At 74.2% G+C, this 57,671-nt stretch carries 32 protein-coding genes (2 of these 32 cut by a window edge); 16 read left to right on the forward strand and 16 right to left on the reverse strand.

The genetic code is table 11. The annotated features are described in order from the left end of the window. On the reverse strand, nucleotides 1–878 hold the 5' end (the start) of the coding sequence (locus tag ABT026_RS20470) for a glycosyl hydrolase (protein ID WP_351116140.1). 1,918 nt of this gene lie to the left of the window's left edge; only the first 878 of its 2,796 coding nucleotides appear in the window; it begins with the start codon at nucleotides 876–878; its stop codon lies off the left edge, out of view. Nucleotides 879–1,089: 211 nt separating this feature from the next. After that, complete coding sequence (locus ABT026_RS20475; protein WP_351116142.1) at nucleotides 1,090–2,301, reverse strand: FAD-dependent monooxygenase; 1,212 nt, start codon at nucleotides 2,299–2,301, stop codon at nucleotides 1,090–1,092. Nucleotides 2,302–2,481: 180 nt separating this feature from the next. Here ABT026_RS20475 and ABT026_RS20480 point away from each other — a divergent pair, with 180 nt between their 5' ends. Next, nucleotides 2,482–3,594 (forward strand): TetR/AcrR family transcriptional regulator C-terminal domain-containing protein, encoded by a 1,113-nt coding sequence (locus ABT026_RS20480; protein ID WP_351116144.1) that lies wholly within the window; start codon nucleotides 2,482–2,484, stop codon nucleotides 3,592–3,594. Here the strand turns inward: ABT026_RS20480 and ABT026_RS20485 are convergent. Further along, on the reverse strand, nucleotides 3,552–5,111 hold the full coding sequence (locus ABT026_RS20485) for a glycoside hydrolase family 43 protein (protein WP_351116145.1): 1,560 nt from the start codon (nucleotides 5,109–5,111) through the stop codon (nucleotides 3,552–3,554). The two genes, ABT026_RS20480 and ABT026_RS20485, sit on opposite strands and share 43 nt — an antisense overlap. Before the next feature lie 557 nt (nucleotides 5,112–5,668). On the opposite strand from ABT026_RS20485, the gene ABT026_RS20490 reads away from it, so the two are divergent. The 5 genes from ABT026_RS20490 to ABT026_RS20510 all read left to right on the forward strand — a co-directional run bounded on the left by ABT026_RS20490 (nucleotide 5,669) and on the right by ABT026_RS20510 (nucleotide 11,451). Continuing rightward, nucleotides 5,669–6,529, forward strand: coding sequence for a polyphosphate polymerase domain-containing protein (locus tag ABT026_RS20490; protein ID WP_351116196.1), 861 nt, complete (start codon nucleotides 5,669–5,671; stop codon nucleotides 6,527–6,529). Next, the gene (locus ABT026_RS20495) at nucleotides 6,526–7,203 is read left to right on the forward strand and encodes a DUF4956 domain-containing protein (RefSeq protein ID WP_351116146.1); all 678 of its coding nucleotides are present in this window, start codon (nucleotides 6,526–6,528) and stop codon (nucleotides 7,201–7,203) included. The genes ABT026_RS20490 and ABT026_RS20495 overlap by 4 nt, the downstream gene beginning before the upstream one ends. Continuing rightward, a complete protein-coding gene (locus ABT026_RS20500) occupies nucleotides 7,203–8,987 on the forward strand; it encodes a CotH kinase family protein (RefSeq protein WP_351116148.1) in 1,785 nt (594 codons plus the stop codon). Before ABT026_RS20495 ends, ABT026_RS20500 begins: the two co-directional genes overlap by 1 nt. A 188-nt stretch (nucleotides 8,988–9,175) precedes the next feature. Continuing rightward, nucleotides 9,176–9,913, forward strand: coding sequence for a response regulator transcription factor (locus tag ABT026_RS20505; RefSeq protein ID WP_351116150.1), 738 nt, complete (start codon nucleotides 9,176–9,178; stop codon nucleotides 9,911–9,913). Beyond that, the gene (locus tag ABT026_RS20510) at nucleotides 9,910–11,451 is read left to right on the forward strand and encodes a sensor histidine kinase (RefSeq protein ID WP_351116151.1); all 1,542 of its coding nucleotides are present in this window, start codon (nucleotides 9,910–9,912) and stop codon (nucleotides 11,449–11,451) included. Before ABT026_RS20505 ends, ABT026_RS20510 begins: the two co-directional genes overlap by 4 nt. Before the next feature lie 137 nt (nucleotides 11,452–11,588). Here the strand turns inward: ABT026_RS20510 and ABT026_RS20515 are convergent, their stop codons facing one another. Continuing rightward, nucleotides 11,589–12,236, reverse strand: coding sequence for a GNAT family N-acetyltransferase (locus ABT026_RS20515; protein ID WP_351116152.1), 648 nt, complete (start codon nucleotides 12,234–12,236; stop codon nucleotides 11,589–11,591). A gap of 170 nt (nucleotides 12,237–12,406) precedes the next feature. Continuing rightward, complete coding sequence (locus ABT026_RS20520) at nucleotides 12,407–13,453, reverse strand: amidohydrolase family protein (protein ID WP_351116154.1); 1,047 nt, start codon at nucleotides 13,451–13,453, stop codon at nucleotides 12,407–12,409. Nucleotides 13,454–13,703: 250 nt separating this feature from the next. Between ABT026_RS20520 and ABT026_RS20525 the strand changes: the two genes are divergently transcribed. Continuing rightward, nucleotides 13,704–14,267 (forward strand): P-loop nucleotide/nucleoside kinase family protein, encoded by a 564-nt coding sequence (locus ABT026_RS20525; RefSeq protein WP_351116155.1) that lies wholly within the window; start codon nucleotides 13,704–13,706, stop codon nucleotides 14,265–14,267. A gap of 18 nt (nucleotides 14,268–14,285) precedes the next feature. On the opposite strand, the gene ABT026_RS20530 is transcribed toward ABT026_RS20525, so the two are convergent. Next, nucleotides 14,286–15,044, reverse strand: coding sequence for a hypothetical protein (locus ABT026_RS20530; RefSeq protein ID WP_351116156.1), 759 nt, complete (start codon nucleotides 15,042–15,044; stop codon nucleotides 14,286–14,288). A gap of 219 nt (nucleotides 15,045–15,263) precedes the next feature. On the opposite strand from ABT026_RS20530, the gene ABT026_RS20535 reads away from it, so the two are divergent. After that, nucleotides 15,264–15,995, forward strand: a complete 732-nt coding sequence (locus ABT026_RS20535; protein WP_351116157.1) for a DUF7873 family protein — start codon at nucleotides 15,264–15,266, stop codon at nucleotides 15,993–15,995. Nucleotides 15,996–16,465: 470 nt separating this feature from the next. Here the strand turns inward: ABT026_RS20535 and ABT026_RS20540 are convergent, their stop codons facing one another. The 4 genes from ABT026_RS20540 to ABT026_RS20555 form a co-directional block, all read right to left on the reverse strand. Next, nucleotides 16,466–16,993, reverse strand: a complete 528-nt coding sequence (locus ABT026_RS20540) for a ferredoxin family protein (protein WP_351116158.1) — start codon at nucleotides 16,991–16,993, stop codon at nucleotides 16,466–16,468. Beyond that, nucleotides 16,990–17,907 (reverse strand): fructosamine kinase family protein, encoded by a 918-nt coding sequence (locus ABT026_RS20545; RefSeq protein WP_351116160.1) that lies wholly within the window; start codon nucleotides 17,905–17,907, stop codon nucleotides 16,990–16,992. The genes ABT026_RS20540 and ABT026_RS20545 overlap by 4 nt, the downstream gene beginning before the upstream one ends. A 91-nt stretch (nucleotides 17,908–17,998) precedes the next feature. Continuing rightward, nucleotides 17,999–20,038, reverse strand: a complete 2,040-nt coding sequence (locus tag ABT026_RS20550) for an ABC transporter ATP-binding protein (protein WP_351116161.1) — start codon at nucleotides 20,036–20,038, stop codon at nucleotides 17,999–18,001. A gap of 251 nt (nucleotides 20,039–20,289) precedes the next feature. Beyond that, nucleotides 20,290–21,726 carry an NAD(P)/FAD-dependent oxidoreductase gene (locus ABT026_RS20555; protein WP_351116163.1) on the reverse strand — a complete coding sequence of 479 codons (1,437 nt, stop codon included), beginning with the start codon at nucleotides 21,724–21,726 and terminating at the stop codon, nucleotides 20,290–20,292. A gap of 265 nt (nucleotides 21,727–21,991) precedes the next feature. On the opposite strand from ABT026_RS20555, the gene ABT026_RS20560 reads away from it, so the two are divergent. The 3 genes from ABT026_RS20560 (at nucleotide 21,992) to ABT026_RS20570 (ending at nucleotide 26,411) form a co-directional block, all read left to right on the forward strand. Further along, a complete protein-coding gene (locus ABT026_RS20560) occupies nucleotides 21,992–22,912 on the forward strand; it encodes a DUF6891 domain-containing protein (protein WP_351116165.1) in 921 nt (306 codons plus the stop codon). Between the two features lie 741 nt (nucleotides 22,913–23,653). After that, a complete protein-coding gene (locus tag ABT026_RS20565; protein WP_351116166.1) occupies nucleotides 23,654–25,888 on the forward strand; it encodes a glycoside hydrolase family 3 N-terminal domain-containing protein in 2,235 nt (744 codons plus the stop codon). Between the two features lie 148 nt (nucleotides 25,889–26,036). Further along, on the forward strand, nucleotides 26,037–26,411 hold the full coding sequence (locus ABT026_RS20570; RefSeq protein WP_351116168.1) for a VOC family protein: 375 nt from the start codon (nucleotides 26,037–26,039) through the stop codon (nucleotides 26,409–26,411). 37 nt (nucleotides 26,412–26,448) lie between these two features. On the opposite strand, the gene ABT026_RS20575 is transcribed toward ABT026_RS20570, so the two are convergent. Continuing rightward, nucleotides 26,449–27,315: a DMT family protein gene (locus ABT026_RS20575; protein ID WP_351116169.1), complete on the reverse strand. Its 867-nt coding sequence runs from the start codon at nucleotides 27,313–27,315 to the stop codon at nucleotides 26,449–26,451. Between the two features lie 271 nt (nucleotides 27,316–27,586). Here ABT026_RS20575 and ABT026_RS20580 point away from each other — a divergent pair, with 271 nt between their 5' ends. After that, complete coding sequence (locus tag ABT026_RS20580; RefSeq protein WP_351116170.1) at nucleotides 27,587–28,201, forward strand: TetR/AcrR family transcriptional regulator; 615 nt, start codon at nucleotides 27,587–27,589, stop codon at nucleotides 28,199–28,201. Nucleotides 28,202–28,656: 455 nt separating this feature from the next. Here the strand turns inward: ABT026_RS20580 and ABT026_RS20585 are convergent, their stop codons facing one another. Continuing rightward, nucleotides 28,657–29,295: a TetR/AcrR family transcriptional regulator gene (locus tag ABT026_RS20585; protein ID WP_351116171.1), complete on the reverse strand. Its 639-nt coding sequence runs from the start codon at nucleotides 29,293–29,295 to the stop codon at nucleotides 28,657–28,659. Between the two features lie 66 nt (nucleotides 29,296–29,361). On the opposite strand from ABT026_RS20585, the gene ABT026_RS20590 reads away from it, so the two are divergent. Further along, a complete protein-coding gene (locus ABT026_RS20590) occupies nucleotides 29,362–30,201 on the forward strand; it encodes an SDR family oxidoreductase (RefSeq protein WP_351116173.1) in 840 nt (279 codons plus the stop codon). Between the two features lie 82 nt (nucleotides 30,202–30,283). Here ABT026_RS20590 and ABT026_RS20595 read toward each other — a convergent pair whose 3' ends face one another. Continuing rightward, nucleotides 30,284–32,545, reverse strand: a complete 2,262-nt coding sequence (locus tag ABT026_RS20595) for an ABC transporter permease (RefSeq protein ID WP_351116175.1) — start codon at nucleotides 32,543–32,545, stop codon at nucleotides 30,284–30,286. Between the two features lie 164 nt (nucleotides 32,546–32,709). Between ABT026_RS20595 and ABT026_RS20600 the strand changes: the two genes are divergently transcribed. Beyond that, nucleotides 32,710–33,396 (forward strand): TetR/AcrR family transcriptional regulator, encoded by a 687-nt coding sequence (locus tag ABT026_RS20600; protein ID WP_351116176.1) that lies wholly within the window; start codon nucleotides 32,710–32,712, stop codon nucleotides 33,394–33,396. 141 nt (nucleotides 33,397–33,537) lie between these two features. On the opposite strand, the gene ABT026_RS20605 is transcribed toward ABT026_RS20600, so the two are convergent. Genes ABT026_RS20605 through ABT026_RS20615 form a run of 3 tightly spaced genes read right to left on the reverse strand, consistent with a single transcriptional unit; the run spans nucleotide 33,538 to nucleotide 37,440 of the window. Next, nucleotides 33,538–35,586 carry an iron ABC transporter permease gene (locus ABT026_RS20605; RefSeq protein ID WP_351116177.1) on the reverse strand — a complete coding sequence of 683 codons (2,049 nt, stop codon included), beginning with the start codon at nucleotides 35,584–35,586 and terminating at the stop codon, nucleotides 33,538–33,540. A gap of 4 nt (nucleotides 35,587–35,590) precedes the next feature. Further along, on the reverse strand, nucleotides 35,591–36,592 hold the full coding sequence (locus ABT026_RS20610) for an iron-siderophore ABC transporter substrate-binding protein (protein WP_351116178.1): 1,002 nt from the start codon (nucleotides 36,590–36,592) through the stop codon (nucleotides 35,591–35,593). Next, nucleotides 36,589–37,440, reverse strand: coding sequence for an ABC transporter ATP-binding protein (locus ABT026_RS20615; RefSeq protein ID WP_351116180.1), 852 nt, complete (start codon nucleotides 37,438–37,440; stop codon nucleotides 36,589–36,591). Before ABT026_RS20615 ends, ABT026_RS20610 begins: the two co-directional genes overlap by 4 nt. A 635-nt stretch (nucleotides 37,441–38,075) precedes the next feature. Here ABT026_RS20615 and ABT026_RS20620 point away from each other — a divergent pair. Continuing rightward, complete coding sequence (locus tag ABT026_RS20620) at nucleotides 38,076–39,641, forward strand: serine hydrolase domain-containing protein (RefSeq protein WP_351116181.1); 1,566 nt, start codon at nucleotides 38,076–38,078, stop codon at nucleotides 39,639–39,641. 136 nt (nucleotides 39,642–39,777) lie between these two features. Continuing rightward, on the forward strand, nucleotides 39,778–57,671 hold the 5' portion of the coding sequence (locus ABT026_RS20625) for a non-ribosomal peptide synthetase (RefSeq protein ID WP_351116183.1). Its footprint extends 916 nt past the window's final position; only the first 17,894 of its 18,810 coding nucleotides appear in the window; its start codon is at nucleotides 39,778–39,780; its stop codon lies off the right edge, out of view.

Here is a 57,671-nt window from a genome sequence, read left to right on the forward strand (position 1 = left end):
GTGGTCAGCGAGTAGGTGGCCTTGACCGTGCCCGAGCTGTAGCTCCAGTCGACCTTCGAGCCGGTGACGAAGCTGAAGGCGTACTTGCGGTACGTCGCCAGCGCGTCGGTCGAGGGCAGCACGGCGAGGGAGAAGTAGTCCTTGCCGGCGAGACCCGCGGTGATCTCCGTGCCGGAGACGTTCCAGTCGGCGCCGGTCGGCGCGAAGAGGGCGTAGTGGTGGCCCCCGACGGTGATGCCGAGGACGTTGCCCTGGTCGGAGAAGACGGTGGGCGTCGAGGCGGTGTTGATCCGGGCGTTGCCGCCGGACCCCTGGGCGTACACGAAGGGCATGCCGTGGCCGATGGTGGTGCGCAGGGTGCGCGAGCCGTCGGACCAGTAGGGGGTGACGGTCCAGTCGGACCAGGAATCCGCCTTGGTGTCGGGCGAGTTGAGCCCGGTCAGGCCGAGGGTCAGGTCGCGCTTGTGGGCGAACTCGTACTGCCGGCCCTCGCCGACGATCGCCGCGCTGGTCGGGTAACCGACCTCCAGTCCGCCGGAGACGGCCTGGTAGGTCAGCGGGTGACCGTACATGGGGGTGGAGTACGGGTTGTCGCCGTACCGCTGGAAGGCCAGCGAGGACCACCAGTCGTTGGTGGGGACCGGCTTGCCCTGGGCGGCGGAGGTCACCTTGGGCTTGACCGCGGTGCCGGTGTTGGTGGTGGGGCCGACGGTTCCGGCCGGCCGGGTGTCGGAATAACTTCCGGCGCCCACGGGGACGGTGGCGGCCGCCGCGGGGGCGGCGGCCGGACCGAGTCCGACGGCGGCCAGCGACACGGCCACGACCAGCACGGACGCCGGCCTTAAGGCCCGTGGGGGCCGAAGCGAGGGGGCAGGCATGGGGGACACCTCTTGTCGTCACGGGGGGATCGGAGGGACGTGAGGAACGGGGGGAGGAGCTGCTCCGAGAGGCCCTGCGAGCGATCGTAGAGAGCGCTCTCAGGACGCGGGAAACGTAGGGCTCCCCGGGGTGGGTGTCAACACCTGACGCACAGTCCGACGTCGCCCGGCCGCTCCCGGTTGTTCCTCCGGTGGTGTCCTGAGAGCGCTCTCAGGCCGCGTCCCGCACCCCGTACTCCGGCAGAGCGATGTCCCCCGCCTTCGCGAACTGGGCGGCGAGCAGGCTCCTTATCGGCCACCGGGTCATCTGGCGCATCGACAGGTCCCGCAGCCGGATGCCCGTCCGGCTCGACGGGGCGAAGCTCGAGGCCCCGCCCGGCGGGAGCTGCTGGGCCTGGGTGACGTAGGGCCGCATCACCTCGTCGTACCGCCGGAACGCCGTACGGTGGTCGTCCCGGGCCGCGGCGATCTCCCCGGCCAGGACGTAGGCGCCGACCAGCGCCAGGCTGGTCCCCAGGCCGGTGAGCGGGGAGGCGCAGTACCCGGCGTCGCCCAGCAGCACCACCCGGCCCCGCGACCACCGGTCCATGACCACCTGGTCCATGGAGTCGAGGAAGAAGTCCGGGGCGGTCCGCATCGCCCGCAGCAGGCGCGGGGCCTGCCAGCCGACGCCGGCGAAGCGCCGCGCCACGATCTCCCGCTGTGCGTCGACGTCGCGGCGGTCGTAGGCGATCGGAGCGGAACGGAAACTGAGGCCGGCCTTGACCTCGCCGGGGAGGCGGCCGGGCCGCGCGGAGGCCACCAGCCCGCCCGGCGCGTTGTGCATCAGGTACCAGCCGTCGAGTCCCAGTTCCTCGTCGGTGGCGGTGAACCAGGCGTTGTAGAGCCCGAGCGGGCGCACGCACTCCCGCTCGGGACCGAAGACCAGCCCGCGCGTCACGGAGTGCGGGCCGTCCGCGCCGACGACCAGGTCGAAGCGGCGCGGCGCGGTCTTCTCGAAGGTGACGTCCACGCCGTCCGCGTCCTGGGCGATCCCCGTGACGGTGTCGTCGAAGAGGTACTCGGTGCCGGGCAGGGTCGCGTCGTACAGCAGGCGGGCGAGGTCGCCGCGCAGGATCTCGATCTCGGAGACGATCCCCTCCCCGCCGAAGCTGTCGGCGGGGATCCGCACGGTGACACGGCCGGAGCCGTCGACGTTCGCCATCCCGTGCTGCTGAACGGTCTGCGCCCTGGCCCGGTCCATCAGGCCCATCCGCTCGATCACGGTACGGCCGGCGCCGCGCAGGTCCACGGTCTGTCCGCCCGGCCGGAGCAGCGGCGGGCGCTCCACCACGGTGACCGCGAAGCCCTGCTTGCGTAGCCAGTACGCCAGGGCGGGTCCCGCGATGCCGGCGCCTGAGATGAGTACCCCGTTGTTCGTCATGGCGGTGAATGTACGACGTACGCAAATGACGGCGCAAGCGGTAATCGCTTGCGAATGGGCAGAACTGCTGGGTGGGTGTACTAGTGCACTTGAGGGTGTGCGACGGGCTTCGCGGGCAACGTGCCGTGTCGCGGGCTAGGATGACGCGCACGTCGGGTGCACTAGTGCGGGGGAGTGTCGATGGGTGAGGACGCGGGACCGCGGTCCGGACGGATCGTCGACGAGTTGCGGCAGCGGATCGAGAGCGGGGAGTTGGCCCCTGGGGAGCGGGTGCCCTCGACCCGGGAGATCACCCGGCAATGGGGCGTCGCCATGGCCACCGCGACCAAGGTGCTGACCGAGCTGCGCCGTGCGGGACTGGTGCGTTCGGTTCCGGGCGTCGGGACGGTCGTGGAGGCCAGGGGCGGCTCGTCGCAACCGGCCCGCGCGCCCCGTCCGGCCGCCGCGCAGCGCCCCGGGGCGCGGTCGGCGGGGTCGCCCCGCCCCGCCGGGTCGGGCACCCCGGCCGGGACCGCCGGGGCGACGGGGGCGCGCGGATCCACGGGGTCACCCGGGTCCGCCGCGACCGCCGGGCCGTCGGGCTCCGGAGGCGGGCTCACCCTCGGGCGGATCGTCGCCGCGGCCGTCACGGTGGCCGACGAGGAAGGGCTGGCGGCGGTGTCGATGCGCCGCGTCGCCGCCGAGCTGAAGGTGGCGACCATGTCGCTGTACCGGCACGTGGCCGACAAGGACGACCTGCTGACCCGGATGCTGGACGCCGCGATCGCCGAGCGGCCGCTCCCCGCCGAACGGCCGGCCCACTGGCGTACGGCGGTGGAGCTGGCGTCGCGGCAGCTGTGGGGCCTCTTCCGCCGTCACCCCTGGCTGGCGCCGGCGATGTCGGTCACCCGCCCGCAGATGGTCACGTCCGGGATGCAGTACAGCGAATGGATGCTGGGCACCCTGAACGACGAAGGACTCGACCTTCAGTCGGCCTTCACCGCGCACCTCACGCTGCTCAACCACGCCCGGGGCATCGCCGTCCACCTGGAGAGCGAGCGGGAGGCCGAGGCGCACAGCGGTCTCGACAGCGAGGAGTGGATGGACGGTCAGGAACCCGCGCTCCTGGAGGTGCTGGAGGGCGGCCGCCTCCCCCTGCTCTCCCAGGTCGCCCAGGCAGGCTACGACCTGAACCTCGACGACCTGTTCGAGTTCGGGCTCCAGCGCCTGCTCGACGGCCTGGCCCTGCTCCTCGGGCAGGGGCCGCCCGATCAGCCGGCCGCCGCCCCCTTGGGTCCGTCCGTTCCCCGGTAGGTGAACGAGGTCACCGCCAGTTCGCCCCGCGCGCAGGTGAGGCCGACCATGCGGCCGGTGAACCCGCCCGCGACCTCCGTCGAGAGGTAGCGCCCGTCCAGCCGGCCCAGCTCGCGGAACCCCTCGGGCCCCACGACGCCGGCGACGATCTCGTCCGGGCCGGGGATGTGGGAGGGGGAGGGGCCGGACGGCTCCGCCGTGCGCAGCTCCAGCGTCACCCGCGGGCCCGACGGCGGTTCGCCCGCCGCAGACTCGCCCGACGCCGGTTCGCCTGCCGTCAGTTCACTCACCGACAGTGCGCCGAGGACCGCCCGCGCCTCGCCGATCGTGGCCACCGCGCGGACCGTCCCGTCGCCGGCCTCCACGGTGACGGCGTGCCGGTGGTCGACGCGCAGTTCCAGACCGCCGACGCCGTGCGAGGCGGCCAGGTCCAGCGAGACACGGGCCGTCATGGCGAAGTGTTCCTGGCGGCGGCCCACGAACGTCCGCCCGCCCTCGCCACGGGCCGTCAGCCTCCGGACGCCGCCCTCCTCGGGGCCGAGCACGTCCGCCGGGAACCCGCCGGCCGCCACCCAGGACAGCGGGAGATCTCCTGCGGTCAGCTCCTCGTGCTCCACCGGCCGTCGCTCGTCGGGCGGCTCGATCGGCTCGCCGGCCCGGGGCCAGCCGTCGTCGTCCCAGACGATCTCGCAGGCGAAGGTCTCGCGACCCAGCACGTGCCAGTGCGGGGTGCCGCCACGGGCCCGCACCCCGAGGAACACCATGGCCCAGCTGCCGTCGGGGCGTCGCACCAGGTCCGCGTGCCCGGTGTTCTGCACGGGGGTGCCGAGGCCACGGGCGGTCAGCACCGGGTTGTGCGGGCAGGGCTCGAAAGGGCCGGTGGGCGACAGGCCGCGGGCGACCGTGACGGCGTGCCCACGGTCGGTGCCGCCCTCGGCGACGACCAGGTACCAGTGGTCGCCGATCCGGTGGAGGTGCGGCGCCTCGGGGTACTTCCCGCCGGTGCCGCTCCACAACTGCCGCGGCTCGCCCAGCACCTTCCCGGCGACCGGATCGACCGGGACCTGGCGGATCACGGTGCGTCCGGCGTCGTCGACCCCGGACCAGGTGACCAGGCAGGTGCCGTCCTCGTCCCAGGCCAGGTCCGGGTCGACGCCGGACGGGGTGTCGATCCACACCGGGTCCGACCACGGACCGGCCGGGTCGTCGGCGGTGACCAGCAGCATGCCGGCGCGGTCGCTGAAATTGGTGGTGATCATCCACAGCCGCCCGTCGTGGTACCGCAGCGTCGGGGCGAAGATGCCGCCGGAGGGGCCGGCCCGGTCCAGGGCGAGCTGCGACGGCCGGTCGAGGACGTGGCCGATCTTCTGCCACGTCCGCAGGTCCTCGGAGCGGAACAGCGGCACGCCCGGGGCGTACTCGAAGCTGGAGCAGACCAGGTAGTAGGTGCTCCCCACCCGGCAGACGCTGGGGTCGGGGTGGAACCCGGAGATGACCGGGCGCTCCGGCAGTCGCATGAGCATGCCTCTCGGGACAGGTCGGGCGGTCGGCGGGCGGACGGATCAGGTCGTGACCCGGCAACGGCCTCGAGTATTGATCAGCCGCGGGGCCGGTGCGTAGGTCCTTTCACGCCTTGATCGGCAGGACGCCGGTCCTGCCCGTCCTGCCCGCCCGGGCCGGTGGACGTGCGGTGACGCCGCCCACCGGTCCGGGGCGGGCACCGGGCTCCGGCCACCCGTCGGGCTTGCTGTCCGCCGGCCTTCGGTCGTCCGCCGGGCTCGGGCTTTCCGCCGGGTTCCGGCCACCTGCCGGGCTTGGGTCTTCCGCTGGGTTCCGGCAGCCTGCCCGGCTCCGGCAGCCTGCCCCGCTCCGGCCGCCCGCCGGGCGCGACCCCTCGCCGGGCTCAAGCCGCGCCCGGTCGGGTACGCCTCGTGTTCGGCCCCCGGCCACCTGGCGTTCTCTCCGGACTGCCTCGCAATTCTCGGCGTTCTCTCACACAACGCTGCTTCCGTATGCGGTGCCGGTCGACGGCATCGCACGACGAAGGAGGCACGCGGTGGCGGAACCACTGCACGTGGCCAGCAGGCTGCACGCGTTCAACCGGTTCGAGCTGAAGTACCTCGTGCCGGTCGAGGAGGCGGCCGGGATCAGGGACGAGCTGGCCGAGCGGATGGACCGGGACGCGCACAGCCCGGTCGGAGGCTACGGCGTGTGGAGTCTCTACTACGACACCCCACAGCTGCGCTTCTACTGGGAGAAGATCGAAGGCCTGAAGTTCCGCCGCAAGCTCCGCATCCGGTACTACGGGGACCTCGACGGCGTGACCGACGAGTCCCCGGTGTGCGTGGAGATCAAGCAGCGGGTCAACCGGGTCACCCAGAAACGCCGGATCACGCTGCCCTACGGCACGGCCCGGCGGCTGTGCGACGGACGGGAGCTGGTCGAGCACTCCGCCCAGGAGAGCGCGTTCGTCCAGGAGGTCCTCGAACTGGTCGTGCGGCTGAACCTGCGGCCCACCGCGATCACCGGCTACCAACGTGAGGCGCTGGTGGGGCGTGACGCGGACACCGGGCTGCGGGTGACGTTCGACCGGCGGGTCCGGGGCCGCGACCGTGACTTCGACTTCGCCCTCCCGCACCCGGAGAACCGGTTCACCGTTCCGCCGCACCTGTCGGTGATGGAGATCAAGGTGAACGAGCGCACCCCGCACTGGATCACCGACCTGGCCGCGCGCCGGAACCTCAACCTCGTCCGGGTGTCCAAGTACGTCCAGTCCGTCGAGGCGTTCGGCCTCGCTCCCCGGTCCGTCTTCCACGTCCACGAGGCGGACTACCCGCCTCCCCACACCCCCACGAGCCCGACCACCCCCACCATCGAGCCGCTGCCCGGGCAGCGTCCGGCGTCCGAGGCGCCGGTGAAGGCAGGAGCACAGTGAACTTCGATCTGCAGGAACTCAGCGGCACGTTCAGCGTCGCCGACGTCGTCGCGGCCATGGCGCTGTCGTTCGTCCTGAGCACGTTGATCGGCTACGTGTACCGGTACACGCACCGCAACGTCTCCTACAGCCAGTCCTACGTCCAGACGCTGGTCATCGTGGGCATGATCGTCGCGCTGATCATGCTGGTCGTCGGGTCCAACCTGGCCCGGGCGTTCTCCCTCGTCGGCGCCCTGTCCGTGGTCCGCTTCCGCAACGCGGTGAAGGAGACCCGGGACGTCGGCTTCATCTTCCTCGCGATGGCGATCGGTATGGCCTGCGGCGCCCGCTTCTACACGCTGGCCGCGGTCGGCGCCGTGGTGATCTGCGCGGTCGTCCTGATCATGTTCAAGTTCAACTGGTTCGCCCTGAACGTCCAGCGCCAGGTGGTCAAGGTCCAGGTCCCGGCCGGCGAGGACCACGCGCCCGCCATCAGCGACGTGCTCATCAAGTACACCACCGAGTTCGAGCTGGTCAGCACCGAGACCATCAGGGGCGGCGCGCTCACCGAGGTGTTCTACACGGTGCGCATGAAGAAGGGCGCGGAACCCGGCGAGCTGGTGAGCGCGCTTCAGGAACGCACCTCCGGACAGCGGGTGACCGTGCTGACCGGTTACGACACGACCGATCTGTGATGGCCCGCGACGACACGACACGCGGACGCCGCCTGCGCGACCGTCTCCCGGTCCGGCTGCGGCACCACTGGAAGCCGGTGGGAGCGCTCTGCGCGGGTCTGGCGCTCATGGTCCACGGCTTCGGCGACGCCCGCGTCTCGCCGTACGTCACCTCCGCCTCCGCGGCGGAGGGCGACCCCATCACCGAGAACGTCAGGGGCACGGTCGGCCTCTACGACACATCGGTGGCCCACTCCGTGCAACTGGAGTACGACCGGACCGAGTTCGAGAAGATGATGAAGGAGTTCACGGAGGACGGGAACAAGGAGTACGTCAAGGCCGACCTCACGATCGACGGGGTCCACCTCGAGGACGTCGGCATCCGGCTGAAGGGCAACTCCACCCTGATGTCCCTGCGCGGCGGTGGCGCCGGAACGCCCGGCGGCGGCCGGACCGCGCCGGACGGAGCCGCGGCCGGGCAGGACGCCCCCCAGCCGCCGCGGAACGGCGGGCAAGCAGCGGGCGGGACCGCGGAGGGTGGCACAGCGGGTACCGCGGCCGCGGACGCCGGAGGGGGCAGGGGCGGCGGCATGACGCAGTACGACCTGTCCGAGGAGAAGCCGGAGGAACTGCCCTGGCTGATCAAGATCGACGAGTACGTCGAGGGCCGCGCCTACCAGGGGGAGCGGGAGATCTCGCTGCGCCCCGGCAGCGGGGACGAGGTGCCGGTCAACGAGGCCCTCGCGCTGAGCCTGATGGACTCCAGCGGCCTGAAGAACGAGCGCTACTCCTTCACCGCCTTCAAGGTGAACGAACGGCCCGTCACCACGCGGCTGATGGTCGAGAACCCCGACACCGAGTACGCCGAAGCCGCCGGCGACGGCAACGGCGTGATGTACAAGGCCCGCGCCGGCAGCAGTTTCGCCTACCAGGGCGACGACCCGACCGACTACGAGAGCTCCTTCAAGCAGCTGAACAAGGTCGGCAGCCAGGACCTCGAGCCGGTCATGAAGCTGATCAAGTGGGTCGACCAGGCGTCGGACGACGAGTTCGAGAAGGAACTCGACCAGTACGTCGACGTCGAGTCCCTCGCCACGTACGTCGCGGCGCAGAACCTGCTGCTGAACTTCGACGACATGTCCGGGCCGGGCAAGAACTACCTCCTGTGGTACGACCTGGACACCAAGAAGTTCACGGTGCTTGGGTGGGACTACAACCTCACCTTCTCCGGCGACGCCACGGCCGGACCCGACGACGAGATCGGCATGGGCGGCAGGCCCGGTGGAGGGACCCTGACCGAGGGAACGACGGAGGGCACGACCGGGGGAACGGCCGACGGCGGTCCGCCGGAGGGGATGCCCGAGGGTCTCCTGGACGAGCTGCCCGAGGGCTTCCCCGAAGGACCGCCCGGCGGTGGCGCCGCGGCAGGGCAGGGCCAGGAGGCCGACACGGGCCAGGGAGGCCAGGGAGGCCAGGGTCAAGAGGGCCAGGGAGGCCGCGGCCATGAGGGCCAGGGCGAAGGAGGCCCGGGCGGTATGGGCGGCGGGATGTCCTCGGGTCACGCGCTCAAGGACCGCTTCCTGGAGTCCGACGCGTTCGACGTCGTCTACAAGAAGGCGTACCAGGAGCTGTACGAGAAGTTCTACGGCTCGGGCGCCGCGACCGAATCCCTCGACCGTGTCGCCGACGCGGCGCGCGAGGCGGGCGCCGACGGTTCCGGGCTGGACACCACCGTCAAGACGCTGCGCACGACCGTCACCGAACGCACCGAGGCGCTGGCGAAGGACGAGGAGGTCGCCGGCTGACCCACCGCGTTCGGACGGAGCCCGGGAAAAGGGCTCCGTCCGGACGACGCGCAGGCCGGAGGCCGGGGAGACATGCCCGTCGCGAACGTCGTCCGCGAGCACCTCCGCGACCGGCCGCGGGTAACGTCCGGTACGGGCCCACGCCCGGCACGCCGTGGACCTCACTGAAGAACGGATCGCACAGCACCATGATCGAGCACTCCGAGGCGGAGCCGCGGCACCGGCTCCTCGTCGTCGAGGACGAGCCCAGCATCCGCACCCTGCTCGAGTCGACCCTGCGGCTCACCGGGTACCGGGTGAGCAGCGTCGACTCCGGCCGGGCGGCCCTGACCGAGGCCGAGCGCCTTCAGCCGGACCTGCTGCTGCTGGACGTCATGCTCCCCGACCTGGACGGCTACGAGGTGACCCGCCGGCTGCGCGAGACCGGGAACCAGGTGCCGGTGCTGTTCCTGACCGCCCGCACCGGCGTCGACGACCGCATCAAGGGCCTCAGCGCCGGCGCCGACGACTACGTGACCAAGCCCTTCAACATCGAGGAGGTGCTGCTGCGCATCCAGGCCATCCTGCGGCGCACCCTCGGCACCGAGGCCCTGCTGCCGGACACCGTCCTGCGCTACGCCGACCTCGAACTGGACGAGACGGCGCACGAGGTGCGGCGAGGCAGCGAGTACCTTCAGCTGTCCCCGACGGAGTTCAAGCTGCTCTCGTACTTGATGGACAACGCCGGCCGGGTGCTGAGCAAGACACGGATCCTCGACCACGTGTGGGGCTACGACTTCGCGGGCGACACCCGGGTCGTGGAGACGTACGTCCGCTACCTGCGCAAGAAGGTCGACCGGTTCGACCCGCCGCTCATCCACACCGTCCGGGGTGTCGGCTACTGCCTGCGCCTGCCCCGTCCGCACGAGGGGAACACGGACCGGTGAAGCTGCCCCGCACGCCGGCCCCCCGTTCGCTGCGCGGCCGCCTCGTCCTCGGCGTCACCGTGCTGGCCACGGTGGCCGTACTGGCCTCCGAGCTGGTCGGCTTCTTCGTCCTGCGGTCGTGGCTCATGGACCGCGTCGACCAGCAGCTCGCCGAGTTCGAGCCGCGGCCGCCTTCCTTCCGCGACGCCCGTAGGCCCGGAGGGCTGCCGCCCGTCGAGGGCCCCGGCTCCCTGCCGTCGGACTTCCGGGTCTACTTCTACGACGACTCCGGCAACCGTCTGGAGTACTCGCTCGGCTCGAACGACCGGCCAGGGCCCCGCCTGCCCGACACCCTGGAGGACCTCCAGCTGACGGAGGGGCACCCGCGGACCGTTGACGCCGAGTCCGGCGACGGCAACTGGCGCGTGCTGCTGAGGCCCGGTCGGCAGGGCGTGCACGCCGTGATCGCACTGCCCCTCGACACCGTCGACGGGGCCACCTCCAAGATCCTCTGGATCGACGCCCTGCTGCTCGCCGTCACCGTCGCCGCCCTGCTGGCACTGGCCCGCGGAGTGGTCCGGCTGGGGCTCCTGCCGCTCACCCGGATGGAGCGCGCCGCCGGAACCATCACCGCGGGCCGGCTCGACCGGAGGCTGCCCGACACCGATCCGCGCACCGAGATCGGGCGGCTGGGCCTCGTGCTGAACACGATGCTCGACCGGCTCCAGGCCGCGCTGAAGGAACGTCAGGCGTCGGAGGACCGCATGCGGCAGTTCGTCGCCGACGCCGGACACGAACTGCGCACCCCGCTGACCGCCATCCAGGGCTTCGCCCAGCTCGCCCTGCGCCCCGGCGCCCGCTCCGCGCAGGAGCGGCGGGAGGCCGACCGGCTCGTCGCGCAGAACGCGGAACGGATGGGCCTGCTCGTCGACGACCTCCAACTGCTCGCCACACTGGACCGGCGGCCCGCCTACCAGCGCGAGAACGTCGACCTGCTCTCCCTGGCGGCGGACGCCGTGAGCACCGCCGTCATGCACCGCGGGAGCCACCCGGTGGACCTGGAACCCCTCGGTGGGGGAGAGGGCGGTGACGGCTCCCGGGAACTGGACGTCGTGGAAGCCCTGGGTGACCCGCACCGGCTGCGGCAGATCGTGGAGAACCTGCTGGCGAACGCGCACGTCCACACCCCGGCCGGCACTCGCGTCCACGTCCGGGTCGGCGAGGGCCTGGCCGGCCCCGGCGTCGGCGGGACCGACGCGCCCGGACGCGTCAGCACCACCCCGCCCTTCCTCCCCGGCACCCGGGTCGCCGTCGTCGAGGTCGCGGACGACGGCCCGGGCCTGACGGCGGAGGAGGCCGAGCACGTCTTCGAGCGCTTCTACCGGGCCGACCCGTCCCGCTCCCGCGCCCACGGCGGTTCCGGTCTCGGCCTGGCCATCGCGGCGGCCATCGCCGAGGGCCACGGAGGCCGCCTGGAACTCGACCCGGGCCCGGGCACCGGGGCGACCTTCCGGCTGGTCCTGCCGAGCTTGCAGAAGGCGTCTTCCGCGGCAGAGTAGGCACCTGACTACGTGTCCGGTTTCGACCGAACCGGTCGGACGGACCGCGCGGCTCGCTCACCGCCTTCCGTAAGTCGTTGAACTCGGTGGGTCGGCCGCGCGCACCGGTCGAAGAGACCGGGGCCGGTTCTCCCCGGTTACCGCGTCCGTGGCGCGACTTCGCGGACCAGACTGGTCAACGGGCCTCGGGTTCGCCAGCCCAGAGCCTCGTACAGCGCCCGACCTTCGGTTGTCGCGGCCAGCACGGCGGTCGAGGCGCCCGCGGTGACCGCCGCGTTCCCGAGCAACCGCATGACGAGGCTGCCGAGGCCCCTGCGGCGATGGGCCGGAAAGGTCTCGACCTGATCGATGACGGCGCTGCGCCCGGGGCCGGGCACGGCGACCTGGCCGCGGGCGGCCAGGTCGCCGTCCCTGGTCAGGACGAGGATCCGCGTGACCCCGGCCCGTGCCCATGTGCGCACCTGGTAACCGTCGGGCTCGTGAGGGGAGGTTGCGTGCAGCGGTGCCGACATCAGGAAGCCGTCATCACCGAACCGCCATCCTGGCCCCACCCACGGCGCGACAACCCGGGACGGTAGGAAGATCTTGACCCAGGTGCCCGGGGCGACAGCCGTCTCCGTCAGTTTGCGGACCAGGGACTCGTCGGCGTCGGACAGCACGTGCCGAGTGACGTGACCGCTGAGCCCCACGTCGACGGTGAAGCCCCAGGGCTCGCCCACCGGCGGCGCAGCTCCACGTGAGACGGCCCAGCCCTCCACCCATGAGCGAACGAGTCCGGCGTCCACGCAGATCCTTCCGGTAATGGGCAGAGGATGCGACTGCATGTTACGCGCACCGGTCCGCCGGGAGGTAGTGATCGGCGTGGCCCCGCATGAACCGCTCTCCGTCACCTCGCTCAGGAATGGACACCTGCTCGCCAACCGCTCGCCGCGAGATGTGCGTTGACGCTTGACCCTCAGGCCATGACACGGCCGCGGAGGACGATGCGGCTGGGGTGGGCCAGGGCGGACGCGTCGCGTGTGGGGTCGGTGTCGTAGGCGACGACATCGGCGGGGGCTCCGTCGACCAGGCCGGGCAGACCGAGGTAGGAGCGGGCCGACCAGGAGCCCGCCCCGAGCGCCGCCTCGGGCGGCAGGCCCGCGCGGGCCAGCCACGCGATCTCCGAGCTCACGGTGCCGCACGGAAAGCTGTCGGTGCCGGCCAGGACGGTGACGCCGGCCTCGTGCGCGGCTCGCACGGTGGGCAGCATCGCGTCCCATCCGGCGAGCCACCAGTCCCGTGCGGCGCTCGGTTCGGCGGCCCGCCGGCGACCGGCTCCGGCGCCGAAGACGCTGAGCGTGGGGACGAACGCGGTGCCTTGGTCCGCCATCCGGTCGATCAGGCCCGGGTCCAGGTGCATGCCGTGCTCCAGGCTGTCCACTCCGGCCAGGACGGCGTGGCGACTGCCCTCGCTGGTCTGGCAGTGCGCCGCCACCCGGCCGCCGATCGCGTGCACGGCCTCGACGACGGCGGTGAGGATGTCCAGCGGCAGTGCGGGTTCGTTGTGCCGCCAGTCCACGACGACCTTGCACCATCCCGAGGACGCCGTGGTCTCCTCCACCGCTGCGCGGACCAGGTCGGCCTCGCTCACGTCTCTTCCGAAGCCGGGGAAGAAACGGCCCGGAGTGGCCAGCCAGCGTCCGGCCGAGCGAACGTGGGGCATGTCGGGGTCCTGGTCCACCCAGTCGGGGATGCGGGCCGCGGACCCGGGCGTGCGTACCAGCAGCACTCCGGCGTCACGGTGATCGCGTAGGTGCCGTCGAAGCGTCGCGTCGCTGAACGGATCCTCGATGCTCTCGGTCCCGGGATGGGTATGCGCGTCGACCAGGCCGGGCAGCAGCCAGCCGCCGTCGACGACGAGGTCGGCATCGCGGGCAGTCCCGGCGCGCAGCCGGTCGCCGTCGATCCAGAAGGCCCGCTCCTCCCGCTCGGGCAAGACGACGCCGCGCACCTGCAGCACCACCAGATCTCCCTCCCCGAACCGGCCTGCACGTTGGTCGAACTCGCTGATCCTAGGGGGAACGCTGATCGCACAACGGTTGATCTGCCGCCATGGGCAGGACACCGACGACCGTCGAGCTCGAGCTGGGGCTGGTCCGGGCCCCGAGCGCCGGAGCCGCCGTCGACGGAGCCGCCGAGCAGGAGGCCGTCGGCCGTGAGCGGCACCGCCCTACGACCGCCGCGCCGAGGGCCGGGTGTGCGACAGTGCCGTCATGCTGATCGTGATGGCCGGGCTGCCCGCGGCGGGCAAGAGCGCGGTCGCGGAGGGGCTGGGGAGGGAGCTGCCCGCCGCGGTGGTGTCCGTCGACCCGGTCGAGGCGGCCATGTGGCGAGCCGGGGTGGACCGCGGCCAGCCCACAGGACTGGCGGCGTACCTCGTCGCCGAGGCGGTGGCCGACGGACTGCTGGCGCTCGGCCAGAGCGCGATCATCGACGCGGTCAACGCGGCGGAGGAGGCCCGCCGTCAGTGGCGCGTGCTGGCCGGCCGCCACCAGGTGCCCGTGGCGTTCGTCGAGGTGGTGTGCCCGGACCCGGAGGAGCACCGCCGACGGCTGGAGGGCCGGAACCGAGGCATCGCGGGCTTCGAGGAGCCGACCTGGGCGGCGGTCCAGCGGCGGCGGGCCGAGTTCGCCCCGTGGACCGACCGTCGGCTGGTGCTCGACGCGACGGCCGACCACACCGCGAACGTGGCGAAGGCGCGGAAGTACCTGGCCTCGGCGGCGCGGTCCCCGCACGCCGCCGAGAGCCGCGGTCCGGAGGCAGGCGACGGGTCATGAGAGACCGGGCGGGGCGGCTCACGTGGCGTCACCGCCCGTCCGGCCCGCACGCAGGAGGGCGAGGTCGGCCCCCCACGCGTCCAGTACGTCGCCGTGTCCGGCCCGCCGGGCCGCCGCCTCCACGAGGGTGAACAGCCGCCGCTGAAGGGAGACGTCGCCCGTCGCCGAGACGCCGTCCACGGCCGGGAGCAGCATGCTGGCGTCCCAGCCCGGCAGCGGGTACCGGGCGAGCTCCCACTCCAGGTACGCGTTGTAGGGACGGGGACGGCCGTCGAGGGCGAAGAGCAGCTCCAGCAGGAACCGCATGCTGTCGGCCGCGTCCAGGCGCGCCGCCAGGGACCGGCCGTTCCGGTGGTTCTTGACCGAGCGGTAGCAGGAGTTGACGTAGGCGTCGAGCCACTCTCCGGAGGCTCGCGATGCCTCGTCGGCGTCGAGGCGGGCCAGGCCGGCGAGGATCCGGGCGATACCGCCGTCGAGCCGGTCCCACACGACCCTGGCCCGGGCGAGGGCGTAGCGCTCCCAGGCGGGCATCGCCGCTGCACGGAACTCGGTGAGCGTCATGACGACGAGGTCGAGTCCGGCGCCGCGGTGGCCCGCGAGCCGCGTCGGCGCGGTCACGGCGTCGTCCGCGACGATCACGTACAGATCGTGGTCCGAGTGCGGGGTGACCATGCCGTCGTGGGCCTGGGAACCCTTGAGGACCAGACCGACGACGGCCGGGTCGGCGACGGCTCGTTCCACGAACTTGGCGTACATAGACGGTTGTTGCGGGGCCATGGCGGAACCTCCGGTGGGGTGGTGACGGGCATGCCTGCCGGGGTGCCCCGCTCGGGGCGCCCCGCACCGTCCGCGGCAGCTCGACGGCTGCCGCCCGAAGGATCAACGCACAGCCCCGGACCCTACCTCCCAGCCCCGGCGGGGACAGCGTCGATAAATGGGGTGAGACGCGCGGGACGCGCGGACTACGGTGCTCCTTGTTCGAAAGGGGGGGACGCAATGGCGAAGCTCAACCAGATCATCGCTGTCGAAAAGGGCGTCAAGAACAAGTCGTTCCAGGACGTCACCGCTGCGCACCACAAGGTGCAGAAGCCCGCGCTGCTGGCCGGCATCTCGCGGACGTACCAGCCGAAGGACGAGGAGGGCGAGCAGCTGCCGCCCGAGTCCACGCGGGTCCAGGTCAAGGCGGAGGACGTGCTGCGGGAGACGGCCGCGTCCCTCACCCGCCTCTTCGACGTGACGGCGACCAAGGACTGGGCCAACTGCACCGCGCGCGCCGACGTCACGGTGGACGGCCGGACCGTCGTCGCCGACGTCCCTGTCGGTCACCTGCTGTTCCTCGAGAAGCAGCTCACCGACCTGCACACCTTCGTCAAGAAGCTTCCCGTGCTCGACGCCGCGGAGTCCTGGTCCCTCGACCCGTCCACGGACTGGTGGAAGACCGACGCGGTGCGCACGATCCGTACCAAGAAGGTGCCGCGCAACCACGTCAAGGCGGAGGCCACCGAGAAGCACCCGGCGCAGGTCGAGGTGTACTACGAGGACGTGCCGATCGGCTACTGGACCACGGTGAAGTTCTCTGGAGCGCTGCCCGCGCGACGGGTGAACGAGCTGCTGGAGCGGGTGGAGAAGCTCCAGCAGGCGGTCAAGTTCGCCCGTGAGGAGGCCAACGCGACCGAGGTCACCGACCGGCGGGTCGGCGAGGCCGTGTTCGGCTACCTGTTCGCCTGAGACCCGCGGACAACCCCATGATCGCCCCCGCGTGCGAGCGCGGGGGTGCGTGACAGGGACGGGCCGACATGAGGACCGGTCCGCTCCCCGAGCGCAAGCTGAAACTGAACGGAATCAGCCTGAAGAAGCGGCGACAGTGAAGGTTCGAATCCTTCCCCCGGCACCACGAGCCGGGGTGGCCCAAACGGCAGAGGCACGCCGCCTGAAACTCAGACTCTCGCTCAAGCTTCAGCATCGCCACCGATCGCCGGATCGACCGAGGAGGGACGAACGCCCTTGGGGTGCGAGTTCGACTCTCGTCTGCGCCTCTCCACGGCGCGGTAGTTCAACGGAAGAACACGAGGGATAAGCCTGATCCCTCCTCTTGAAACGCCATCGGCGTGCCCAACGGGTGGCATCCCCAGGGACCCGGGAGCCGGATACCGCTCCCGGGTCCCGCCACGTCCGGAGCCGCACGGCCCTTCACGCCCTCACAGCCGCGGCAGCGGATTCCCGGGGTCCGGCGAGCGGCGTTCCTCCAGCCAGAACATGTAGACCCGCAGGTGCTGGGCCAACTCGCCCTCGATGTAGGCGGCGTAATCGAGCGCCGCCTCGGCGACACCCTGGCCGTGGCGCAGGTCGTCCTCCTCCCAGGCGGCACGCCCCAGTCGCAGATGCTCGAGGACCCTGTTCCGGTCACGCCACCAGTCGCGGACCGCGGCGGGCGTCCAGTGGTCGTCACCGTCGCAGCCGTAGCCACCGAACGGATCCTCACCCGCGGCGTCGACGAGCTGCCGGACCTCCTCCGCGTCCCGCGGCTGCCGGTACACGTACTCCGTGAAGTACTCGCTCTCGTACAGGACGTGTCGCGGGGCCATCAGCCGGCCGGTACCGCAGTTGTCGGTTTCCGCGCCGTAGAAGGGGCCGGGAACGTTCAGCCACTTCCGCTCCTCCCACTTCCCGTAGAAGCCCGAACGGTCCTCGGCGAGCAGCGGCCCCGGGTCGAAGTAGAGGCTCATGACGGAAGGTCAACCCCTTCCTGACGTCGAGGTCCGCCGCCCGGGTCGGTGCGGCGGAACGGTCGGACGACCTTCCGGACTTCGTCCGCGGCGCCCCAGGTGTCGTCACCGTGGGCGATGTGACTGAGGAGCTCGCGCAGGTGCAGCAGACGCATCCGCCCCTCCCAGCCCTCCCGCGGCGCGCCGGTCTCGCGGTACGCCGCGAAGAACCGGTCCGCCTCCGGCGGCCGCAGCGAGCACCAGAGCATGCTGAGGTCGACCTCGGGCCAGGTGTAGGACACGGCGGGGTCGATCAGCACCGGGGCGCCGTCCGGTGCGGTCACCACGTTCCCCTTCCACAGGTCCCCGTGGGTCAGGCACGGCGGCTGTTCCGGCACCAGCTCGGGCAGGGCCGCGCAGAAGCGCTCGATCGCCTGCCGGTCCTCCCGGTCGAAGGCGGCCTCGACGTGCGGCTCGGGCAGCCAGCGCAGCACGCGGCGCTCGGCGAAGAACCGGTGGCCGTCGTCGTCCCAGGTGTTGTCCTGGCGCATGCGGCCCAGCCACCCGTCACGGTGCCACCCGAACCGGTCGGCGACGTGGGACGTGTGCAGCTCGGCGACCATGCGGCCGAGCCGCTCCCAGAACTCCTCGGTGTCCTGTCGGGGACGCATCCTCTCCAGCACCAGCACCCGGGACGAGGCCGCCAGGACCTCCGGTGTGCGCGCCCCGGCGGCGCGGAGTTCGGCCAGGCCCGCCGCCTCGACCTCGAAGACGTCCGACTCCGGCCCGGCCAGCGTCTTCGCGAAGACCTCGCCCCCGTCCCGGAGCGTGGCGACACCGGCGACGGCGATCACCCCGCCGGGTATCTCCTCCACCGCCCCGGCCGCGAAACCCGCCTCCCGGAGGCGCTCGCGCAGCATGTTCCCGTGTGACATGCGGGCATCCCATCATGCTTTCGCGCGCGTGTGACCAGGACGGCCGGCAGGGAACCCGAGGCCGGCGGCGCGGTGGTGCTCGCGGTGAGGGTCAGGGCCTCACCTCCTCGTCCGGTTTCGTCGTGGCCTCGTCGGGGCGCGGCTCCCCGGTGCGGGGTGACGGCATCGTGGGGGAGCCGACCTCGAACTGGCGGGCCTGGACGTCGTAGGCCTCGCGGAAGAAACCCAGGCCGGTGTCCGGGTGCATCAACTGCTCGAAGGTCCCGTGTTCGACGACGCGGCCCTCCTCCAGGACGTAGATCAGATCGGCGTGGCGGACGCTGTGCAGCCGGTGGGTGATCAGGACGGTGGTCTGACCGTGGCCCGCGAGGCGGTGGATCTGGTCGAAGACCTTCTGCTCCGCGGCCGGGTCGAGCGCGCTGGTCGGCTCGTCCACGATCAGGACCTGTCCGTCACGGAACCGGGCCCGGGCCAGCCCGATCTTCTGCCACTGCCCGCCGGAGATCTCCCGCCCGCCCCGGAAGCCGCGGACCAGCAGGGTGTCCCTGCCGCGGGGGAGGGAGCCGATGATCTCGTCGGCTCCCGAGTACACCGCCGCGGCGTCGACGGCCGCCTCGTCGTGCAGGTGGGAGGACCGGCCGATGCCGATGTTGACCCGGGCAGTGAACGGCCAGCGGTGGAAGTCCTGCGCCACCATGGCGACCCGGGAGAAGATCTGCGCCCGGTCGGCCTCCGCGGTGTCCACGCCGCCCCAGGTGACGCGGCCGGTGTCGGGGAGGTACAGCCCGGCCAGGAGCTTGGTCAGCGTCGTCTTGCCCGAGCCGTTGCGGCCCACCAGCGCCACCGTCCGGCCCGCCGGGACGACCAGGCTGACGTCGCGGAGCGAGGGCTCGTCGCTGCCGTGGTAGGTGAACGTGACGTTCTCGAAGCGGATCTCCCCGCAGTGTTCCGGCAGGTCCTTGCCGCCCGCCGGGATGGCGCGCCGCTCCGCCTCCTCGCAGAGGGCCTCGAGGTCGGCGACGAACAGCGACTCCTCCTGGACGTCGGTCACGGTGAGCACCAGGTCGTTGATGCCGGCGGAGCCCGACCGGATGGCGAGCACGGCGGTGGCCCCGACGGCGAACTCCATCGAACCGCTCCACAGCAGCAGTCCGAGGACCCCGTACGTCGCCACCGTGGCGACGCCCCGGGCCGAGTCCGCGATCAGACCGGTGCGGGCGCCGAGCCACGCGAGCCGGGTCTGCTCCTTCTCGCTCGTCTCGGCCATCCCGCGGAAGTGCGTCAGCAGGAAGGGGCCGACCTCGTGCACCCGCACCTCGCCGGCGGCCTGCTGGTTGATCAGCAACTGGCTGATCAGATGGGCCGCCCGGACGTGCTGGATGAACCGGTGACGGCTCACGTACTGCTGACGCGCCATCGTCAGCGAACCCCAGGCACTGGGCAGCGCCATGACGATCAGCAGGGGCAGCAGGGCGGGATGCAGCACCGCCAGCACCCCCGCAGCGGCGACCAGCGAGATGCAGGAGGTGGCCACGGCGGTGCACAGCCGGACCATGCGACGGGCCGACTCCGCACCCCACTGCGCCGAGTCCATCAGCTTGTGGAAGGCGTCGTCCTCGATCGCACTCATCTCCACGCGCGCCACCAGGCCCAGGTAGCGCTCCGTCGCCACACGCGACACCTTCGGCTCCAGGATGCCGGTCGCGGCCATCGACGCGGACCGCAGCACGGCGCCCAGCAGCGTCAGCAACGCGACGAACAGGAGGGCGGGCAGCGCGGCCCGCAGACGCTCCGCGTTGGACCCGGGCGCGAAGAGCTCCCCGAGCAGCGCGCTGACCGCCACCAGCGACACCGCCTGGCTGATGCCGCGGCCGAGCTCGCAGACGCCGACGACGAGGAGGGACCGTGGGTCGGCCTGGCGGGCCAGCCGGACGGCGATACCGATGTGACGGGGCAGGGCGGCCGCCATGGTCCGCAGGCCCAGGCGCAGCCAGGCGCCGTTGTGCTGGTTCCAGCCCTGCTCGTAGGTGAGTTCACCGCCGAACAGCAGTTTCTCCGAGGAGGACACGTCGCCCGCGCCGCTCGCCTCGCCCGCGCCCTTCGCCTCGCTGTCTCCCTCCGCCGAGGTCATGCCGCGCACCGTGCGCAGGCCGGCGTCGCGGGCAGGGCCTGTTCGAACGTGGGGGAGCTGCTCAGGCTTGCGGGAGTCAGGTGCACGGCTTCCTCCGGACGACGCAGGGGCACTGGTGCTCCAATAACGTCGCCGGAGCGCCGCTTGTCACGGCTCCGGAGCGGCTTTTTCAGGACAAATGTTCCATCATGGCCGACGGGTTCCGGTGGTGGCCGGGGTGGCGGTGACCCGTGGTGTTCGAAGGGAGCCGCTCACTTCGCGGGCGGGTCCGTGCGCCGGACGCTGTCGAGGACCGCCTGCTCGTCGGGGGTGAGAGCGGGCCCGTCCAGCTTGGGCAGGCGGGGCCCGCGGAGCGCGGCCAGGGCCATCCGGGGCGTGGCGAGCCGGGTGGCCGGTTTCTCCAGCGTCATCACGTCCGTGAACCGTTGCACCACGTGGTGGTCGCCGATGGCCGCGTTCATCAGGGCCGCCACGTACCGGCCGGCCGCGCGTGCGGCGAATCCCGGTGGCGCGGGCGCCTCGACGCCGGGGAAGAAGAGGTCCTGGCCGGTGGCCAGCGTCCAGGCCGCGGCGGCCTCACGGGCGACCGCCTTCTGTGCCCGGCGACCGAACTGCTCGTCCGCCACGGCCAGTTCGTCGGCGACGCGGCGCAGGGCGAGCGCGCTGCGGGCCGCCGACGACATGCCGTGGGCGTACACCGGGTTGCAGGCGGTGGCGGCGTCCCCGACGGCCAGGAAGCCGGCCGGAGTCGCGACCCGGTCGTAGTGACGGCGGATGTTGGGCGTGGACCGGGTGAGCGCCACCGCGCCCACGGGGGTGGCGCGCCGGACCAGATCCGCCGCCAGCGGGTGGCGCAGCGTCCGCGCGAACTCCTCGAAGGCCGCGCCGTCGCCGGTGGGGTGGCGGCCACGGGTGCCGGAGAGGCTGACCAGCCAGTCCCCGGTCTCCGTCGGCACGACGGTGGCGAGGCCGGCGGGCTCGCCGGTCGTGGGGTCCGCCTGGATGTTGACGACGGGCCAGTCGGCCCCGGCGCCCTCGGGTGCGCGGTAGAGGCGGCTGGCGTAGGCGACGCCCGCGTCCACGCGGGTCACGGGTACCGGCGGTGCGCCGAGCGCGGCCAGGAGGCTGCCGCCCACGGCCGCGCGGCCGGTCGCGTCGACGACCAGCGCGGCCTCGAGTGTCTCCGGTCGTCCCTCGGCGTCACGGACCTCCAGGCCGCGGACGCGGCGGCTGTCGCCCAGCAGGGCGACGGGAGTGCGGTCCGTGCGGAACTCCACGTGGCCGAAGGTCCGGGTGAGGCGGGTCCGCACGCCCCAGTCCGTGAGGTCCCTGCGGGCCGCGATCGCGTAGTGGTGGGACCGTTCGTCGGGCCAGCGGCGGAACCAGCCGGCGGGGGAGTAGGACACCATGCCCTGCGGGATGAGGATGTGCCGGGCGCCGTGCCGTTCCCACAGTTCGTGCGTGCCGGGCAGCAGGGCCTCCACCGCGCGGGCGCCGCCGGACCAGAACAGGTGGGCGTGACGGGCCTGGGGGAGTCCGCGACGGGGTTCCGGGGCGTCCGGCAGGCGGTCGCGCTCGACGACGGTGACGCGCCCGGCGTGCGGTGCGAGAGCGGCCGCCGCGAGCGTGCCGGCCAGGCCGCCTCCCACGACGACGACATGGGCTGCTGCTGCGGTCGGTCGGGGCATCGGTGACTCTTCCTGGGCGGCCGTGCGGACGGGCCCCCGAGCGGGGCGGCGCCGCGCTCCGGGATCACGCGGACGTGCCTCCGACGCCGCGCGGCGATCATGTTCGTCCCGTCGGAGCGATGCGGGCAAGAGCCGATCGGCCCTGAGGCAGGCGGGTGCGCAGAAACGCGACGTGTCGGACAGTCATATAACAGCACGAAGTGCGGCTCATCGATGGGAAACCCGCAGGCCCCCGCTGTCAGTGGCGTGTGCCAGGCTGGCGCCCATGACGGAGATGCTCGTGATGACGGAGCCCGGCGAGCGGGTCGTGCGCCCGACGGCCGGCGAACTGGCCGCGCTGGTGCGGAGGATCGGGGCGGACGGGGACGGGTTCCTGATCGCCCAGCGGGTGCCGGACCTTCCCGACGAGTACATACAGGTGGCGCACCGGACCGGCGGCGACTACCAGCTGGAGTACCGGGACGGCGCCCACGACCGCCACTTCCAGACCTTCGTCACCGACCCGGGCGTCGTCGCGGACGCCATGACCGGCTGGGCGCGCCGGGAGCAGGGCTGGCACCAGGGGTTCGACTGGGCCCTGCTCGACATGGGGGAGCCCGAGTCCGTGCCGCCGCTCGAACTGTCCGCCGAGGACCGGCGGACGCTGGAGGAGCGGATCCGTCTGTCGCTCGCCTGCGGCTACGTGGACCGGGCGGCGCTGGCGGAGACCGCGGAGGAGTACCTGGTCACCGCGGAGCGCCGTCCGCTCACCCGCGGGCAGGCCTGGCGGCTGGCCGACGAGATGTGGCTGGAGAGGGTCCGGGAGCAGGCCGGCTGGGAGGGCGAGACCGACCCCGAGCGGCTGGCCCGGGCCTTCGCCCGGCTGCGCGAGCACGGCATCGTGGCGCGTGAGGACTTCGCCTGCTGCCGCAGCTGCGGAGACGCCGAGATAGGCGCCGAGACGCAGCCGGGGGACCGGGGTTTCGTCTACTTCCACTCGCAGTGCACCGAGGGCGCCGTCCTGGGGCAGGGGCTCTACCTGCTCTACGGGACCTTCGACGACCGGGGGCCCGAGGGCACGGCGGCCGTGGGCCGGGAGATCGTGGAGGCGGTGCGGGCGGCCGGCCTGACGGTGCGATGGGACGGGGACCCGGCCCAGGCGATCGTGGTGACCCCGCTCGACTGGCGGCGCCGGCTGGTCGGCTGAGCGCGGGAGAGCGAGCGGGACGGAAGCGGGTTGCCGACAGCTCCGGCGGGCGGGTGACGGTTCCGCGGAGGGTGGTCGCCGCGTCGGAGGCGCTCCGTGGCCCGGCGGGTGACGGTGTGTGAGGTTCGGCGCCGCCGACGCCCGGAGTCGCGCGCGGTCCTCCGCCCGGATGCCGGACACGTCTCATGAAAGTTGTACGAGGTTGTGTGACGGCTGTTGACAGCCGATGACGCTGCTGGCTTCATGAAACATACGGGTGGGAGCGCTCCCACTCACTCGTGTGTACGTCCTCTTGCGTCAAGCGGCGGGAGGAAGCGGTATATACACGGGCGTAACGGCCTCGCTGCCTGTGGGTTCTCACAGCGGTAGACGTGGGAGCAGGACGGCGCCGAGACCTCGCACCACGCTGTCACCCAGTACCACCGCACGTCCCGTACCGACGCTCGCCCCGACACACCGCACCGTCGCTCGTCCCCGGTCCAACGGGCCGAGCCGCACCGCAGGAACCCCGGCACCGACCGCACGGCGCACCACCACCGCAACCGCACCACGGCCCCGCCGTCCTTCCCCACGGCGGGGCCGGCCCCACGAGGCAGGCACGGTGGCCGGTGCCGGACCGCCGCCCGGCACCGGCCACCGCACCCCACGTCGCCTGCCTCCCGACGCACGGCGGGGACACCCCAGCCACACCCCCCGCCCCACCGCTCGACTTCCGCTCCCGCGAATCCGGAGGGCCCGCTCATGAGACCACCGACCCGCCGTGGCCGGCTGACTGCCGCACTGTCCGTCGCCGCCGCCCTCATCACCCTCGCCGGGTCGACGAGCGCACAGCCCTCCGTCGCCGTGGAGGCCGCACTGGGGGCCGCCGCCCTGCCGTACCAGGACGCCTCGCTCCCCGTGGCGGACCGGGTGAACGACCTGCTCGGCCGGATGACGCTGGACGACAAGATCGGCCAGATGACACAGGCGGACAAGGACTCGATCGTCCCCCAGTCCGACATCAACACCTACCGCCTCGGCTCCGTGCTGTCCGGCGGCGACGGCACCGTCAGCCCGAACAACGCCACCACCTGGGCCGACACCTACGACGCGCTGCAACGCCAGGCCATCGGTACGCCGCTCGCCATCCCGATGATCTACGGCATCGACGCGGTGCACGGCGCCAACGCCGTTCGCGGGGCGACGATCTTCCCCCACAACATCGGTCTCGGCGCCACGCGTGACCCGGCGCTCGTCCAGCGCATCGGCCGCGCGGTCGCCGAGGAGGTCTCCGGCACCGGCGTCGACTGGACCTTCGCGCCCTGCCTGTGCGTGGCCCGCAACGACCGCTGGGGCCGGACGTACGAGTCGTTCGGCGAGACTCCCGAACTGGTCTCCTCCATGTCCACCATCGTCGACGGCTTCCAGGGCGCCGGCGGCGCGGGATCCACCGCGGCCTCGGTGCTCGCCACCGCGAAGCACTACATCGGTGACGGCGGGACGACGAACGGCACCGACCAGGGCAACACCCAGCTGACCGAGGCCGAACTGCGGGCCGTCCACCTCCCGCCCTTCAAGTCCGCGGTGGACCGGGGCGTCGGCTCGGTGATGCTGTCGTACAGCAGCTGGAACGGCGTCAAGGTGCACGGCCACAAGTTCCTCGTCACCGACCTGCTCAAGGGCGAACTCGGCTTCAAGGGCTTCGTGGTGTCCGACTGGGCCGCCGTCGACCAGCTCGACGGGCAGACCGGCTTCACCGCCGACGAGGTGAGCAAGGCGATCAACGCCGGCGTCGACATGGTGATGGTGCCGTACGACTACAAGAAGTTCATCAGCACGCTGCGCGGCGAGGTCAACAACGGCCACGTGGCGATGTCCCGCATCGACGACGCCAACCGGCGCATCCTCACCAAGAAGTTCGAACTGGGCCTCTTCGAGAAGCCCCTGACCGACCGCGCGTACACCTCGACGGTCGGCTCCGCCGACCACCGCACGCTGGCCCGCCAGGCCGTGCGCGAGTCCCAGGTGCTGCTGAAGAACGACGGTGGCGTGCTGCCGCTCGCCAAGTCGGCGAAGCTGTTCGTCGCGGGCAAGTCGGCCGACGACATCGGCAACATGAGCGGCGGCTGGACGATGAGCTGGCAGGGCAAGAGCGGCGCCATCACCCCCGGCACGACCGTGCTGGGCGGCATCAAGGCTGCCGCCACGGACTCCTCGCGGGTGACCTACGAGCGGTACGGCAACGGCATCGACAGCAGCTACACCGCCGCCGTCGCCGTGGTCGGTGAGACCCCGTACGCCGAGGGCAAGGGCGACCGGACCGGCGCGATGGGCCTCGACCAGGAGGATCTTCAGACCCTGGCGAAGCTGAAGGCGAGCGGGGTGCCGGTGGTGGTCGTGCTGGTCTCCGGGCGACCGCTCGACATCGCCGCGCAACTGCCCGACTGGAAGGCCCTGGTGGCCGCCTGGCTGCCGGGCACCGAGGGCGGCGGCGTCGCCGACGTCCTGTTCGGCGACTACAAGCCGACCGGCAAGCTGCCCATGACCTGGATGCGCAGCGTCTCCCAGCAGCCGATCAACCAGGGCGACGGCAAGGACGCCCTGTTCCCCTTCGGCCACGGGCTGACCTACACCACCGGCACCGACCCGACGCCCACGCCCACGCCGACCCCCACCCCGACCCCGGGCGCCGGTTCCTGCACGGCGACGACCAAGATCACCGGCAGCTGGTCGGGCGGCTACCAGGCCGACGTGACGGTCAAGAACACCGGCACCGTCGCGCTGACCGGCTGGGCGGCGAGCTGGGACCTCGGCAACCGGACCGTCACCAACGTGTGGAACGGCACGCTGACGACCAGCGGCGGCCGGGCCACCGTGCGCAACACCCAGTGGAACGGCTCGTTGGCCGCCGGTGGCACGGTGACCTTCGGCTACACCGCGAACGGCTCCGCCGACGGTCTTCCGGCACCGGCCTGCGCCGGTACGACGGGCGCCTGACGGCGGAGGTCCCCCCACACGGACCCGGTGTCCGGCGCTGCGGCGCCCGGGCGCCGGGTCCCGTGGTCCCGCATGGCGGCCGCGGCGAAGGGTACGTCCTTCGTGCGGACGCCGCCGGGGCGGCCGCGGACGGCGAGAGGTGCGGCAGATGATCCGGAAAATGCAGGCGGTCGCGCTGGACTGCGACGACCCGGTCAGGCTCGCCGCGTTCTACGCGGAACTGCTCGGGGGCCGTGTCGTCATGGATTCCGAGGACGCCGACTGGATCGAGGTGCACGGCTTCGAAGGCGTCCCGCTGGCCTGTCAGCGGGCCGAGGGGTACCGGCCGCCCGCCTGGCCGGACCAGGACCGCCCACAGCAGCTCCACCTGGACTTCGACGTCGACGACCTCGAGGGAGAGGAGAAGCGGGCGCTCGCCCTGGGGGCGACCGTGCTGGAGCGGACCGACCAGATCCGTCCCGGCGCCAACTGGCGGGTCTACGCCGACCCGGCCGGCCACCCCTTCTGCCTCTGCCTGCACTGAGGCTCTGTCGGTGCAGGGCCACCTATCCTGCCCCGGGCTAGGCCATGGCCTCCGCCACGGTGGAGCCGGACGGCGCGGGCCGGGGAGTGCCCCGGGTGAGCAGCACCACCCCGCGGGCGGCGACGAGCGCCCCGCCCCCGGCCAGCAGGACGCCAAGGGTCCCGCCCTGGAAGCCTTCACCGAGCAGGCACAGGCCGATGCACGCCGCGGCCACCGGGTTGGCCAGGGTGGAGGTCGCCAGTGGCGCGCCGAGGCCACCGCGATAGGCCGACTGCGCCAACAGCAGCCCACCGACCGCGAACCCGGCGACCAGGACGCCCAGCAGCGCCGTCTGCCCCCAGGCCACGGCGCCCGGACCCCCGTGACGCGTCAGGGTGACCGTCATCGTCTGGGTCAGCGCCGACCCCACCCCGGAGGCCACCCCGGATGCGGCGGCACGGCGCAGGCCCGAGGCGTCGTCAGGCCGGCACAGCGCCGCCAGCACCACCACCGCCCCGCCGGCCACCGCGAGCGCCGAACCCGGTGACAGCGCCCTCTCCCGGACCGGGCCGGACACGGTGAGCAGCAGCGCGGCCAGGCCCAGCAGGGTCAGCGCGGTGCCCCGCCACTCGGTCTCGCCCACCCGGCGCCGCGCCGCCCGGGCGCCCAGCGGCACCGCGACGACGAGGGTGAGCGCGCCCAGCGGCTGCACCACGGTCAGCGGTCCGTAGCGCAGGGCGACGACGTGCAACAAGGAGCCCGTGAGGTTGAGACCCGAGGCCCACCAGACGCCCGTGCCCAGGAGGGCACGCAGCGGGGCGCCGGGGCGGGCCCGCGCGACGATGCGCTCCTGTGCCACGGCGGCGGAGGCGTAGGCGACCGCCGAGGCGAGGGACAGGGCGACGGCGAGCGCGGTGGCGTTCACCGGCCGGCCCGCGGCCGCGGGTGGATCCTGGGCGCGGGTCTGCGCTCGGTGGGTGCGGGACGGGCTCTCATCTCCAGCCCTTCGTGCGGACGGACGTCGTGGACGACGCCGGCGCGCGGCCGGCCGCCGCGATCATCGAAACGGTTCAGTATCGGTACGGTAGAGTACCGGTACTGGTTGGTATCGATACGGTCGGGTGTCGCAGCGGATAGGGTGAGGAGCAGGGACGGCCGAGAGCGGGCCGGGTGGCGGCGGAGGAAGGGGAGCGGGCATGACGGTGCAGGCGGAGGGTGGAGCCAGGCCGGAATCCGCGTCGCGTCGCTCGAAGATCACACCGGAGCGTGAGCGGGAGTTCTTCGACGCCGTGCTGGAGCTGATCCGTGAGAGCGGCTACGAGGCCGTGACCATGGACGGAGTCGCGGCCGTCACGCGGTGCAGCAAGTCCACGTTGTACCGTCAGTGGAAGACCAAGCCCCAGTTCGTCGCCGCCGCGCTGCGCGCCAACCGGCGGGGCGGGTTCGCCGACATCGACACCGGCTCGCTCGCCCGTGACCTGACGGAGGTCGCCCGCTGCCTCGGGGCGGTGTCGGACCGGGACACCCGGCTGTTCCAGGCGATGGCGCACGCCATCACGGAGGACGCCGAGCTGCGCTGCGCGTTGCGGGAGGCGCTGGTCGATCCGGAACTCGTCGCGCTGGAGGCGATCCTGCGCAGGGGAATCGAGCGGGGCGACGTCGCCGCCGACCATCCGGCGCTGCCGTTCGTGCCGGACATGCTGTTCGGCGTGATGCGGATCAGGCCGGTCCTGACCGGCCGGTACGCGGACCCGGACCACATGGTCCGGTTCGTGGAGTCGGCCGTACTGCCCGCTCTCGGGCTCGACTGAAGACCCAGACCGGCCGCCCGTGGGATGAGGCGGAAGGTCTGAGCGTGCCGCACGTGGGGACGGCGTGGCACGCGAGCCGGGGCCGGACAGGGCGCCTCTTGAGCGGAGAGGCACCCCGTCCGGCCCCCTTGGCTTTTCCGGGCGGCCGACGGGCCCGACCGGTTGCGGCTCCCCGGCCGCGACGGCTCCACCGGACGGTTGCGGCACCCCCGTCCAGAGCGCGGCTCGGCCCGGCGGCTCCTCGCGGCCCGTGAGGTCCGGCGGCTCCGGCTCCCCGGCTCCCGCGGTTGCGGTGCACGGGCCGCGGCCCCAGGGCGGCGGCAGACCCGAACGGGCGTGACTCTCGCGCAGGTACGGCCCCGGTGGGGGCGTCGGGTGGGCGCGGCCCCACCTCTCGCCCTCCCTGCGGCGGGTCGCGAAGGGATTCCGGCGGGCCGTGAAGGGGCCGCCGCGGTTCAGCCGCGCTGGTGCGGCACCGCGGCGTCCGGCGTGCGCGGGGTGCGGACGCCGTCCAGGAGGGCGCGGACCAGCCCCTCGGCCCGGTCGGGGGCCTCGTCGGGCCTGCCGGTGAGCAGGAGGTAGAGACTCGAACCGATGAGCGCGCCCACGACCGCGTCGACGTCGGTGTCGGCCCGCAGCTCGCCGGCCGCGACCCCCGAGCGCAGCAGGGCGGCCAAGGCGCCGTGCTGGTCGCGGGTGCTGCCGAGGTACAGGCTCTCGGCGTCCTGCGGGCTACCCGCGGCCGCCGCCGTCAGGGCGAGCACCAGGGCCCCGTTGCGCGGGTCGGCGACCGTCCGCGCGTACGCCCTGAACCAGGCGACCAGCGATTCCACGGCCTCCCCGGGCGGCGGCGCCAGGAGGTCGGTCCCGGGCGCGGCCGCGAGGGCGGCGCGGCGCGTGACGTCGCCGACCAGTGTCGCCTTGGACGGCCAACGGCGGTACACAGTGGGTTTGCCGACGCCGGCCTCCGCCGCGACCTTCTCCATCGACAGCCCCGCGTACCCGTCGCGCAGGAGCAGGCCCTCCGCGGCGTCCAGGATCGCCTCGTCCGTCCCCGTGTCGCGGGGCCTGCCCCGTCGCCGCTCCGATGCCATACGGCCCATCCTAGATCCGCGCCGAATGAATTACGGTACGACAAGTAACGTAATGAAGGGATGCTCATGAGCAGCACCAACGTGATCGTCGTCATCGGCGTCGGCGGGATGGGCCAGGCGGTCGCCCGTCGTCAGGGAGCCGGCAGCAGCCTGCTCCTCGCGGACTTCGACGAGAAACTCCTCGAATCCGTGGCGGACGACCTGCGCGGACAGGGCCACTCGGTGGTCACCCGGGCGGTCGACGTCTCCTCGCGCGCCTCGGTCGCCGCCCTGGCGGACGCCGCCGCGGAACTCGGGCCGGTCGCCCAGGTCGTCCACACGGCGGGACTCTCCCCGGTGCAGGCGCCGGCGAAGGCGATCCTCGCCGTGGACCTGCTGGGCACCGCCCTGGTCCTCGAGGAGTTCGGCCGGGTGATCGCGCCCGGCGGCGCGGGCGTGATGATCGCCAGCATGGCCGGGTACATGGTGCCGCCCGCCGCGCTCGGCGCCGACCTGGAGCAGGCCCTGGCCCACACCCCGGCCGACGACCTGCTGGACCTGCCCTTCCTCGACGCCGACCGGCTCGGCGCGCAGGGCGCCTATCCGCTCGCCAAGTACGCCAACCGGCTCCGCGTGCAGGCCGCGTCCCACGACTGGGGCAGGCGCGGGGCGCGGGTGAACTCCGTCAGCCCCGGCGTCATCTCCACGCCGATGGGCCGGCAGGAGCTCGCCGGGGACAGCGGTGCGCAGATGCGGGCCATGGTGGAGGCGTCCGGCACCGGCCGGGTGGGCACGCCGGACGACATCGCGGCCGCCGCGGCCTTCCTGCTGGGCCCCGGGGCCACCTTCATCACGGGCAACGACCTGCTGGTCGACGGCGGCGTCGTCGCCGCGCTGCGCTCCGGTCGCCTCACCCCGGGCGGCTGACGGCCCGCGCCCTCCCCCCTTCCACGGGTGAGGGGCGGTCCGGAAGTCCGGACCGCCCCTCACCGCTTCGTGCCCCTGCCCGTCAGTGGGCCACCGCGGGCTCCGGCTCCGGGAGACCGCCGCCGGTTCCGCCGCCGGTCTCCCGGCCGTCCCGGGCCTCGGCCCCCGCGTCAGGACCCGTCGCGGCGCCCCGACCGTCGCCCTCGACGGTGCCGACCGCGCCGGCCGCGGGCGCGCCGTCCCCGGCGGGCGGGGCGGCACGCCGCTCGCGCCGCTTCAGCCACAGGTCGACCAGGAAGTTGAGCGCCAGGCCCGCGGCGCCCCAGATGCCGATGGTCAGCAGGTTCCGCCCGATGCCGTGGCCGTCGAAGTAGACCATGCTGCGGGCGATGTCCACGGTCGCGGGCAACGGCAGGACGTCCTTCAGGTGGCCGAAGATCTCGGGGACCATGTAGATCGACATGCCGCCGCCGGAGGCGGGAACGCCCGCCAGCATCATGACGACCATCACCGGCACGATGGCCGCGAGACCCACCGTGCGGGTGAACACCGCCGTGGCCAGCGACACGCTCAACACGGACAGGGACCCGTAGGCGATGAACTCCCACGCCGGGACGTCGATCGCGCCGATCATGACGTCGAAGAGGAGCCACAGCCAGGCCGAGATGCCGATCGCCCAGCCCGCCTGGAACGGCAGGATCCGCCGGGTCCGGGTCAGCTCCGGGGCGCCGCCGCGCAGCACGGCCATCAGCAGGAACCCGGCCATGATCCACGCCATGCCGACGTACATGCTGTTGCTGCCCATGGTGTCGTGCCCGGTCAGCGGCTTGACGTCCTCGGTCTTCAGCGGCGTCTTCGACGCGGCGGCGATCTGCTGGAACATCTGGCCCAGCGCCATGTGCTGGCTGTTGCCCGCGGCCGAGGAGGTCAGCAGGGTGGCCGGGCCGCCGCGCTCGGTGGGCAGGACGTAGGCGCCGACGATCTCCTGGTCGAGGACCGACTCCCGCGCCTCGTCGACCGAGTCGCCGCTGGACAGCTCCAGCATCCCGCCGAGCTTCGGCTCGAGCGCGGCCGTCACCTGCTCCGCCTGCTGGGTGCTCGCGCCGACCACGGCCACCGGCATGTCGTGGATCTGCGGCTTGTGCATGGAGGCGCCCATCAGGCCGACCACCATCACCAGGATCGACAGCGGGAACGCGATCGCGGCGAAGCGGCGCATCCACAGCGGCCGGACGGGCCCGCCGGCGAGCGCGGGCAGCGGGGTGCCGCCGTCGGTGACCGGGGGAGCGGCGGGGATGAGGTGGCCCTTGCGCTCCTTGAGCAGGGCGAGCGCCAGCGCGGCCACCAGCCAGACGCCCAGGGCGATCAGGTGGCCGCCCACGCCACGGCCGTCGAAGTAGAGGAGGGCGCGCAGCGACTCGCCGGCCGCCGGGAGCGGCAGCACGCCGTGCAGCCACTGGAAGAAGCCCGGCATCGTGTGCACCGACAGGGCCAGGTTGGACGAGGGCATGCCGAAGCACACCCACAGCAGCATGCCGAACAGCACCGCCAGGGGTCCGACGAGCTTGGTGAACAGCATCTGGGCGCAGCCCACCGCCATGGTGGCCAGCATGCCGACGCCCACGAACTGCAGGTAGTGACCGTCGACGGCGCCCACCAGCGGACCCAGGATCAGCCAGATGACGCTGCTGGTCAGGAACGACCAGCCTGCCACCAGCGGCAGGAAGCGCCGCACCGACAGCAGGTAGGGCATCGACATGGTCAGGACGCTCAGCGGCACGTAACCGGCCAGCATCATGCCCATCGCCGCGAACAGCACGGCTATGCCCGCCATGTCGCCGTCGGGCAGGGGAGCGGCGTCCCTCGTCTCGACGTCCCAGCCCTGCTCCACGGTGACCGGGGCGAGGAGCTGCTTGACGGTGCTCGCCTGTGAGGCGCCTCCCGCCGACGCCGTGGTGACGACCGCCTTGCCGCCCTCGCCGGACCCGGCGGGTATCTCCAGGACGCCGGCGACCTCCTGGTCCCGCAGCAGGTCGGCCGCCTCGTCGGCCCTGCCGACCAGGCGGGCGTCGACGGCGCCGCCCGGAGCGTCGTCCAGGGCGGCGACGACCGCCTCGGCCGCCGGTCCCGAGCCGACGACCGCGACCGGCACATGGTCGGGCGTCGGTTCGTGCATGGTCCCGACGTAGCTCGCGTACATCATCGTGACCATCAGGAACGGCATCACGAACAGGGCGACGTAGCGCCCGATCCGGGTTCTGCGGTCCTCCGGCGGACGCCCGGCGGGCTGTCCGGCGGCGCCGGACGCTTCCGGGGCCGCGGGGGGCGCGGTGGTGGTGTCCAAGGGTGGGGTGCTCCTCCGTGCGGCACGTCGAACTAAGTCATGCGACTTATTCGCGAGGCGTCCAGCGTAAATCAAGTCAGGTGACTTATCTGCCGGGGGAGGGTGCGGGTGGGTTAACTTGGCGCTGAACGTCGCACATCTCACACCCAGCCCGGGAGCCGTCCATGGCCAGATCGGAGAGGGCTCGCAGCGCCCTGCTCGACGCCGCCGAGCGGCTGTTCGCCCAACAGGGCATCGCCCAGGTCTCCGACCGGAAGGTGGCGGAGGCGGCGGGCAACAGCAACCACTCGGCCGTGGGCTACCACTTCGGCGGCCGTGAGGGCCTGTTGCGCGCGCTGGTGGACCGGCATCTGGCCGAGATCGAGGAGCGCAGCCGGGTCATGTTCGACGAGGGCTCGGCCTCGCTGCTGGACGACGTCCGCGCACTGGTGGTCCCGGTCACCGAGGTGATGGCGGAACTGCCGCGGCCGACCTGGCGGGCCCGCTTCTTCAGCCTGGCGCTGCACGATCCGTCGGTCTCGCGGCTGATGCGCCGGACCTCCGAGGTCGCGCCGACCACTGCCCGGATCGGGCAGTCGGTGGGCGCCCGGCTCAGTCATCTGGACCCGGCCGTGGTGCGTGGCAGGACGATGCTGATGGCCCACCTCGTCAACTCCGCCTGCGCGGAGATCGAGGAGAAGGCGGAGCGGGACGGCGAGGAGCCCGACTGGCCCGGCGTCGGCGACTTCCTCTCCGACGCCATCGCCGGCATGCTCCTCGCCCCCGTCAGCCGCCCACGGTCCGCCGCCGCGACGGCGGCCCGGCCGGCCGGGGCGGGCGGAGGGGCCGGGGCCGCCGGCCGGGAGGGCTAGCGCGGCGTCCTCGCCCGACGGAGGTCCTGGCCCGGACGGCGTACGGCCGCCCGGTGGCGTCACCGGGCGCCCGAAGCGGGGAGCGGGGAAGCGGGGGAAACGGGGGAGGGGAGCCGGCGGGCTCCGCGGCTCCGGAAGGCGTCAGCGGGCGCCGCGGCTCCGGATCAGGAGCCAGAGGAAGTACGGCGTGCCGATCAGCGCGGTCATCAGGCCCGCGCCCAGCTGCGCCGGGGCGATGACCGTGCGGCCGAGGAGGTCGGCGGCGCAGACCAGCACCGCGCCGAGCAGGACGGCGACCGGCACCACCCGCACGTGGCGGCGGCCGACCAGGGCCCGGGCGGCGTGCGGGGCGACCAGACCGACGAAGCCGATGGTGCCTGCCGCCGCCACCGCCGTGGCGCTGAGCAGCACGCTCAGCACCAGCAGCGCCAGGCGCTCACGGGACAGACCGATGCCCAGCAGCCTGGGCGTGTCCTCGTCCAGGGAGACCAGGTCGAGCTCCGTGCGCCGGGCGGCCGCCACGCCGGCGCCGAGGACCAGCACCAGGGCCAGCGGCAGCAGGTCCGGGAAGGTGCGCCCGTAGGTGGAACCGGAGAGCCAGGTCAGCGCCTTGGTGGCGTTGTACGGGTCGGTGAGCACGATGATCAGGCTGATCAGCGCCGTCGCCGCGGTGGCGACGCCCATGCCGACCAGGACCAGCCGGTTCTGACGGAAGCCGCCCTGCGCGGCGAGCCCGAAGACCACCACCGACGACACCGCCGCTCCCGCGAACGCGGCGCCCGCCACGCCCCACGAACCGGCGAGCGGGACCGAGGTCACCAGCAGCACCGCACCCAGCGCGGCGCCGTTCGAGACGCCCAGCACCGCGGGCTCGGCGAGCGGGTTGCGGGTGACGGCCTGCACCAGCGTCCCCGCCAGCGCGAGGGCCGCGCCCGCCAGCAGCGCCGCGCCCACCCGCGGGACGCGGGTGTCGAGGACGAAGGTGACGGCCCGGCCGGACCTGCCCTGGGCCCAGTTGGCGACGTCGCCGAGCAGCAGCTTGGCGTCGCCCAGCAGCACGGCCGCGACGATCACGCCCACCAGCAGCACCACCAGCGCGGACAGCACCGTGACGAAGACCTGGCGGCTGCGCAGTCGCAGACGGTCCGGCGCGGCGGACTCGGCGCCCTCCCGCAGCCGGGTCGCGGTCACCACCAGGAAGACCGCGCCGACGAGGCTGGTGACCACCCCGGTCGGCACCGCGACCGAGAGGTCGTCGGGGACCAGGGCGCGCAGCACCACGTCGGAGCCGAGGACCAGCGCGGCGCCGGCGAGTCCGGCGAGCGGCACCGCCCCGCGCAGCCGGGTGAAGTGGCGGACCCGGCGGGCCAGTTGCCGCACCAGTGCCGGGGCGCAGAGGCCGACGAAGCCGATCGGTCCGGCGAGGGTGACGGCGGCCGCGGACAGCAGGGAGGCCAGCACCACCACGGCGACCCGGGTGGTGCGGACGTCGACGCCCAGTCCGCGGGCGGCGTCGTCGCCGAGCGCCAGCGCGTCCACGCGCCGCGCCGTCAGCAGCAGTCCGACCAGACCGACCACCGCGATCGGCAGCATCTGCAGGACGCCGTCGAAGCCGTTCTGGGCGATGGAGCCCTGGTTCCAGGCGTACAGGCCCTCGGTCTGCTCGGGGAAGAGGAGCAACAGGCCCTGGGTGACAGCCGTCAGGCCCAGCGTCAGGGCGCTGCCGGCGAGGACCAGGCGGACGGTGCCCGCGCCGAGCCCCGACAGCGACAGCACCACCGCCGCCGCGGCGAGACCCCCGGCGAAGGCGATCCCGGAGGACGCCAGCAGGGGCAGGGAGACCCCGGTGACGGCGGCCACGCCGAGGGCCAGGTAGGAGCCGGCGTTGACGGCCAGGGTGTCCGGGGAGGCCAGCACGTTGCGGCTGACGGCCTGCAGGGCGACACCGGCCATGCCGAGCACGGCGCCGACCAGCAGGCCGGCCGCCATGCGTGGCAGACGCGAGGCGATCACCACGGAGGCGTCGCCCGGGTCGGCGGCGCCGGTGAGCGCCTTCCACAGCTCGGGTGCGCCCGCCGCGGCGGTGCCCTGGGTGACGTCGACCGCCGCGAGGACGGCGACCAGCAGGGCCAGTGCGGCCGTCACCGCGGCCGCGGCCGGGGTGGCTGTTCTGGGTGCGGTGACGGCCATGGCGTTACTTCTTCGTCAGCGCCTCGACGAGGGCGTCGACGTACGCCTCCATCGAGCCGGGACCGCCGAACATCCAGATGCCGTCGTCGAGACGGTGCACGTCGCCCGACTCGACGAACGGGAGCGACTTCCACACGGCGTTGTCCTTGAGGACGCCGCCCGCGGCGAACGGCGTGCTGTTCTCGTCGCCGTCGCTGCCGATGTAGGCGAAGCGGGTGTCCTTCGGGAGCTTGGTGAGACCCTCGACGTCGGTGGAGGCCAGGCCGTAGGACTCGTCGCCCTTCATCTTCCAGGTGTTCTTCAGCCCCAGCTCGGTGTTGACCTCGCCGATGAGGGAGGTGGCCGTGTAGGGGCGGACCGACACCTGGTTGGACGTCACGTAGCCGTCGGCGAAGGCTATGCCCTCGCCGGCCAGGCCTGCCTCGTCCAGCGCCTTCCTCCCCTCGGCGAGCTTGGCGTCGAACCGCTCGCGCAGCTGCCCGGCCTTGTCCTCGGTGCCGGTGGCCCTGGCGATGAGGTCGACGTTCTCCAGCATCTGGTCGATCTGGCCGGCGCCGTCGGCCGAGCGGACCTGGAGGACCGGGGCGACGTCGCGCAGCTGCTTGACGGCGGCCTCCGGAAGGTCGGTGGTGGCGACGATCAGGTCGGGCGCCAGCGCGGCGACGGTGTCCATGCTGGGCTCGCCGCGGGTGCCGATGTCCTTGGGCTCGCCCCCGAGCGGGACGGCGGTGTTCCACAGCTGGTAACCCTTGACGTCGGCGACGCCGGCCGGCTGGACGCCGAGCGAGAGCAGGCTCTCCACGACGTTCCACTCGGTGCCGACGACCTTGGTCGCCGGGCCGTCGAGCTTCACCTTGGCGCCGGAGGCGTCGGTGAGGGTGACGGCCTTCGCCTTCTTGCCGTCCTGGGCGCCCTTGGCGTCGGCGGCGGGCTCGGTGGTGCCGCAGGCGCTCAGCGCGAGGGCGGCGACGGCGGCCGTGGCCGCGACGAGGAAGTGACGCTTCATGAGGAGGGGAGGAGCCTTTCGGACGTGGTGCGGGTGTGGTGCCGGCCTACCGCGCGGGTGCGCAGGTGGCCGGTGAGGGGGTCGGTGTCGACCTCGATGCGGATGCCGTAGGTCGAGGTCAGCCGCTCGGGGGTGAGGACCTCGGCGGGCGTGCCGTCCGCGACGACCCGGCCGTCGTGCAGGAGCACGACCCGGTCGGCGACGGCGGCCGTCTGGTCGAGGTCGTGGAGGACGACCCCGACGGCGATGCCGTGGTCGTCCGCCAGGTCGCGGATCAGGTCGAGGAGTTCGACCTGGTAGCGAAGGTCCAGGTAGGTGGTGGGCTCGTCGAGCAGCAGCACGCCGGTCTCCTGGGCCAGGCAGCCGGCCAGCCAGACGCGCTGGAGCTGGCCGCCGGAGAGGTGCTCGGCGCCGCGGTCCGCGAGGCCGGTGGTACCGGTGAGGGCCAGTGCCCGGTCGACGGCGGCCGTGCCGCCCGGATCGGACCTGCCCCAGCGGCCCCGGTACGGGTAGCGGCCGAACTCGACCACGTCGCGCACGGTGAGACCGGAGGGGGTGGGGCGCGCCTGCGTCAGCAGGGCGACCCGGCGGGAGAACTCACGGGCCGTCAGGGCGAGCGCGTCGGTCTCCCGCTCCCCGTCGGCGTGCTCGTCGGCGAGGGTGAGACTGCCGCCGCGCGCCTGCTGAAGGCGGGCCATGGCACGCAACAGCGTGGACTTGCCGCTGCCGTTGGGGCCGGCCAGGACGGTCACCTCGCCCGGCCGCAGGGTCACGTCGGCCTGGTGGACGACAGGGGCGGCGTCGTACGCCACGGTGACCTCGGTCGCCGTGAGTCGGTGCCCACGCATGGGTCTGACCTGGGAGGTCTCTTCGGCTCTCACGCCCTTAGGTTAGCCTAACCTAAACCTGCCTCCGTCAGGGGTTCGACGGCGCTCGCCCCCCTCCGGGCCGCGCGGCGGCGCGGGGGCAAGGTCATTGTTCGGTCTCCGTCGGTGGAGGCTTCCGGTCATGGCACTCCGCGACGGCATATGCGTTCTGTCCCGGCCTGTCAGGTGCCGGTCAACGCTTGATCGCGGCCCACGGTCGGCCGACGAGGCGTGGTGGCCGACTCCTGGCTGCTCGGAGGCCCTTGACGTGTCTCGGGTGCGGGCGTCGAGGCCGTGCGGGACGCGCCGCCGGAGCCGGACGGGAATCACGGGGCGGCGGCGAACTCGTGCACAGAAGATTACTTACGGTCAAAACATGGACTGATTTACACACCATAGTCACTGTCTGGATGTGTATGGTCCGGAATCACTAGTTAGCAGACACAAAGCGAGAGTTGTGCTTAACCTCTGACTCGGCCTTGGAGGCCGGTCCCCCCGGGCCGGCTTCGCGCATCACCGTCGCGAACGTGCGGCGCACGTCCCCACCCGTCCGGATCCGTCCCCGTTCCGGCCGGTGCGTCATCAACAGAGCACGACTTCCCAGGAGGCCCCGCTCCATGCCGCACGTGCCCCCTACACACGTAGCCGAGGGGCGCCCCTCCCTCGGCCGCAGCACGCTTCAGAACCGCCTCGACGAACTGGCCCGCGCACACGGAGTGCCGGGCGCCCAGCTCGCCGTCCACACCGGCGCCGAGGTGATCGGCGTCCATACCGGCACCGCCGACGCCGCCACCGGCGCCCCCTTCACTCCGGACACGGTCGTGCCGACCGGTTCGGTGACCAAGCTCTGCACGGCGGCCGCCGTGGCGGTGCTCGCCGACGACGGCGACATCGACCTCGACGAGCCGGCCGCCGCGACGCTGCCCGAACTACGGGCGATACCCGAGGTGACCGTGCGTCACCTGCTCAGCCACACCTCAGGGCTGCCGACCGGGCCCGACTCGGACACCGCCGCCGGACTCACCGCGCCGCGGCTCCTGGCCTCGGTCTCCTCCCCGCGCGACCTGCTGTTCGCGCCGGGCAGCGGCTTCTCCTACTCCAACGCCGGCTACGTGGCCGCCGGACGTCTGGTAGAGGAGGTCACCGGCATGACCTGGCGGGAGGCGGTACGGGCCCTGCTGTTCGCGCCGCTGGGCATACGCCCGCTCCTCCTTCAGGACCCCCCGTCCGACCGGCCCGTCGCCGCCGGTCACGCCCGCAACACCGCCTCGGGCCGCCTGATGCCCGTCGGGCAGAACCTCGCTCCCGTCGAGGCCCCGGCCGGCGCCCTGCTGGCCGGCGCGGGGGACCTGCTGGCCCTCGGCCGGGCGCTCGCCGGCCACTCCACCGCACTGCCGCCCGCCGCGGCGGAGTCGATGCGCCGCCCGGCCCCCGGCGCGCGCCCCGGCGCGCTGGCCGACGGCTGGGGCGCCGGCGCGGCCCTCTTCCGGGGCGAGGACCGCTGGTGGTGCGGCCACGACGGCAACGCCCAGGGAACCTCCTGCCACCTGCGCGTCGACCCCCTCTCCGGTGTCGTCGTCGCCTTCACCGGCAACGCGAGTTCCGCGACCGCCCTGTGGCGTGAGCTCGCCGGCGAACTCGGCGCGCTCGGCCTGGTGGCGCCCGCGGCGACCCGCCCGGGACACGGCCGGAGCCCCGCCCCGCTGCCGGCCGGCTGCGCGGGCGTCTACCGCAACGGCACGGTCGAGTACCGGGTGGGTCTCGACGCCTCCGGCCGGCCGTTCCTCTCCGTCGACGGCGACGTCCCGCTGCCGCTGGTGTGCCACTCGGACCTCGAGTTCGACCTGGCCGACCCGGTGAGCGGCCGCCGTGAACCCGGCGGGCACTTCCACCGCGATCCCCTGACGGGGGCCGTCGACCGGGTGCAGGTCTCCGGGCGCGCGGCCCGCAGGGTGCAGGGCGCCGAGCCGGAGGCCCGCCCGGTGGACCTCAGGGGTCCGGGCGTCCACGCCCCGCGTCACTCCGGTGGGGCGGCCAGGCCCGGCCGGGTGCCGGCCGGTCCGCACCTGCGCGGTCTCGTGCCCGTCCCGGCCCCCTCCGTGTGGGCCGAGGCCGCGGCGGGCCCCTCCCCGAGGCCCGCGCGCACCCCCGGGTACCGGAGCGTCCCGCCGTCCCCGCGGTAACTCCCGCCCGCACCGCAGCACTTCCCCACATCCGAACGCGGCCCCGCCGCGTCGCCCCGCCGTGCCCCGGCCGCCGACCAGGCCCGGGCCGGGCGACGCCGCGCGCCGTTCCGTTCCGCTCCGAAGGACTGCACTCATGACGGTTCCGCACGACCTGCCGACCCCCGCGTCGTCCTCCTCGGCGGCCGGGAGCACCACCCCGGCCCCGCGGCCCGGCACGCCGACCTCGATCGGCGAGCTGTTCACCGCGTGGGCGGCGCGCACGCCGGAGGCTCCCGCCCTCACCGACGGCCGGCGCACCTGGTCCTACCGTGAGCTCGAGGCACGGGCCCGGCGTCTCGCGGGCGACCTTGTGCGGCGCGGAGCGGGACCGGAGCGCACGGTGGCGCTGGTCCTGCCGCGGTCCCTGGAGCTGATCGCCGCGGAACTGGCCACGGCTCTCGCGGGCGCCGCCTTCCTGCCCGTCGACCCCGGATATCCGCGGGAGCGGCGCGCCCTGATGCTCGCCGACGCCGCGCCGGCCGTCGTGCTCGACGACCTCGCGGCCGTGCGGGAGGCGCTCGGCACGGGAACGGACAACGGCGCGGGGGAGGACCCGGGCGCCGGGGCGGGATCGGCCGCCGGGGTGGCTCCCCACAGGGTCCCCCGGGGTGGCGTGTCCGTCGGGGCGGACCACGCGGCCTACCTGATCTACACCTCCGGCTCCACCGGAGTGCCGAAGGGCGTCACGGTCACCCACCGGGGCGTCCGCGGCTTCGTCGAGGCAGCCGCCGAGCGCTACGCCGTGGGCCCCGGCGACCGGGTGCTCCAGTTCTCCTCGCCGAGCTTCGACGCCTCCGTCCTCGAGCTGTTCATCTCCGTCCTCGCCGGGGCGACCCTGGTCGTGCCACCGGGCGGACCCTGGCTGGGGGACGAACTGGCGTCCGTGCTCGACGAGTTCCGCATCAGCCACACGCTCATCCCGCCCGCCGCGCTGGCCACCCTGCCCGACCCCGGACCGGACGGCGCGCCGCACCTGCGCACGCTCATCGTCGGAGCCGAGGCCTGCCCGCCCGCCCTCGTGGACCGGTGGGCGTCCGGACGGCGGATGATCAACTCCTACGGGCCCACCGAGGCCACCATCGTCGCCAGCTGGACCGGCCCGCTCCGCGCCGGCTCCGGCACCCCGACCATCGGCGCCCCGCTGTCCGGTGTCCGCGCCCACGTCCTCGACCCGCTGATGCGTGAGGTTCCGCCCGGCGCGGACGGCGAACTGTACGTCGGCGGGGACGGTGTGGCCCGCGGCTACCTGGGCCGCCCCGGCCTGACCGCCGCCCGCTTCGTCGCCGACCCGTGGGGGCCGCCGGGGGCCCGGCTCTACCGCACCGGCGACCGGGCGCGGTGGCGGGCCGACGGCGAGCTGGAGTTCCTCGGCCGGGCCGACCGGCAGGTGAAGGTCCGCGGTTTCCGCATCGAGCCGGGCGAGATCGAGGCCGCCCTGCTGCGGGACGCCGCCGTCCGCGAGGCCGTGGTCGTGGTGCGCGAGGACGAACCGGGCCGACGACGGCTGGTCGGCTACGTCACGCCCGCCGACCGCGGCCGACCGCCCGCCCCGGCAGCACTGCGCAGCGCGCTCGGCGCCTCGCTCCCGGCGCACCTCGTGCCCTCCGCGGTGGTCGTCCTGGACGCCCTGCCGCTGACCCCGCAGAACAAGATCGACCACCGGGCCCTGCCCGCGCCGGCGCACACCCCCGACGCCGGGCACACCCCGCCCCGCACACCCGCCGAGAGCGCGCTGGCCGCCGTCTGGAGCGAGGTGCTCGGGGTCGAACCCCTGGGCGTCGAGGACGACTTCTTCGACCTGGGCGGCGACTCGGTCCTCGCCGCCCGCACCCTCTCCCGGGTCCGCGACGAGCTGGGCGTGGCGCTGTCCGTGCGCGACGTGTTCACCGCCCGCACGATCGCCCGGCTCGCTCCGCTCCTCGACGACCCGTCCGCCGCCGCCCCGGTGGACCCCATCCCGCCCGCCCCACGGGGGACGCCCCTCCCGCTGTCCGCGGCCCAGCGGCGGCTGTGGTTCCTGTACGACCTCGACCCGGACGGCGCCGAGTACACCACGGGCGTCGCGCTGCGGCTGCGCGGCGCCCTCGACCTCGGCGCCCTGCGCCGCGCCCTCGGCCGCCTCGCCGCCCGCCACGACTCCCTGCGCACCGTGTTCGCCGAGGTCGACGGCCAGGTCACGCAACGGGTGATCCCCGAGACCGCGCTCCCGCTGCGCGTCGCGGACCTGCCCCCGGTGCCGGCCGGACGCCGGGACGAGGAGACGGAGCGTCTGCTCGCCGAGGAACTGCGCCGCCCCTTCGACCTGACGGCCGGCCCGCCCGCCCGGGCCCTGCTGGCGCGCCGCGCCGAGGACGACCACGTCCTGCTGCTCGCGCAGCACCACATCGTCACCGACGGATGGTCGGTAGGCGTGCTGGTCCGCGAACTGACCGCGCTGTACCGGGCGGAGGCGTCCGGCGAACCCGACGCCCTGCCCGAACCCGGTCTGCAGTACCCGGACTTCGCCGCCTGGGAACACGGGCGCGGGCCCGACGCCGAGGGCCTGGCCTACTGGCGGAACCGGCTGGCCGGACTTCAGCAGCTCGACCTGCCCACGGACCACCCCCGCCCGCCCGTGCGCACCACCGCCGGCGCCGCCCACCGGCACCGGATCCCCGCCGAACTCGTCGGCCAGCTGAGGCGGTTGGCGGGACACCGGAGCACGACCCTGTTCACCCTGTTCGCCGGCGCGGCGGCCGTGCTGTTCTCCCGGTACACCGGGCAGCGCGACGTCGCCTTCGGCACCGTCACCGACGGGCGGGTGCGGCGGGACCTGGAGGAGGTCACCGGCTTCTTCGCCAACACCGTCGTGCTGCGCGGCGAGGTCGACGACACCCTCACCGTCAACCGGCTGGTGGAGTCCCTGCGGACCACCGTGCTCGACGCCTTCGCCCACGCCGACGTGCCCTTCGACCAGGTGGTCGAGGAGCTGGCCCCGCGCCGGGACCCCAGCCGCACGCCGCTGGTGCAGGTCCTCGTCGTCCAGCAGACGCCGCTCGCGCACCCGCCCCGCGCGGCGGGCCTGCGCGTGCAGGAGCACCCGCTGCCCCGGCCCGCCGCCCGCTTCGACCTCGTCTTGGAGTTCACGCCCACCTCCGACGGAGGCTGCGACCTCACCGTCGAGTACAACACCGACCTGTTCGAGGCGAGCACCGCCGCCCGGTTCGGCCGCCACCTGCACCGGCTGCTCGAGGGCATGGCCGACGCGCCGCACCGCACCGTCGCCCAGCTGCCACTGCTCACCGACGACGAGCGGGGAACCCTGCTCGGCGCCGGCGAGGCCCCGCTCGACGAGGAGGGGACGTCCGGCGGACCCACCCTGCCGGAGCTGTTCGCGGCACAGGCCGCCCGCACCCCCGGGCGGACCGCCGTGGTGTGCGGCGACACCCGCCTGGACTACGCCGAGGTCGAGCGCCGCGCCACCCGGCTCGCCCGACGGCTCGTGGCCCGCGGCGCGCGGCCGGAGACGCTGGTCGCCCTGTGCCTGCCCCGCACCGCCGACCTCCTCCCGGCGATCTGGGCCGTCCTTCGGTCCGGCGCGGCCTACCTGCCGGTCGACCCCGGCTACCCGGCCGAACGCATCCGCCTCATGCTCGCCGACGCCGACCCGACCCTCGTCCTGGCGACCCGCGACACCGCGGCCGCCCTGCCGCCGGACCGCCCGGTGCTGCTCCTGGACGACGTCCTGGCCGCGGAGGGCGACGACGCGCGGCGCACCGGCCGGGGCGAGGACCCGTCCGGCGAAGACCTCCCCGCGCACCCCCGCGACCCGGAGCACCCCGCGTACGTCATCTACACCTCGGGCTCCACCGGCCGCCCCAAGGGCGTCGTGGTCACCCACCGCAGCGTGGCCCACCTGGCCGACTGGGCCGCCCGGCGGTTCGCCGGACGCCTGGACCACGTCGTCGCCTCCACCTCGCTCAACTTCGACGTCTCCGTCTTCGAGCTGCTGTGCCCGCTGATCGCGGGAGGCACCGTGGAGATCGTCCCCGACCTGCCCGCCCTCGCCGACGCCGCCGAGCCCCGCAGGGCGGGGCTGGTGAGCGGCGTGCCCTCGGTGCTGTCGCGGATGCTCGCCGGCGGCGGCCCGGCGGTGAGCGCGGACACCGTCGTCCTGGCGGGCGAGGCGCTGCCCGCGCAGACCGTGCGGGACCTGCGTCAGGCCATGCCCGGCTGCGCCGTCGCCAACCTCTACGGGCCCACCGAGGCCACCGTCTACGCGACCGCCTGGTTCGCCGGCGACGAGGACCCGGACCAGGCGCCGCCGATCGGCAGGCCGGTGGCCCGCACCCGCGCCTACGTCCTCGACCGGAAGCTGCGCCTTCAGCCGGCGGGCGTCCCGGGCGAGCTGTACCTCGGCGGCGACGGACTGGCCCGCGGCTACCTGCGCCGCCCCGGCCTGACCGCCGCCCGGTTCGTCGCCGACCCGTTCGGCGCGCCCGGAGGCCGCATGTACCGCACCGGCGACCTGGTGCGGTGGAGTGCCGACGGCCAACTGGAGTACCTGGGCCGCACCGACGACCAGGTCAAGGTCCGCGGATTCCGCATCGAACCGGGCGAGGTCGAGGAGGCGCTGCGTGGCTGCCCCGGCGTCGCCGAGGCCGCCGCCGCGGCCCGGGCCGACGGGGGCCACCACCGGCTGGTCGGCTACGTGGTGCCCGAGCCCGGCGCCACCGTCGAACCCGAGACGGTCCGCCGCACGCTCGGCGGCACCCTGCCCGACCACATGGTCCCCTCGGTGGTCATGGTGCTGGACGAGCTGCCGCTGAACGTCAACGGGAAGCTCGACCGCGGCCGGCTGCCCGACCCCGGCCCCGCGCAGCGCACCGCGCGCCACGTGGCCCCGCGGACGCACACCGAACGGGTCCTCGCCGCCATCTGGGCCAAGGCGCTCGGCGTCGCCCGGGTCGGCGCGGACGACAACTTCTTCTCCCTCGGCGGCGACTCCATCCTCAGCATCCAGGTCGTGGCCGAGGCCCGGCAGGCGGGCCTCGCGGTCACCTCCCGCGACGTCTACCGCCACCAGACCGTCGCCGCCCTCGCCCGCCGCGCCGACGCCGCCGCGAGCAGCCGCCCCGCCGCACCCGACACCGTGTCCGCCGCCGGACCCGCCCCGCTGACGCCCATCCAGCGGTGGCTGTTCGACAGCGCGGGCGAGCAGGCGGGCCACTTCGCCCAGACCGTCTCCCTGGAGGTGGGCGACGACGTCGACCCGGCGGCGCTGGAGGACGCCCTCAACGACCTCCTCGCCCACCACGACGCCCTGCGCTCCCGCTTCACGCCCGGCGAGGACGCCGACGGCGCGGCGGTCCGCTGGCACATCGACGCGACCGCGCCCCGCCTGGTGCTCGCCCGCCACCACGGACCCGCGTCCGACGCACCGCACCACGGCCCCTTCGACCTCGCCCACGGCCCGCTGCTGCGCGCCGTGCTGCACGAGGCGGGCCCGGACCGGCCGCCCGTCCTGCACCTCGCCGTGCACCACCTGGTGGTCGACGGCGTCTCCTGGCGCGTCCTCCTCGAGGACCTCGACCACGCCTACCGGGCCCGGCGCGCGGGGCAGGACGGCGCGGCCGCCCTGCCGCCGAAGACCTCACCCCTGCGCCACTGGGCCGAACGCCTGACCCGGTACACGGCGGACGGCGGCTTCGACGCGGAACGCGCGTACTGGGAGCGCGCCGCGGCCGAGGCCGGCACCACCCTGCCCGCGGACCGCGAGGGCGCGAACACCTACGGCTCGGCCGGCGAGGTCACCGTACGGCTGGCCCCCGACGTCACGGCGGCCCTGCTGCGCACCCTGCAGGACACCTACCGCACCCAGGCCAACGACGCGCTGCTCACCGCGCTCGGCCGCGCCCTGTGCGCCTGGAGCGGCCACCGGCGGGTGCTGGTCGACGTCGAGGGACACGGCCGGGAGGAACTGTTCGACGACGTCGACACCGGCCGCACCGTCGGCTGGTTCACCACCCGGCACCCGGTCGCCCTCGCGGTCGCGCCGGACACGGACTGGGACACGGCGCTCAAGCAGGTGAAGGAGCAGCTGCGGGCGGTGCCCCGGCACGGCATCGGTCACGACGCGCTGCGGTACCTCGCCGCACCCGGCACCCTGCCCGAGGGGCCGGCCGCCCAGGTCAGCTTCAACTACCTCGGCCGGTTCGCGTCGACGGGCGGAACGGGGGGCCTCTACCGCGCCGCCTCCCGCCCGCTCGCCCTGGACGCCGACCCGCGCTGCGCCCGCCCGCACCCCCTGGAGGTCGTCGGGCGACTCGACGGCGACCAGCTGGAATTCACCTTGCACCACTCCCGCGCCACGCACGACGAGGCGACCGTCGCGGGCCTCGCCGAGCGCTACGCCGACGCGCTCGCCGACCTCGCCCGGCACGCCGCCCGCCCCGGCGCCGCCGGCCGCACCCCCTCCGACTTCCCGCTCGCCCGGCTCGACCAGGCGGCCGTGGACCGCCTCACCGGCGACGACCCCGCCGCCGTGGAGGACGTGCACCCCCTCACGCCCACCCAGGCGGGCATGCTCTTCCACGGCCTGTCCCAGGAGGACAGCGGCGTCTACTTCCACCAGCTCTCCTTCGTCCTCGACGGGGTCGGCGACCCGGCCGCCCTCGCGGCGGCCTGGCAGCGGGTCACCGACCGCACCCCGGTGCTGCGCGCCCACGCCGTCTGGCAGGACGTCCCCGAACCCCTGCTGGTGGTGCGGCGCGAGGCCACCGTGCCGGTCGCCCACCTGGACTGGCGCGCGCTCGACGAGAGCGAACGCGAGGCGCGGCTGCGGGAGTTGCTGCGCACCGAGCGGGAGAAGGGCATCGACCTGACCCGGGCGCCGCTCCAGCGGCTGACCCTGGTCCGGCTCCCCGGCGGCGGCCTGCGCGTGGTGTGGTCCTTCCACCACCTGGTGCTCGACGGCTGGAGTCTCTTCCACGTGCTGGCGGACGTCCTCGCCTGCGTCGCCGCGCCGGACACCGCCGCGCCGCCCCACCGACGGCCGTTCCGCGACTACGTGGCCTGGCTGGCCGGACGCGACCGGGACGAGGCCGAACGCCACTGGCGGGAGCGGCTGGACGGCCTCGCCGAGCCCACCCCGCTGCCGTACGACCGGGAACCGCGCGAGAGCCACCGCGCCGAGTCCCGCGAGGCGGTGCGCGCCGTGCTGCCGGCCGCCGCGACCCGCGCGCTGCACGACCGCGCCAAGGACGCCGGGCTGACCCTCGGCACCCTGGTGCAGGGCGCCTGGGCGGTCCTGCTGAGCCGCCACGCGGGCCGCGACGAGGTCGTCTTCGGCACCACCGTCTCCGGCCGCCCGCCGGAACTGGACGGCGCCGAGAGCATGACCGGCCTGTTCATCGCGACCCTGCCCACCCGGGTCACCGTGCCCCGCACCGGCACCACCGCCGACTGGCTGCACCGCCTCCAGCAGGACCAGGGCGAGGACCGGCGCTTCGACTTCGTCCCGCTGACCCGGATGAAGGCCCTCACCCGGCTCCCCGAGCGGGCGGGCCTGTTCGACAGCATCGTCGTCTTCGAGAACTACCCCGTGGACGACACCACGGCCGCCTCCCACGGACTGAAGCTGAGCGGACTCGAGGGCGTCGAGACCACCAACTACCCGCTGAGCCTGGTCGTCGAGCCGGGGGCCGAGCTGTCCCTCAGCCTCGGCTACGACCCCGAACTCTTCGACGCCGCCACCGCCGGGCTGCTGACGGAGTCCCTGCTCGTCCTCCTCGGCCACATGGCCGACGGCCTCGGCGACGCCCCCGGGCGCCTGCCGCTGCTCACCCCCGCCCGCCGCGAACAGGTGCTGCACGCCTGGAACGACACCGCCACCGGCGCCCCGGCGACGACCACGGCCGAACTCTTCGCCGCCCAGGTGCGCCGCACGCCCGACGCGGTGGCGCTGGAGGCCGGGGCGCGCAAGCTCACCTACCGGGAGCTCGACCAGCGGGCGGCCGCGCTGGCCGCCCGCCTCACCGCGCTCGGCGTGCGCGCCGAGCGCCCGGTGGGCGTGCTGATGGACCGTTCCGTGCCGCTGGTCCTCGCCCAGCTCGCCCTGGTGCGCACCGGCGGCGTGTACGTCCCGCTGGACGGCCGGGCGCCGGGCGAACGGCTGCGACGGATGCTCGCCGAGGCCGGCGCCGACCTGCTGCTCACCGACGCGGCCAACGAGGAGACGGCGCACGCGGTCCTGCCGGACGGGAGGGTCGTCCGGGCGGACGACACACCCGCCGGCGACGCAACGGGAGACGCACGCGGTGACACGCCCGGCGACCCCGCCGCGCCGGTCGCGCTGCCGCCGGTCCACCCCGACAACGCGCAGTACCTGATGTTCACCTCGGGCTCCACCGGCACCCCCAAGGGGATCGCCGCGCGGCAGCGCGACGTCGCCGCGCTCGCCCTCGACCGGGCCTTCGCCGGGCACGAGAGGGTGCTGGTGCACTCGCCGCAGGCCTTCGACGCCTCCACCTACGAGCTGTGGGTGCCGCTGCTGCGCGGCGGCACCGCCGTGCTCGCGCCGCCCGCCGAGGTGGACACGGCCGTGGTGCGCCACGCCGTGACCGAGCAGAAGGTGCGTCACCTGTTCCTGACGGCCGGACTGTTCCGGTTGCTCGCCCAGGAGGACCCCGGCTGTCTGCGCGGCGCGCGGCAGGTGTGGACCGGCGGCGAGGCCGTGCCGGGCGCCGTGGTGCGGCGTGTCCTGGACGCCTGCCCCGGCCTGACGGTCGTGGACGTCTACGGCCCCACCGAGACCACCACCTTCGCCACCTGGCGCCCCTTCACCGCCGCCGACCGGCTGCCCGCGGTGCTGCCCATCGGACGCCCGCTCGACGACACCCGCGCCTACGTGCTCGACGACGCCCTCCAGCCGCAGCCGCCCGGGGCGCCCGGCGAGCTGTACCTCGCCGGCGCGGGAGTGGCCCGCGGATACGCCGGACGGCCGGGGGCTACCGCCGCCCGCTACCTCGCCGACCCGTACGGGCCGCCCGGCGGCCGGATGTACCGCACCGGCGACATCGTGCGCCGGAGCGCGGACGGCGAACTGTGCTTCGTGGGCCGGGCCGACGACCAGATCAAGATCCGCGGCTTCCGCGTCGAGCCCGCCGAGATCGAGGCCCGCCTCACCGCCCACCCGGCGGTCGTCGAGGCCGTCGTGTCGCTGTACGAGCACGCCGGGGCCAAGCGGCTCGCCGCACACCTGGTGCCCGCCCCGCAGGCGGACGTGCCGGGCCCGGCCGAGCTGCGCGAGCACCTCTCGGCGAGCCTGCCCGACTACATGCTGCCCGCCGCGTTCGTCACCGTCCCCGAACTGCCGCTCACCGTCAACGGCAAGGTGGACCGCCGCCGGCTGCCCGTCCCCGACTGGTCGGCGCCCGGCGACGCCTACCGCGAGCCCCATGAGGGGGCCGAGCGGATCCTGGCCGGCATCTGGGCCGACCTGCTCGGCGTCGAACGCGTCGGCGCCGACGACAACTTCTTCATGCTCGGCGGCGACTCCATCCTCGGCATCCAGGTCGTCTCCCGGGCCCGCACCGCCGGGCTGACGCTCACCCCGCGCGACCTCTTCCGGCACCCCACCGTCGCCGCCCTGGCCGCCGCCACCGCCGCACAAGGCGCCACCACGGTCGCCGGCACCGCGCCGGTCACCGGCGAGGCACCCCTCACCCCCGTCCAGCACTGGTTCCTCGACGACGCACCGCGCCGCCCCGAGATCTTCGACCAGTGCGTGGTCGTCGAGACCCCGGCCGACGTCGACCCGGACGCCCTGCACCGGGCGCTGCGGGCTCTGTGGGACCACCACGACGCCCTGCGCTCCCGCTTCACCCGGCAGGACGACGGCTCCTGGACGCAGTGGTGCGCCGCGCCCGGCGAGGAGCCGGAACTGCTGCGCACGCACGACCTGGGCGGCCTGGACGAGGCGGCCGCGCGCGAGGAGGAGACCAGGGTCACCGCCGAGACGCACGCCGGCTTCCGGCTGGAGACCGGACCGCTGCTCGCCGCCCGCCTGTTCACCGGCCTCCCGGCTCCCCGGCTGCTGCTCGCCGTCCACCACCTGGTGGTCGACGGGGTCTCCTGGCGCATCCTCCTGGAGGACCTGGAGACCGCCTACGCCCAGGCCCGCGCCGGCGACCCGGTCCGGCTGCCGGAACGCACCACCTCGGTGCGGGAGTGGGCCCGCCGGCTGCGCGCGCACGCCGAGGCGGGCGGCTTCGCCGCGGAACGCGAGCACTGGGAGACGGTGGCCCGGCACTGCGCCGCGCCGCTGCCGGTGGACGCCGACGGCGGCAACACCGTCGCCGACACCGAAGCGGTCACCGTACGGCTCGACCGGGCCCGCACCGACGCGCTGCTGCGCGAGGTGCCGGGCGTCTACCGCACCCGCGTCGACGACGTCCTGCTCACCGCCCTGGGCCGGGTGCTGGCCGGGTGGACCGGGCGGGACACCGTGGCCCTCACCCTGGAGGGCCACGGCCGCGAGGACGCCCTCTTCGAGGACGTCGACCTGACCCGCACGGTCGGCTGGTTCACCTCCGTGCACCCGGTGGCCCTGACGGTGCCGCGGGGGGACTGGGGCGCCGCGCTGAAGTCCGTCAAGGAACAGCTGCGGGCGATACCCGGTCACGGCATCGGCCACGGCGCGCTGACCCGCCTCACCCGCGAGCTCCCCTCCGGCCCGGCGCCCGCGATCAGCTTCAACTACCTGGGCCGCTTCGACTGGAGCGCGGAGGGCGGCGCCCTGGTGCGCGCCGTGCCCGGCGGCCTGGACGGCGCGGACGCCCCCGAGGCGGACCGCCCGCACCTGCTGGACGTCGTCGCCCGGGTCGGCGAGGACGGCGAGCTGGAGATCGTCTGGCACCACAGCCGCGGCGTGCACCGACGGGAGACGGTGACCCGCCTCGCCGAGGAGACGGTGCGGGCGCTGGAGGCGGTCGTCGCGCACTGCGCCCGCCCCGACGCCGGCGGGCGCACCCCGTCGGACTTCCCGCTGGCCCGGCTCGACCAGGCGGCCGTGGACCGGGTCGTGGGGGACGGCCGCGAGGTCGCCGGCGTGTACCCGCTGACGCCGATGCAGGCCGGCATGCTCTTCCACGGGCTGCTGGACCCCGACAGCCGCACCTACGTCAACCAGGTGCAGTTCACCCTCTCCGGCGTCAGGGACCCGCACGCCCTCGCCGAGGCCTGGCAGCGCACCGCCGACGCCAACGCCGTGCTGCGCACCCGCCTGGAGTGGCAGGAGACCGCCGAACCGCTGCAGGTCGTCCGGCACCACGCCACCGTGCCCGTCACCCACCACGACTGGACCGGCCGGGACGAGGCCATGTGCGCGGCGGACCTCGACCGACTGCTCGAGCAGGACCGGCAGGCCGGCATCGACCTCACGACGGCCCCGCTGATGCGGCTGACGCTGATCCGCCTCGCGCCCGACCGTGTGCGGGTGGTGTGGACGTTCCACCACGTGCTGCTCGACGGCTGGAGCGCCGCCCAGGTCTTCGACGAGGTCTGCGAACGGTACGCGGCCCTCACCCGGGGCGGCCGTCCCCGGGTGCCCGGGCGGGCGCCGTTCGCCGACTACCTGGGCTGGCTGGCCGGCCAGGACACGGACGCCGCGGAGCGCCACTGGCGAGAGACGCTGGCCGGCTTCACCGCGCCCACCGAACTGCCCCGGGACCGGCGCTCCGCCGGGGCGCACCACGCCTCCTCCGCGGAGACGGTGCGCGTCACGCTCGACGCCGAGGTCTCCGCCCGGCTGCGGGAGACCGCGCAGCGGTCCGGGCTCACCCTCAACACCGTGCTCCAGGGCGCCTGGGCGCTGCTGCTGTCACGCTTCGGCGGCGGCGAGGACGTGGTGTTCGGCACCACCGTCTCCGGCCGTCCCGCCGACCTGCCCGGTGTCACCACCATGGTCGGACTGTTCATCAACACCCTGCCGACCCGGGTCACGGTCGACGGCAGGCGCCCGCTGCTGGAGTGGCTGGGCGAGCTCCAGGCCGCCCAGTCGGAGTCCCGGCGGCACGAGTTCGTCTCCCTGGCCCAGCTCCAGACCTGGAGCGAGGTGCCCGGCGGGACCGGCCTGTTCGACAGCATCGTCGTCTTCGAGAACTACCCGTTCGACGAGGACGCCCTCGGGCGGCTCGGCCTGACCCTCACCCAGGAACGCGACGTCGAGCCCACCAGCTACCCGCTGAGCGTGGTCGTCGCCCCCGGCGACACCCTCGCCGTCTCCCTCGACCACGACCCTGCGGTCTTCGACCGGGCCACCGTCGAGAGCCTGGGCGCGAGCCTGCGCACCCTGCTGACCGCGATGGCCGCCGACCCCGGCCGCCGCCTGGACGACCTGCCCCTGCTCACCCCCGCCGAAGGCCGCGCGCTGCTCGAGCGGTACGCGGGAGCGGAGACGGGTGCGGCTGCGGCTGCGACGGCGGGTGCGGCTGCTCCGGTGGCTGCGGTGCCGGTGCCGGTGCCCGAGGCTGTGGGCGGGGCGCCGGCCACGGCCCCCGCCCCGGCTGCGGGGACCTCGCCCAAGGGCGCCGTCCCCGCGGTGGCCGGCTCCCGCACCCTCCCCGCGGCGTTCGCCGCGCAGGCCGCGCGGACCCCCGACGCCCCGGCCGTCGTCGCCGGGGACGAGGAGCTGACGTACCGGCAGCTCGACGAGCGCTCCAACCGGCTGGCCCGGCTGCTGATCGAGGCCGGTGCGGGACCCGAACGGTTCGTCGCGCTCGCCCTGCCCCGCGCCGAGGACCTGGTCGTGGCCCTGCTCGCGGTGCTCAAGAGCGGCGCCGGCTACCTGCCGGTCGACCCCGGCCACCCCGCCGAACGCGTCGCCTTCCTCTTCGAGGACGTCCGGCCCGCCGCCGTGGTGACCGCCACCGCCACCGCCGGGCGCCTGCCCGACGGACCGTTCCCCCGCGTCACCCTCGACGCCCCGGAGACCGCGGCGCGCCTGGCCGCCGCGTCCCCCGCGCCCGTCACCGACGGCGAGCGGCACGCGCCGCTGCTGCCCGGGCACCCGGCGTACGTCATCCACACCTCCGGATCGACGGGCCGGCCCAAGGGCGTGGTCGTCGCCCACGCCCCGGTGCTCGCGCTGACCGACTGGGCCGCCGCAGAGTTCACCGGGCGGGGCCTGGCCCACGTGGTGGCGTCCACCTCGCTCAACTTCGACGTGTCGGTCTTCGAGATCTTCTCCCCGCTGCTGACCGGCGGCCGGGTGGAACTCGTCCGTGACCTGCTCGCCCTCGCCGAGCGGACGGGGCCCTGGCGGGCCGGGCTGCTCAGCGCCGTGCCCTCCGCGCTCGGCCGGCTGCTCGCCGAGGACGCCGTCCACGTCGACGCGGACACCGTCGTCCTGGCGGGTGAGGCGCTGCCCGCGCGGACCGTGCGCCAGGTGCGCGCGGCGGCGCCCGGCTGCCGGGTGCTGAACGTCTACGGGCCCACCGAGGCCACCGTCTACGCCACGGCCTTCGTCTGCGACCCCGACGACCCCGACCGCGACCCGCCCATCGGCCGCCCGGTCGGCGGCGCCCGTGCCTACGTCCTGGACGCCCGGCTGCGCCCGGTGCCCGTCGGGGCCCCCGGCGAGCTGTACCTCGCCGGGACCGGCGTCGCCCGCGGCTACCTGGGCCGCCCCGGCCTGACCGCCTCCCGCTTCCCCGCCGACCCGTACGGGCCGCCCGGCGGCCGGATGTACCGCACCGGCGACCTGGTGCGCCGCACCGCCGCCGGCGACCTGGTCTACCTCGGCCGGTCGGACGACCAGGTCAAGGTGCGCGGGTTCCGCATCGAACTGGGCGAGGTGGAGGCCGCGCTGACCCGGCACCCGGGGGTGTCCGCGGCGGCCGCGCGGGTGGTGGAGCACGAGGGCCACCGGCGCCTCGTCGCCTGCGCCGTGCCGCGCGGGTCCGGTGCCCTCGACCCGGCCGAGCTGCGCGACTTCCTCGCCCGCACCCTCCCCGGCCACCTCGTCCCCTCCCTGGTGACCCAGCTGGACCGGCTCCCGCTGGGCGCCACCGGCAAGCTGGACCGGCGGGCCCTGCCCGACCCGGTGTGGTCCGCGTCCGGCGCCGCCGGCGCCTCCCGCCCGCCGCGGCCCGGCGCCGAGCGGACCCTCGCCGACATCTGGTCCGAGGTGCTCCAGATCCCCGAGGTCGGCGCCGACGACAACTACTTCGCCCTCGGCGGCGACTCCGTCCTCGGCATCCGCATCGTGTCGGCCGCCCGCCGCGCCGGGCTGCACCTGACGCCCCGGCACCTGTTCAGCCACCAGACCGTCGCCGAACTCGCCACCGTGGCCCAGCAGCCGCCCGTCCCCGTCGACACCGTCGAGGAGGAGGACGCGACCGGCGAGGCCCCGCTCACCCCCGTGCAGCACTGGCTGCTCGACACCCTCACCGGCGACCCGGCGCACTTCAGCCAGTCGGTCGCCCACCACGTCGACCCCGACACCGACCCCGAACTGCTGCGCGCCGCGCTCGCGGCGGTCACCGGCCACCACGACGCGCTGCGCCTGCGCTACGCACCCGGCGACGACGGGCACGGCATACGGCAGCGAGCCACCGCGCCCGGCGCGCCCCCGCACCTCGAGGTGCGCGACGCGCCGCCGGAGGAGGTCGCCGCGGCGCTGGCCGCCGGATTCGACCTGCGCGAGGGCCCGTTGCTGCGCGCCGCGCTGTGCCGCCCCGAGGACGGACGGCCCGTTCTGGTGCTCGCCGCCCACCACCTGGTGGTGGACGCCGTGTCCTGGCGGGTGGTCCTGGAGGACCTGGACACCGCCTACCGGGCTCTGCGCGCCGGGGAGCCGGTCGACCTGGGCCCGAGGTCGACGTCCTTCCGCGGCTGGGCGACGCGGCTGGCCGCGCACACCGCGGCCGGCGGCTTCGACGCCGAACTGCCCTACTGGCAGGGCGTCGAGACGACGCCGCTGCCGACCGACCTGCCGGCCGGCCCGGACGGCGGGAACACCGTCGGCCACGAGGAGTCGCTGACCGCGGTCCTGGACGACGAGGACACCCGCCGCCTGCTCCAGGAGGTGCCCGAGGCGTACCGGACCCGCGTCAACGACGTGCTGCTGTGCGCCCTGGGCCGAGTCCTGGCCCGCTGGACCGGACGCGACCGGGTGACGGTGGCCCTGGAGGGCCACGGCCGCGAGGAACTGTTCGACGGGGTCGACCTCTCCCGCACCGTCGGATGGTTCACCGCGATGTACCCCGTCGCCCTGGACGTGCCGCGCTCCGCGGACACCGGGACCGTGCTGAAGTCCGTCAAGGAGAACCTGCGGGCCGTCCCGCACGGCGGTCTCGGCCACGGAGCGCTGCGTCACCTGCGCGGCCACGGCGGCGGCGGCGCGCCGGAGCTGCCGCGGCCGCCGCAGATCGCCTTCAACTACCTGGGCCGGCAGGACTGGCAGAGCGCCCCCGGCAGCCTGCTCCAGGCCCCCTACGGAGGGCTGACCGGCGGCATGGACCCGGCCGCCCGCCGGCCCCACCTCATCGACGTACTCGGCCAGGTCACCGACAAGCGGCTGGAGTTCACCTGGTCGTACTCCCGCGAGGTGCACCACCGCGACACCGTCGCCCGGCTCGCCGCCGAGACCCTGGACGAGCTGCGCGCGATCGTCCGCCACTGCGCCGACCCCGCCGCCGGCGGGCGCACCCCCTCGGACTTCCCGCTGGCCCGCCTCGACCAGGCCTCCGTGGACCGCCTCGCGGGCGCCGGCCGGGACGTGGCCGACATCTACCCGCTCACCCCGACCCAGGCCGGCATGGTGGTGCACGGCCTCGACGAGCCCGGCCAGGGCCTGTACGTCGAACAGATCACCTTCGTCATGGACGGGGTGCGCGACCCGCGCACCCTGGCCGCCGCCTGGCAGCACGTCGTCGACCGCACGCCCGTCCTGCGCACCGCCGTCGTCCTGGACGGCGTGCCGGAGCCGCTTCAGGTGGTGCGCCGGGCGGCCCGGCTGCCCGTCACCGAGCACGACTGGTCGGCGCTGACCTCGGGGGAGAGGGCCGGCCGGCTCGAGCGGCTGCTCGCCGAGGACCGGGCCCGCGGCATGGCCCTGGACCGGGCCCCGCTGCTGCGGATCGCGCTGATCCGTCTCGGCACCGACGAGGTCCGCGTCGTGTGGACCTTCCACCACCTGCTGCTGGACGGCTGGAGCGTCTTCCACGTGCTCGGCGACGTCCTGACCGCGCATGCCGCGCTCTCCCGCGGCGAGGAGCCGCGCCTGCCGGAGCGGCGGCCGTTCGCGGACCACGCCGCCTGGCTCGCCGCCCGCGACACCACCGGCGCCGAGGAGCACTGGCGTGCCGTCCTCGGCGACCTCGCCGCACCCACCCCGCTGCCCTACGACACCCGGCCCGCGCCCGGCGCCGCCACCCGCTCGGACACCTGGCTGTCCCACCGGCTCGACGCCCAGGAGACCGAACGGCTGCGGGAGTTCGCCCGCAGGCACCGGCTCACCCTCAACACCGTCGTCCAGGGCGCGTGGGCGCTGCTGCTCTCCCGCCTCGGCGCCACCTCCGACGTGTGCTTCGGCACCACCGTCTCCGGCCGCCCCGCGGACCTGCCCGGCGCCGACACCATCACCGGACTGTTCATCACCACCCTGCCGGCGCGGGTGCGCGTCGACGGGCGGGCGCGGTGCGCCGACTGGCTCCGCGAGACGCAGCGGGCACGCGCCGAGGACCGCCGGTTCGAGCACCTGCCGCTGACCCGGCTGACGGCCCTGAGCGCGCTGCCCGAGGGCACCGCACTCTTCGACAGTCTGCTGGTGCTGGAGAACTACCCGGTGGCCGACGCCACGGCCGGCGCCCAGGGCGTCCGGGTCCGTGAGCTGGACGCCCGGGAGGCCACCAACTACCCCCTCACCGTGGTCGTCTCGCCCGGCGAGCGGCTCGCGGTCGAGCTCGGCCACGACCCGCGCTGCTTCGAGGAGAGCACCGCCCGCTCCCTGGCCGACCGGCTGCTGCACACCCTGCGCCGCCTGGCCGCCGCCGACGAGGACACCCGTCTCGACGACCTCGACGTGCTGCCTCCCGGGGAACGCGCGCGGCTGCTCGCCGGCCCCACCCGGCCCGACGCCCCGCAGGTCGCCCCGGCGCCCCTGGCCGCGCTGGCCGAGGCCGCTGCGGACCGGTGGCCCGACGCCCCCGCCCTCACCGCCCCGGGCCTGGAACTGACCTTCGCCCAGGTCGAGGAACGGGCCAACCGCCTCGCGCACCGACTGATCGCGCGCGGCGCCGGACCCGGCACGCTGGTCGGACTCCTGCTGCCCCGCTCGGCGCCCATGGTGATCGCCCAGCTCGCGGCGGCCAAGGCGGGCGCCGCCTTCCTGCCGGTCGACCCCGGCTACCCCGAGGAGCGCGTCGCGCTGATGCTGCGCGACGCCGCGCCCGCCGTCACCCTCGACGAGGCGGAGGTGGACGCCCTGCTCGCCGCCTCGCCGGACAGCGCCCCGGCCCACCGGCCCACCGACGCCGACCGCGCCCGCCCCCTGACCCTCGACGACCCGGCGTACGTCATCTACACCTCCGGCTCCACCGGCACCCCCAAGGGCGTCGTGGTCACCCACCGCGGTCTCGCCGCCTTCTCCGCCGCCGAGGCCGCCCACTACCGGGTCGAGGCGGGCGACCGGGTCCTCGCCTTTTCCACGCCCAGCTTCGACGCGTCCGTCCTGGAGCTGTGCATGTCCCTGCCGCACGGCGCCCGGCTGGTCGTCCCGCGGCCCGGGCCGCTGCTCGGCGAAGAGCTCGCCGAGGTCCTGCGCGCGGAGCGGATCACCCACACGCTGCTGCCGCCGGCCGCGCTGGCCACCCTGCCGCCGGACACCCCCGGCACCCTGCCCGACCTGAAGACCCTGGTGGTCGGCGCCGACGCCTGCCGCGCCGAACTGGTCGCCCGCTGGGCCCCGCACCACCGGATGATCAACTCCTACGGGCCCACCGAGGC

It is taken from the genome of Streptomyces sp. NPDC002734 (assembly GCF_040295685.1).
GTDB lineage: Bacteria > Actinomycetota > Actinomycetes > Streptomycetales > Streptomycetaceae > Streptomyces.

Coding starts and splice junctions, on each gene's coding strand:
- ABT026_RS20475 (WP_351116142.1), bottom strand. CDS start 2,301: ATGACGAACAACGGGGTACTCATCTCAGGCGCCGGCATCGCGGGACCC.
- ABT026_RS20480 (WP_351116144.1), top strand. CDS start 2,482: ATGGGTGAGGACGCGGGACCGCGGTCCGGACGGATCGTCGACGAGTTG.
- ABT026_RS20485 (WP_351116145.1), bottom strand. CDS start 5,111: ATGCGACTGCCGGAGCGCCCGGTCATCTCCGGGTTCCACCCCGACCCC.
- ABT026_RS20500 (WP_351116148.1), top strand. CDS start 7,203: ATGGCCCGCGACGACACGACACGCGGACGCCGCCTGCGCGACCGTCTC.
- ABT026_RS20505 (WP_351116150.1), top strand. CDS start 9,176: ATGATCGAGCACTCCGAGGCGGAGCCGCGGCACCGGCTCCTCGTCGTC.
- ABT026_RS20525 (WP_351116155.1), top strand. CDS start 13,704: ATGCTGATCGTGATGGCCGGGCTGCCCGCGGCGGGCAAGAGCGCGGTC.
- ABT026_RS20530 (WP_351116156.1), bottom strand. CDS start 15,044: ATGGCCCCGCAACAACCGTCTATGTACGCCAAGTTCGTGGAACGAGCC.
- ABT026_RS20535 (WP_351116157.1), top strand. CDS start 15,264: ATGGCGAAGCTCAACCAGATCATCGCTGTCGAAAAGGGCGTCAAGAAC.
- ABT026_RS20540 (WP_351116158.1), bottom strand. CDS start 16,993: ATGAGCCTCTACTTCGACCCGGGGCCGCTGCTCGCCGAGGACCGTTCG.
- ABT026_RS20545 (WP_351116160.1), bottom strand. CDS start 17,907: ATGTCACACGGGAACATGCTGCGCGAGCGCCTCCGGGAGGCGGGTTTC.
- ABT026_RS20550 (WP_351116161.1), bottom strand. CDS start 20,038: ATGACCTCGGCGGAGGGAGACAGCGAGGCGAAGGGCGCGGGCGAGGCG.
- ABT026_RS20555 (WP_351116163.1), bottom strand. CDS start 21,726: ATGCCCCGACCGACCGCAGCAGCAGCCCATGTCGTCGTCGTGGGAGGC.
- ABT026_RS20560 (WP_351116165.1), top strand. CDS start 21,992: ATGACGGAGATGCTCGTGATGACGGAGCCCGGCGAGCGGGTCGTGCGC.
- ABT026_RS20565 (WP_351116166.1), top strand. CDS start 23,654: ATGAGACCACCGACCCGCCGTGGCCGGCTGACTGCCGCACTGTCCGTC.
- ABT026_RS20570 (WP_351116168.1), top strand. CDS start 26,037: ATGATCCGGAAAATGCAGGCGGTCGCGCTGGACTGCGACGACCCGGTC.
- ABT026_RS20580 (WP_351116170.1), top strand. CDS start 27,587: ATGACGGTGCAGGCGGAGGGTGGAGCCAGGCCGGAATCCGCGTCGCGT.
- ABT026_RS20585 (WP_351116171.1), bottom strand. CDS start 29,295: ATGGCATCGGAGCGGCGACGGGGCAGGCCCCGCGACACGGGGACGGAC.
- ABT026_RS20590 (WP_351116173.1), top strand. CDS start 29,362: ATGAGCAGCACCAACGTGATCGTCGTCATCGGCGTCGGCGGGATGGGC.
- ABT026_RS20600 (WP_351116176.1), top strand. CDS start 32,710: ATGGCCAGATCGGAGAGGGCTCGCAGCGCCCTGCTCGACGCCGCCGAG.
- ABT026_RS20605 (WP_351116177.1), bottom strand. CDS start 35,586: ATGGCCGTCACCGCACCCAGAACAGCCACCCCGGCCGCGGCCGCGGTG.
- ABT026_RS20610 (WP_351116178.1), bottom strand. CDS start 36,592: ATGAAGCGTCACTTCCTCGTCGCGGCCACGGCCGCCGTCGCCGCCCTC.
- ABT026_RS20615 (WP_351116180.1), bottom strand. CDS start 37,440: ATGCGTGGGCACCGACTCACGGCGACCGAGGTCACCGTGGCGTACGAC.
- ABT026_RS20620 (WP_351116181.1), top strand. CDS start 38,076: ATGCCGCACGTGCCCCCTACACACGTAGCCGAGGGGCGCCCCTCCCTC.